We start from the raw sequence: 57671 nt of genomic DNA, 5'->3' as shown, positions 1-57671 counted from the left end.
CGCGGCGGCCCGCGGGCTCGGTCTCGGGCCGCGGGGCCTTCAGGAACAGGCGCGCGGCCTCGTTGCCCAGGTTCACCCCGATGGCGATGGCCAGGGCCAGCGCCGCCGCCTGGGTCAGATGGGCGATGCCCCGGTCCAGATTGCCCTGGGCGAGCGCGAGCAGGCCGAAGTACGTGGCGCTACCGGGCAGCAGCGGCCCGATGGCGGCCGTGACGTACGGCAGCGCGGACGCGTAGCGGTAGCGGGACAGCAGCTGGCCGAAGAGGCCGACCAGCCCGGCCGCGACGGTCGTGGCGGCCACCGCCGGGACGTTCGCGGTGTTGTGCAGCGCCCCGTACACGACCCAGGCCACCCCGCCGTTGAGGGTCGCGAACAGCACGGTGTGACGTTCCTGCTGGAGCAGGATGGAGAAGGTCAGCGCGAGCAGCATCGCCGCGACGATCTGCGTCACCGGCCGGTCGACCTGCCGCAGCGCCGCCTCTGGGTTGAGCTTCGCGTTCAGCTGGAGCCCCCCGTAGAGCACGGTCAGCACGCCGCACACGATCCCGACGATCAGATAGCCGACCTCCAGGAGCCGGGCCGCGGCGGTGATGTAATAGCCGGTCAGCCCGTCCTGGACGCCCGCCACCAGCGCCCGCCCCGGGATCAGCGCGAACAGCCCGCCGGTGATCACCGCGGAGGCCTGGAGCCCCACCCCGGCCAGGCTGAGCGCGACGCCCATCGCGGCGGGCGGCATCGCCGCGGCCACGAACTGGTAGAACTCCGGCAGCCCGCGCCCCGAGGCCAGCCAGGCCAGCCGGTCGCCGAGCATCGCCCCGACCGCCGCCGCGAAGAAGACCGGCCAGTCGCCGCCGACCAGCATGCTCGCCGCGCCGGCCAGCGCGCCGCCCGCCACGGTGAGCGCCCACCCGGGGTAGGGGTGGCGGTTGCGGCGTATCTCGGCGAGGCGGCGGTAGGCCTCCTCCAGGGTGAAGTCCTCGCCGGAGGTGATGTCGTCGACCAGGCGGAAGACGGCGGACAGCCGGGTGTAGTCGGTGCCCCGGCGGCGTACGGTCCGGCTGGCGGTGACCGGGTCGTCGACGAGCGAGGGCTGGTAGCTGACCGAGAGCAGGGTGAAGGTGACGGTCGGCTCGCAGCGGTCGAGCCCGTACGCGTGCGCCACGCCGAACATCGCCGCCTCGACGTCCTCGGCCCCCTCGCCACCCGCGAGCAGCAGCTCGCCGATGCGCAGGATCAGGTCCAGCACGCGCGGCACCGCGGGCCCCGCCTCGTCCTGCCGCTCCTGGCGCTCGGGGGCCGGGCGCTCGCTGAGCGGCATGCGCAGCATGGTGCGCATGCGGTCCTGCCAGGGGCCTTCCTTGGCGAGCTGGACGACGGGGATGCCGCCCGGCGGGGTGAACGCCGGGAGGTTCGCGCCCTGGCCGCCCTGCGGGCCCGTCCTGACCCCGGCGGGCGGTACGAAGGCCGAGCCCTCGGAGTCGGTGGCGGGTTCGGCGGTCAGCCCCTCGGGGACGGCGAACTCGGAGGTGGGGTGGTCGTCCTCGGGCGGGGGCGGCAGCGGCACCCCGAGCGGCGGGGTGAAGGCGCTGTGCGCCTCGTCCGACTGCGGCTTGCGGCTTCCCGCCGCCTCCGCTTCCGGCACGCTCGCACCGCGCTGCCCGCGCTGTCGTTCGGACCCCACGTCTCCTCGCTCCTCACCCGCCTCTGTGCCAGATGTACCCCGGCCACCATGCACCATGGCGGCCACCGTGCCCATTGTGCGGGTCGGTGGCCGCCATCCGAAGGTGGGGGCTGTGGGAGCTGTGGGGGCTGGAGCCGCTGGGCGTCAGCGCTTGGCGTGACGGCCGCGCGGCATCGGGCCCGAGGGCTGCTGCGCCTGGTAGCGCGCCTCGGGGCCCGCGTCCGGCGCGCCCGGACCCGCCACGGGGCCCTGGGCGCCCGCGGGCTCCGCCGGGCCGGAGGCGGCCTCCTTCTTGGCCTTGCCGCGGGCGCGGAGGAACTCGATGATGATCGGGATCACCGACAGCAGCACGATGGCGATCAGCATCATCTCGATGTGCTCGTGGACGAAGGCGACCTTGCCCAGCGCGGCCCCGAGCACGGTGACTCCCACGCCCCACGCGACGCCGCCGATGATGTTGAAGATGATGAAGGAGCGGTAGTTCATCCGGCTCACGCCCGCGATGATCGGCGTGAACGTGCGCACGATGGGCACGAAGCGGGCCAGGATCAGCGACTTGGGCCCGTGCTTCTCGAAGAACTCATGGGCCTTCTCCACGTTCTCCTGCTTGAAGAGCTTGGAGTCCGGGCGGCGGAAGAGCGAGGGGCCGACCTTCCGGCCGAAGAGATAGCCGACCTGGTCACCGATGATCGCCGCGGCGGCGACACCGACGCAGACCACCCACAGATCCTGCTTGATCACATCCGTGGTGACCAGCAGACCCGTGGTGAACAGCAGCGAGTCGCCCGGCAGGAAGAAGCCGATGAGCAGGCCGGACTCCGCGAATACGATCGCCAGGACGCCGAGCAGGCCGAAGGTTTCGATGAGGTAGTCGGGGTCCAGCCAGCTGGGGCCGAGCGCGAGAGTGGTCACGGGTGACAGGCTCCTGGGTCGAGGGGTGCAGGCTCGTGCGAGGCCCGGCCGCAGGGTTGGGGCGGACAGGTGGGGTCTTCACAGTGTGCCGCCCAAAGTTATCAACGCCATGTGCGTGCCCTCGGTTCCCGCTGTCCGTACGCCCGGGGCGACCCGGGCGTACGGCCGCGGCCTAGCCGTGACGGGCGGCGTTCGCCGCGATGGCCGCGCGCAGGTGCTCGGCCGCCCCGGGCCGGACCGAGTCGTAGAACTCCCGGAACCGCTCGTCGGCCACATACATCTCGCCGAGCCCCAGGTGGGCCTCGAAGGTGCACTCGTAGAACCACGTGGAGATATGGCGCCGGTGCTCCTCCGCCATGTCCATCGCCCGCTCGCCGGAGGCCGGCTCCCCCTCCTCCATGAGGGCGGCGAACCGGGCGGTCCAGTCGGCGACCTCGGCCTGCATCCGCTGCCAGTCCTCCTTGGTGTACTCGGCGGCGCGCCGCTGGCTCTCGGCGTAGGCCTCGGTGCCGCCCCAGCGCCGCTCGGCCTCCTCCGCGTACTGTTCGGGGTCCTTGCCCCCGAAGACCTCGAACTTCTCCTCGGGCGTGAGGTTGATGCCCATCTTCCGTGCCTCCATGGCGTGTTCGACGGCGGCGGCCATCTTCCGGAGCCTTTCGATCCGCTCGGTCAGCACGGCGTGCTGACGCCGCAGATGCTGCTGCGGGTCGGTGTCCGGGTCGTCCAGCAGGACCGCCACCTCGTCGAGCGGGAAGCCGAGCTCCCGGTAGAACAGGATTTGCTGCAACCGGTCGAGGTCGGCGTCGTCGTAGCGCCGGTGCCCGGCCCGGCTGCGGACGCTCGGGCGCAGCAGCCCGATCTCGTCGTAGTGGTGCAGGGTGCGCACCGTGACCCCGGCGAAACCCGCCACCTGTCCCACGGAGTAGCTCATGGCCGTCCGCTCCTTCCTGGTACGCGCTCCACGGTGTGCCCTCACGTCGCGTGAGGTGCAAGTCCGGATCCCGGAAACCCGCTGGGATGCTTCCGGGGGCGGCTGGCATCCTGCCTGCTGTGCTGGGAATAACAGATCTTTCGACGTATCTGGCGGGTCTCGCCCTGATCATCCTGCTGCCGGGGCCGAACTCGCTCTATGTGGTCTCCGTCGCCGCCCGCAGCGGCACGCGGACCGGCTACCGGGCCGCGCTGGGCGTGGTGTGCGGGGACACGGTACTGATGGTGCTGTCGGCGGGCGGGGTGGCCTCGCTGCTCCAGGCGAGCCCGACGCTCTTCGCCGTGGTGAAGTACACGGGAGCGGGCTATCTGAGCTGGCTGGCGCTGGGCATGCTGCGCGGGGCGTGGCGGCTGTGGCGCGACCGGGGCTCGCGCGGGGCCGGCGGCTCCGCCGGCCCGGCGGCCGCGCCAGGGGCCGCGGATGACGGGGCGCGGGCAGTGGAGCGGCCGTACCGCAAGGCGCTGGTGATCAGCCTGCTGAACCCGAAGGCGATTCTGTTCTTCATCTCCTTCTTCGTTCAGTTCGTGGACCCGGAGTACGCCCACCCGGAGCTGTCCTTCCTGGTGCTGGGCGCCTGGGGACAGCTGTTCAGCCTCACGTATCTGTCGGTGCTGATCTTCAGTGGCGCGCATCTGGCGGCGGCCTTCCGGCGGCGGAAGCGGCTGACCGCCGGGCTGTCGGCGGCGGCGGGCGCGGCGTTCCTGGGGTTCGCGGTGAAGCTGTCGCTGAGCAGCGCGGGGTAGCGCGGGGTAGCGAAACGAAGGGCGGCGAGGGGCTACGGCGGCGGGAGGGGTGCGGCGCGGGAACGGGTCATCAGCCGCATTCGCCCGTATTGTCGCGAAGGTCAGCCGACGGCTCTCATGACCGAGGGGAGAGTGCGCGGCCCATGGCACTCCACAAGGGCAGGCACGACACGCGGTACGAGAGCGGGCAGCGACGGCCCGCTGTCGCGGTCAACCCCTTCTACGGGGCGGCCGACCCGGTCGGCGGCATGGTCGACGAGGTGCCGCGCAACCGGCTGCCCGACGGCCCCATGCCCCCCGCCACCGCCTACAAGCTGGTGCACGACGAGCTGATGCTGGACGTCAACGCCCGGCTCAACCTCGCCACCTTCGTCACGACCTGGATGGAGCCACAGGCCGACCAGGTGCTGTTCGAGTGCCGCGACAAGAACATGATCGACAAGGATGAGTACCCGCGCACCGCCGAGCTGGAGCGGCGCTGCGTCGCGATGCTGGCCCATCTGTGGCACGCCCCCGACCCGGACTCCGTCATCGGCTGTTCCACCACCGGTTCGAGCGAGGCGTGCATGCTCGCCGGGCTGGCCCTCAAGCGCCGCTGGACCAAACGCAACCCGGTGCGCTATCCGGCGGTGGCCCGGCCCAACCTGGTCATGGGGATCAATGTCCAGGTGTGCTGGGAGAAGTTCTGCAACTTCTGGGAAGTCGAGATGCGCCAAGTGCCCATGGAGGGCGACCGGTTCCACCTCGACCCCCAGGCGGCCGCGGACCTGTGCGACGAGAACACCATCGGCGTCGTCACCGTCCTCGGGTCCACGTTCGACGGCTCGTACGAACCCGTCGCGGAGGTCTGCGCGGCGCTGGACGATCTGCGGGGGCGCACCGGGCTGGACATCCCGGTCCATGTGGACGGCGCCTCGGGCGCGATGGTGGCCCCCTTCCTCGACCCGGACCTGGAATGGGACTTCCGGCTGCCCAGGGTCGCCTCCATCAACACCTCAGGACACAAGTACGGCCTGGTCTACCCCGGCGTGGGATGGGCGCTGTGGCGCACCATGGAGGACCTCCCCGAGGAGCTGGTCTTCCGGGTCAACTACCTGGGCGGCGAGATGCCGACGTTCGGGCTGACCTTCTCCCGGCCCGGCTCCCAGGTGGCCGCCCAGTACTACACGTTTCTGCGGCTGGGGCGGGACGGCTACCGCGCGGTGCAGCAGACCACGCGGGAGGTGGCCTGCTCGCTCGCGGAGCGGATCGAGGCGCTGGGCGACTTCCGGCTGCTGACACGCGGGGACGAGCTGCCGGTCTTCGCCTTCACCACGGCCGAGGGCGTGGAGAACTTCGATGTGTTCGACGTGTCGCGGCGGCTGCGCGAGCACAACTGGCTGGTGCCCGCCTACACCTTCCCGCCGAACCGGCAGGACCTGGCCGTGCTGCGGATGGTGTGCCGCAACGGCTTCTCGATGGACCTCTCGGACCTCTTCCTGGACGACCTGCGGACGCTGCTGCCCGAACTGCGGCGCCAGCCGCGGCCCCTGGGCCGCCCCGAGACCGTGGCCACCGCCTTCCACCACTGAGCGGCGCGGCCGTTCAGGCGAGAGCGGCCGTACGTCCGAGAGCAGCCGCCGTCAGGCCGTACGTCCGAGAGCAGCCGCCGTCAGGCCGTACGCGCCGCGGCCTGGAGTATCTCGGCCCTGCGCCGGACCGCCTCCAGGGCGCCGGGCCTGCGGCCGGGCACCCGACCGCGCAGCGATATCAGGAAGGGGGCGAGGGCGCCGGCCCTGACCGGGTCCTGGACGAACTGCCACTGGTGGTGGGCCCGGTCCACGGCCCCTTCGACGTCCGGGTGGTCGGCGGCCTCACCGTTGCCCAGCCGGGCGTCGGCCACCGCCATCCACAGCTCGCAGGCGCGGGCCGGGTCGCCGGCGAGGCGCGCCAGGTCGGCCCGTACCTCCAGCCAGTGGAGGGCCGCGCCCGAGTGCGGACCGGCGGAGCGGAGGGCCTCCTGCTCCCAGGCCGCCGCCATGGAGGCGGCCTCGCTGTGCCGCCCGGCGTACGCGGCCTCGAAGATCGCGGCGTGCGGATCGGACGCGGGCGCGGGCGGCGGGGGCTGCTCCGGCCCGGTGGGCGCCGGCCACGGCGCTGGCGGGGGCGGGAGGGTGGCGAGGGGTGCGGGCGGCAGCAGCTCCAGCGGGCGGTCCTGCCGGCGGTCTTGCGCGCGGGGCGCTGGAACGGCCGCCTCCGCCTCCGCCGCCTCCGGGCCGTCCGCAACGCGCGTCACCCCGCCTGCCGAAGCGGGTGCCGGGGTCGGGTGCGGGGCGCCCGCGGCGGCGACGGCGGACCCGTCGAACAGCAGCTCCGCGCCGCCTCCGAGACCCGCCTCGGCGACGGCCCGCTCGTGCAGCAGCGCGAACGGCGTGTCCTCGGCCGCGCCCCGCAAGGCCGCGGCGAACGCCCGGCTGTAGAGCGGCGCGGCGGTCCGCCGCTTGGGCGGAGCGGGGGCGATGGCGCCGTAGAGCGTCAGCCCGGCCGCCATCAGCCGCCCGGCCAGAACGGGGTCGGACGACAGCCGCGGCCACGCCGTCTCGTCCGCCACCAGGTCGACGAGCACTGTGGTGCTGCCCGGCGGCCGCGGCGCGAGCTCGGCGGCCAGCCAGTGCCACGGCAGCGCGGTGTAGCGGGCGGTCCTCGGCGTCGTACGGGCCAGCGCGAAGTGCGGCAGCCGCTGCTTGGTGTCGAAGGTGAGCTGGCCCGCCAGATAGATCAGCACCGGCCCGTCGTGGGCGGCCGCGGTCCGCAGATGCGTCAGCACGGTCTGCGGGTCGGCCGGGTCCACCAGTTGTACGACGCTCGCCCCGCCCGCGGTCCCCAGCAACGCGGCGGGCGGTACGGCCGCGAGTTGGTGCAGCGCCCCGGCCGCGTCCATCAGCCGCTGTCGGCCACCCGGGGCGGCGGCGACGAGCAGGGCGTAACCGACCCCGCCCGTCGCCCTCGCGCCCGTGTCCCCCCTGTCGTTCACCATGCAAGCACCGTATCCGGAACCACCCACGACGGGTGATGGTGTGACTCACGCGGCTTTCGGGCGTGTCTGGAATCGTTTCAGCGGCTGAGGCTCTGATAACGGCCCAAAGCCAATGGGAAGAAGACCGCGAGCAGCGCCAGCGGCCGGCTGACCGCCAGCAGTTGGGCGTGACTCTTGCGAATTAGTCAAACTTGATTAGTCGGCGTTCTGCTCTGTTTCGGCGCCGTCCTCGCCAGGCGCGGGCGCACTCGGGCTCTCCGTGCTCGGCACGCTGTCCATCAGCACATTCACCGAGCGCTTCCCCTCACCGGCCATCACATACGCCCCGCCCTCGAGCCGCTCGATCAGCCCGCGCGTCCACTGCGCCCCGCTGTCGGCCGAGTGCACCCAGAACCGCATGATCTCGCCGATATGGCCCCAGGCGTCGGGCGTGGCCTCGTCCGGCATCCAGTGCGCGGTGACCTCGGCCCGCCACTCCTCCAGCGCCGCCACCCGCTCCTTCAGCAGGGAGATCGCCTCGGCACGCGGAAGGTCGACGATGAAGCCGACCCCGGCCGTCAGCTCGTCGATCTTCTGGTCATGGCGCACCAGCGCCTCACGGAGGAGCTGGAAATACTCCTCCTCCCCCGCTTCGGTCAGCTCGTACTCGGTGCGCGGCGGGCCGCCGACCGTGCTCGGCGCGACATCGTGAGCGACCATCAGGCCCTGCTTGGCCATCTGTTTGAGCGCGTGATAGATCGATCCGGGCTTGGCGTTGGACCACTCGTGGGCGCCCCAGAACTCCAGGTCGTTACGGACCTGGTAGCCGTGGGCCCGCCCATGCTGGCGCACCGCCCCCAGCACCAGCAGCCGGATCGCTGACATCGCCCGCTTCTCTCCCTCCCGGCCCCTCTGGGGCCCGCCGCTGTCCAGGCTAGACGCCCCTCCCCCGGGTACTACGCCCGGAGGAAGGCCAGGACCGCGAGGACGCGGCGGTGGGTGTCCTCGCCGGGCGGCAGGTCGAGCTTGCCCAGGATGTTGCCGATGTGCTTGCCCACCGCCGCCTCCGAGACCACCAGCTCGCGCGCGATGGCCGCGTTGGACTTCCCCTCCGCCACCAGCGCCAGCACCTCCCGCTCCCGCGAGGTGAGCCGCTCCAGGGGGTCGCGCCGACGGCGGAACAGCTGGCGGACCACCTCCGGGTCGACGACCGTGCCGCCGCCCGCCACCCGGCGCAGCGCGTCCATGAACTCCTCGACCTGCCCGACCCGGTCCTTGAGCAGATAGCCCACCGCCGTGCCGTCGCCGGAGTCCAGCAGCTCGGTCGCGTAGGTCCGCTGCACATACTGGCTCAGCACCAGGACCGGCAGCCCCGGCCGCTCCTTGCGCAGGGCGACCGCCGCCCGCAGCCCCTCGTCGCTCTGCCCCGGCGGCATCCGCACATCGGTGACCACGAGGTCCGGGGAGAACTCGCCGACCGCCGCCCGCAGCGCGGGGGCGTCGCCGACGGCCGCGACGACCTCGTGTCCGAACCGGGCCAGCAGCCCCACCAGGCCCTCGCGCAGCAGCACGCTGTCCTCCGCCAGGACTAGCCGAAGGCTCATGTGTTTCCTTTGGGATCCGTGGTGATGCGTCATTTATCGGCGTCGTGTCGTGTGTCCGGTACCGGTGTCGGTGTCGTATGTGAGTGTGAGGATCGAATGCGTGACCTTTCTCGAGGTGTGTCGTTGATCGGATGACAGCGCCACGGGCGGGAAGGGGGGCTGGTGAGTCGGAGATTGCCGCTGGGTGGGGGCGAGATGGCCCGTACTGCCTGTGCCCGGGGTCTGTTGCGTGCGGGTGTGGTGGAGAAGACGGGTGAGGTGTTGTCGGCCGCTGTGCTGGCGGAGCGGGTGGACTGGGCGGCTGGTCTGGTGTCCGGCATGGCTGCCTCGCTGCTGGACACGCACTGGAATGCCGCCGATGTGGACCAGCTGGCCTCGGGTGTGGACGCCGGCGGCCGGGCGCTGCCGTCGAACGCGTGGATGGCGCTGCGGCGTCTGGACTGGAACGCCGCACCGCCCGCGAGCGTGAAGGTCAATGACCGTATCGTGCGCATGGCGCAGGAGCAGGCCGGGCGGACCCTGCGGTCGGCGAAGTGGCGGGCCGATCTCACCGTCGGAGTCATCGGGACCTGGCCCGCCGAGGCGGGTCGGCGTACCCCGGATGAGTGGGATGCCGTCCGCGAGGCCATCCCCGACGGCAGGCATCTGCCCTCCGGCGTGATCAGGTCCCGCACCCGGCAGATCGCCGACTTCGAGCGGCAGCACGGCCGGTTGCCGGCTGACGTGTTCGAGCTGGAGGCCGCACCCGGCGTTGCGCGGATGCTGCTGCTGTCGGCGTGCGATGGGCAGCAGGCGTCGATCGCACGCGGTGACGATCCGGGCCGGGCGCTGCTGCGGGTGCAGCTGCCCGTCCGCCGGGACCCGCGCTCCTACCGGGACTGGGCGTGGGTGGCGTGCCCCATCACGCTGCCGCCCACGGTCCCACCCGGCGCGGTGCTGCACCTGCCCACTCTCCGCGTCCACCAGGGCAGGGTGCTCGCCGATCTGGCCTACACGCACGCCGTGCCCAAGGCCCGGCGCACCGGGCACATCATCGCGCTGGGCGTGGACTGGGGCCTGAACACCCTGCTCAGCGCGGGCGCCATCCGGCTCCACAAGGACGGGCGCCTCATCGCCATCGGCACGGGCGGGATGTTCCGTGCTGCCGGTGTGCTGGCCAAACAGCACCGGCTGCGCCGCGAGTGCGAGCACCTGCACGCCAAGGCCGGCCACTACCAGCACCTCATCGCCGGACATGACACGCATCCGCTGACGGCCCGGCACCACGTGCTCACCGAAGGGGTCCGGCACGTCTCCGCCCGCCGCTCCAACCTCAACGACGCCCTGGCGTGGGCCGCGGCGCGCTGGACGGTCGACCAGGCCATCACCGTCGGCGCGAGCGTGATCTATGTCGAGGACCTCCGCTCCATGGAGGCGCGGGGCATGGGCCGCACCCTCAACACCCGCCTGTCCCAGCAGATCCGCGGGCAGATCGTGGAGCGGATACGGCACTTGGCCGCCGAGGCCGGTATCGCCGTCGTGACGGTCCCGGCCCGCAACACCTCCCGGCACTGCCCCCGCTGCCTCGTCCCACTGTGCCACCGCAAGGCCCCCGACCGGCCCACTACACCCGGCTGGAAGTGGGCCGTCTGCCCGAACCCCGGGTGCGGCTGGCAGGGCGACCGCGACATGGGGGCATGGCAGCGCATCGCCGCCCGCGGCCTGACCCACCAGACCAAGACCGTCACCGACCGCGCCAGCGACACCCTGGCCATCCGCAGCGTGACAGACAAGCTCGAAGCCCGAGCCGTGGTCACCCCCACGACCCCGACGACCGCCAAGACCCGCCGGAGGGACCGGTCCAAGACCGGACCCACCCGGCGCCAGACCACACGCCCCGCGCCCAGGCGACGCAGGGCACCCTCCCCCACCAGACCCCCGGGTCCGGCGGGCCAGCGTCCGGAGGGACACGCACCAACGGGCCGGATACGGCTGCTCCGCGCAGCCCACCGGCACCAGGGCGTGACGACGATCAGCACACCCTTCCCCAAGCTCTCGGCTTCGCTCGAGCAGGGGAGACCCCATCCCGGCCGACACCGGCCACAAGGGGCAGCACTGGGTGCAGGGTTTCACCTGCACGCCCACGCCACCCCGCCACGATGGGACATCCCACGGCCGGACACCATGTCCTGCATAGGATCCCTTAGTTGATCAGAGACGCTTCGATCGGCTCGCACGGTATCTCCACGCCCAGAATCGTCGGCCCGCCAGGCGGGCTGGAAAGTGTCAGTGTCCCATCGAGCGCGGCCACCCGGTCTGACAGCCCGGTCAGCCCGCTGCCCCCCGCGTCAACTCCAGCCCCGCCCCCGGAGCCGCCCCGCCGAAGGACCGCACCGCCCACCCCGTCGTCCACCACCGACACGAACAGCGCCCCTTCCCGCACCTCGGCCCCGACCTCCGCCAGCGCCGCGGCGCTGTGCTTGGCGACATTGGCCAGTGCCTCGCAGACCACGAAGTACGCGGCCTTCTCGACCGGTTCGGGCAGCCGCCCCAGCCCGGGGGCATGCACCAGAACGGGGATCGGCGAGCGGTCGGCCGCGTCCTCCAGCGCCGCCTCCAGGCCCCGGTCGGCCAGCACCTGGGGGTGTATTCCATGAATCAGCTCCCTCAGCTCCGCCAGCACCTTGCCCGCCTCGTCATGCGCCTTGGCGAGCTGGTCGGCCAGCGGCCCGGGCGGGGCGTCCAGCCGCGCCAGGCCCAGCGTCATGGTGAGCGCCACCAGACGCTGCTGGGCGCCGTCATGCAGATCCCGCTCTATTCGCCGGCGCTCCGCCTCGAAGGCGTGCACCAGCCGGGCCCGCGACCGGGCCACCTCCCCCAGCTCCTCGCGCAGCGGGTCGTCGGGGCCCGCGAGGAGCAGCCGGGCGAACGCGGCCCGCAGCCCGGCGAAGGTGCCCAGACAGTAGAGCGCCACCGGGAGCAGCATCGCCCCCGCGAGGGACCACGCGGCCGCCTCGTTATAGGAGGTGACGGACCAGTACTTGAGCACCTGGGCCTGGCCGCCGCCGTCCAGGGCCAGCAGTATCGGGGTGGCCATCATCGACAGGGGCGCCCCCAGCGCGCCCAGGAGGGCCATTGCGTCGGCCATCCACAGGCCGAACGCGAACAGCACTGCGTACGCCAGCTCGTACCAGGTCGCCCGCTCCTGATACCGCACGCGCGCCCACGCGAGGAGCCCCGGCTCGTCCGGAGGGCGGTGCGGGCTGCGGGCCGGTCTGTCGTCGACCAGCCGCAGCCGGCGGCGCTCGATCGCGCCGACCGGCACCCCGGCCAGCCCCAGCGCGGCCAGTACCCCCAGTCCGAGCACCAGGATCGTCAACACGCCGCCGACCAGCGCGAGGACGATGATGCCGAGCAGCGCGAGCAGCCCGACGGGCGCGCTGCTCATCAGATACAGCACCGCGCGCCAGGGCCAGGCGGAGCGCAGATAGCCGGGCTGATAGAGGGCCTGTCGGACATTTCGCGTGGACATACGAGAACGGTACGGCGCGGCGACCCCCGGCACAGTCGGCCCAGTAGGCGTCTTGGAGGTATGCCTGGCCATACTCCGGAACTATGCCCAGTGGTCGTGAACGGGCGGGCCGGAGGCGGTTGTCTGGACGGCATGACACGAACTGACCTGCGCACCGCGGCGGTCCGGCTCTCGCGGGTGAGCCGGCGCTACGACTCCGGCTCCGGGGCGAGCGGGGTGACGGCGCTCGACGACGTCAGCCTCTCCTTCCCCGCGGGCAGCTTCACCGCGGTCATGGGCCCCTCCGGCTCCGGCAAGTCCACGCTCCTCCAGTGTGCGGCGGGCCTCGACCGGCCCGACTCCGGCTCGGTGTCGATCGGCGGCACCCCGCTGGAGGGGCTGAGCCAGACCCGGCTGACGCGGCTGCGCCGGGAGCGGATCGGCTTCGTCTTCCAGTCCTTCAATCTGCTGCCCTCGCTGACCGCCGCGCAGAACGTGGCCCTGCCGCTGCGGCTGGCGGGCCGCGCCCCCGCGCGCGCGGAGATACAGCGGGCGCTGGCCCGGGTCGGTCTGGCGGACCGGGCCGGGCACCGGCCGGGTCAGCTCTCCGGCGGCCAGCAGCAGCGCGTGGCGCTGGCCCGTGCCCTGATCACCCAACCCCAGGTGCTCTTCGGCGACGAGCCGACCGGCGCCCTCGACTCCGCCACCAGCCGCGATGTCCTGCGGCTGCTGCGGGAGCTGGTCGACGCCGAGCGGCAGACCGTCGTCATGGTCACCCACGACCCGGTCGCCGCCTCGTATGCGGACCGGGTGGTCTTCCTCGTCGACGGGCGGGTGAGCGGAGAGCTGGAGCGGCCGACCCCCGAGCAGGTCTCCGCCCGGATGACACGGCTGGAGACGGTCCCGTGCTGACCATGACGCTCGGCGGTCTGCGGACCCGCTGGATCACGCTCGTCGGCACCTTCGTCGCGCTCGGTCTCGGGGTCGCGCTGATCGCCACCATGTGCCTGGCGCTGGCCTCCACGCTGGACGCCCCGAAGCGCGTTCCGGAGCGGTTCGCCGCCGCGCCGGTGGTGGTGCGCGGCGCCGACACCGTCACCGTCCCCGTGCGGCGCGGACCGGACACGGAGGAGGTGTCGGCGCCGCTGGCCCACCCCCGCCCGGTGCCGCCCGAGCTGGTGCGGCGGCTCGGGCGGCTCGGCCCGGTGACACCGGACCGCACCTTCCCCCTGCTTTCGGGGGCGCTCCCCCAGGGCACCGTCGGCCACCCGTGGTCCGCCGCGGCCTTCACCCCCTACCGGCTGGCCTCCGGGAGGGCGCCGGAGCGGGCCGGGGAGGTGGTCGTCGCCGGTGCCGGGGTGAAGGTGGGCGACCGGATCGGCATCAGGACCGTCTCGGAGTACCGCACCCGGATCGTGGTGGGCACGGTCCCCCGGTCGGCCTTCGAGAGCGCGGTGTTCTTCACCGACGGCGAGGCCGCCCGCATCTCGTCCCGGATCGACGCGGTGGTGGTGCGCGCCCCGGCCGCCGAGGTGCGCGAGGCCGTGGCGGGTACGCCCGGGGTGCGGGTCCTCACCGGCGCGGACCGGCGGCGGGCCGACCCCGACCCGGACCGCGACAGCCGGGCCCTGCTCACGGTCAACGCGCTGCTCGGCACGGCGGCCGGGGTGACCGGCTTTGTCTCCGTCTTCGTGGTCGCCTCCACTTTCGCCTTCGCGGTGGCCCAGCGGCGCCGGGAGTTCGGCCTGCTGCGGATGGCGGGAGCCGCCCCCGGCCAGCTCAGACGCGTGGTCTTCGCGGAGGCCGCGGTGGTGGGGGTGCTCGCCTCGGCCGCGGGCTGCGCGCTGGGGACGTGGGGTGCGCCCTGGCTGGCGCGGCGGCTGGTGGAGGGCGGGGTGGCGCCCCCTTGGTTCACCATCGGCGATCACTTCTGGCCGCTTCCCGTGGCCTTCTGGACGGGCCTGCTGGTGGCGCTCGCGGGGGTGTGGGCCGCGGCGCTGCGCGCCGGTCGGGTCGAGCCGGCCGAGGCGCTGCGCGAGGCCGCCGTGGACAGCCGGACCATGCCGCTCGCCCGTCGGCTGCTGGGCGCCGGGCTGCTGCTGGCCGGGGTGGCGGTGCTGGGGTGGACGCTGGCCGACGACCCGGGCGAGCTGCTCAAGCGGAAGACGTACACCACCGAGCCCATGGTGCTGATCACCGCGGTCGGCCTGCTGGCGCCCCTGCTGGTCCGGCCGTTGGTGCGGGCGCTGGGCCGGCTGCCGGCCCGGCTGCCCGGGGCGACGGGGATGCTGGCCCGGGAGAGCGCCTCGGCCGGGGTGCGGCGTACCGCGTCCGTGGCCGCGCCGGTGCTGATCACGGTCGCGCTGACCGGTTCCCTGATGGGCGCGGCCGCGACGGTGAGCGAGGCCAAGGCGGCCGAGTTGCGGGCGCACACCCGCGCCGATTTCGTGGTCACCCCGGGGGCGGGCGCCGAGGGGCTGAGCGCGGGCGCGGTGCGGCGTGTGTCCGAGGTGCCCGGAGCGCTGACGTCCGCGTCCGCGACCACCGCCGTGTTCGCCCGCGACGGCGAGTCGGCGCTGGTCGAGTCGGCGGCGCGGGCCGTGGATCCGGCGCGGCTCGAGGCCGTCGGGCGGCTGCCCGTGGTCTCCGGCTCGGTCCGTGATCTGGACGACCGGGGCATCGTGGTGAACGAGGAGTGGGAGCGGCCCACCGTCGGCCGCCAGGTCGCCGTCTGGCTGGGCGACGGCCGGAAGACCACGCTGCGGATCGTCGCCGTCCTGCGGACCGGCACCGGCGACAACGGCGCGTATGTCACCTGGGGGAACGCGCGCGGCGCCACGGTGGACCGGATCGAGGTGCGGCTGCGGCCCGGGGCCGACGCGGCCGCCGTGGCCCGGGGGCTGCGGGCGGCGGTCCGGTCCGAGGGCGGGCGGGTGCTCACCCCGGACGTCTGGGTGGCGGAGGTCCATCCCCGCACGAGCCCGCAGACCCGGCTGGGCCTGCTGGTGGTGGTCGGCATCGCGCTGGTCTACGCGGGCATAGCGCTCGTCGGCACGCTGATCATGGCCACCTCCGACCGAATACCCGAGCTGACGGCGCTGCGGCTGGCCGGAGGCACCACCTTCCAGGTGCTGCGCGCGGTGGCGGCGGAGGCGGTGCTGACCGTCGCCGTGGGCGCGGTGCTGGGCGCGGCGGTGGCCGGGGTCCAACTGCTCGGCCTGTGGAGCGCGCTGGGGCGGCTGTCGGTGCCGGCGACCACCATGCCCGCGGTGCCCTGGGGCGCGCTGGGTGCGGCGGTGGCCGCGTGCGCACTGCTGGCGGTGGTCTCCTCCGTCCTCCCCGCCTGGTGCGCGCTGCGGCCACGGCTCGCCTCCCGGCGATGAGCCGGCCACCGGCTCGCCCCGCCCGCTCGACCCGCCCGCTCGACCTGCGGCCGGCGGTTCGGCCGGCGTCCGGGGCCCGGCTAGCGGCCCGCCGCGACCGCGTCGATCAGCTCGAAGGCGGTCTTGCCGTCGATGGTCTCGCGGATGATGTCGGCGTGGCCGGCGTGGCGGGCGAACTCCTGGATCAAGGTGAGCAGCAGAAAGCGCATGGAGCGCACACTGCCCTCGGGGAACCACGGCGCCGGGGGCAGCGGGAAGGTTCCGTTCAGGTCGGGCAGCGAGCGGATGAACTTCTCGGTCTCGGCCACCGCCTCGTCCCAGAAAGCCAGCACCTCCTTGACCGTCGCCTGCCCCTCCTCGGGCTCGAAGCTCAGATGCCACGTGGAGTGGTCGCGCGGGATGGAGCGCGTCACCTGCTTGGCGTCCTCGACCCAGCCCACCTCGACCTCGGCGACGTGCTTGAGGACGCCGAACAGCGACAGCTCGCTCGCCGACGGCTTGAGGAGCGCCTGCTCGTCGCTGAGGCCGTGCAGCGTGCGGCGGACGGCGCCGCGCTGGGCATCGAGGAAGCCCAGGAGGGCTCCGGCCTCGTCACCGTGGGCTTCCTGGTTCACCAGAGTGGGCATGGGTCCGCCTTCCGTCGGTCCTCCGGGAGTTCTCTCTCCCGATGTCTCCGACGCTACGGACCCTTGCGGTCAGCCTCTGTCCTCAACGAGCCCTCAACGACACCTCGGCTTGGAAAATGACGCCTCGACTCAGAACGGGAACTGGCTGCGGCCATGCTGAATGGAGATCCACTTGGTGGTGGTGAAGTCCTCGACGAAGGAGTCGCCGTTGAGGCGCCCGAGCCCGGAGTTCCCCTCTCCTCCGAAGGGCACGATCGGCTCGTCGTGAACCGTGCTGTCATTGATGTGGATCATGCCGGTGCGCACCCGCTTCGCGAAGCGCACCCCGCGCTCGATGTCGCCGGTGTGCACGGCGCCGCTGAGCCCGTACTCCGTGGCGTTGGCGATGCGGACGGCCTCCTCGTCCCCGTCGAAGGGGATCAGCAGCACCACCGGACCGAAGATCTCCTGGCCGAGGATCGCGGCGTCCTCCGCGACTCCGGTGAGCACGCTGGGCGCGACGAGCGTGCCCTTGGTCCGGCCGCGCACCAGCGCGGTGGCCCCCTCGGCGACGGTCTGGTCGACCAGGGCGCTGATGGCCTCGGCCTGGCCCTCGTTGATCAGCGGGCCGATGTGCGTCGTCGGGTCGCTCGGGTCGCCGACCTTCAGCGACTCGACCTTGGCCACGAACTTCTCGGTGAACTCGCGCTCGATCCGGCGATCCACGAGCACCCGGTTCGCGGCCATGCAGACCTGGCCCTGATGGACGAAGCGGCTGAAGACGGCGGCGTTCACCGCGTAGTCCACATCGGCGTCGTCGAGGACGACCAGGGCGCTGTTGCCGCCGAGCTCCAGGATGGAGCGCTTGAAGTGGGAGGCCGCGACGGTGGCGACATGGCGGCCGACCTTGTCCGAGCCGGTGAAGGAGATGACCTTGGGCACCGGGTGCTCGATCAGGGCGTCGCCGATCTCGGCGATGTCGGTGACCACCACATTGAGCAGCCCCGCGGGCAGCCCGGCGTCCTCGAAGACCTTGGCGACCAGCCCGCCACCGCAGATCGGAGTGTTCTGGTGGGGCTTGAGCACAACGGAGTTGCCCAGCGCGAGCGCCGGAGCGACCGACTTGACCGACAGCAGGAAGGGGAAGTTGAACGGGCTGATGACCCCCACCACCCCGACCGGCAGCCGGTAGAGGCGGTTCTCCTTGCCGTCGACCGGCGAGGGCAGAATGCGGCCCTCGGGCCGCAGCGCCAGCTGGATCGCCTCGCGCAGGAACTCCTTGGCGAGGTGGAGCTCGAATCCCGCCTTCACATGCGTGCCACCGCACTCCGCGATGATCGCCTGCGTGAGCTCCTTCTCACGGTCCTCGATGACCCGCAGCGCCCGCTCGAAGACCAGGCGCCGGGCATACGGGTTGGTGCCGCCCCACTCCGGCTGCGCCCGCTCGGCTGCGCGATAGGCCAGATCGATCTCCTGAACGGTGGCCACGGTGATGGAGGCGAGCTTCTCCCCGTTGTAAGGGTTGAAGTCGACGATGTCCCAGGAACCGCTGCCGGTCCGCCACTCACCGTCGATGTACTGAAAGGCCAGCTCGGAGAAGTAGGACATGCCATCCCAATCTGGAGGACACGGTGTCGCTTGTGACGACACCCGCGTACGCGTGGGGGGTTGTTTCCTGACCGACTGTCATCGTACTGGCGAGTCAGGCGACTTGAAGAAGGCCCCGCAGCAAGTCACGGCTCTTTTCCATGGACAGGCTGTCGTCACTCAGCCGCCCCAACACCCCTCGGTAGTGCCCCACTTCCTCGGGTTTGTCGAGGTAGAGCGCGCTGGTGAGCTGTTCCAGATAGACGATGTCCGGCAGGTCCGACTCGGGGAAGCTCAGCAGGGTGAACGCCCCGCTCTCCCCGGCGTGTCCGCCGAAGGAGAAGGGCATCACCTGAAGCGTGACATTGGGCTGCTCGGAGACGGCGATGAGGTGCTGGATCTGGGCCCGCATCACGGCCCGACCGCCGTACGGCCGGTGCAACGCCGCCTCGTCGAGCACCACATGGCAGGCGGGCGCCCGCTCGGAGACCAGCAGCTTCTGCCGCTCCAGCCGCAGCGCGACCCGTCGCTCCACCTCGGGCGCGCCGGCCTTGGGCTGACCACTGGTGACCACGGCATGGGCATAGCCCTCGGTCTGTAGCAGTCCGTGCACGAACTGCACCTCGTAGCAGGCGATATGCGAGGCGGCGCCCTCCAGCCCGACATACGTCTGGAACCAGCTCGGCAGCACATCGCCGTAGCTGTGCCACCAGCCCGCGACATTGGCCTCGCGGGCCAGGCCGAGCAGGGACGCGCGCTCGGTCTCGTCCGTGACCCCGTAGAGCGTGAGCAGATCCTCGATGTCGCGCGCCTTGAAGCTCACCCGGCCCAACTCCATCCGGCTGATCTTGGATTCGGAGGCCCGAATGGAATAGCCCGCCGCTTCCCGCGTGATGCCACGGGACTCGCGCAACCGCCTGAGCTGAGAGCCCAGGAGAATCCGGCGCACCACCGATCCGCTTGACTCGCTTGCGCTCATGTCTGCGACCCTCCCTGTACGGAACGCATCCTTCCGAAGGCGACCCCCGCAGCCCTGGGGCCGAAGTCTGCCACTCTTCGGGCTCCTCCCCGTACACATGTCGTTACTCAAGTGTGAGACGTACACAAGAGGGCGTAGGGAGAATCTGTGTCGAAGTTGGGTACATAGTCTCAAAAAATCTGCGTGCACGTGCATCTGCCCTTGCATACGTTGTGCGCATTCGGAACCATAGGTCTTGCGCACGTGCAAGCTCGTACGAGATCTGGCCAGGATTCGTCAGGGCCACGGATGCAGGAGTAGCTCGCATGGGGACCGAAGGCTCGACCATGCTGGAGCCCGTGTGGCGGGGGCTCCCCCCGATCGACGCCCCCGGCGTTTCCGGTTCCGCGTCCTGCTCACTACCCACCCGCTTCGAAGCGGTCCAGGGAGCCCGTCGGTTCACCGGGGCCACGCTCGAACAGTGGGACCTTCCCGAGATGTTCGACGAGGTGGCCCTGGTCGTCTCCGAACTGGTCACCAACGCCCTGCGCCATGGCGTCTCCGGTGGCCGCCCGGACGGCCCGCCCCGCGCGGAGAGCGAGACACAGGTGCGGCTGCATCTGATGCGCTGGCACTCACGCCTGGTGTGCGCGGTCCGGGACCCGAGCGAGAAGAGCCCGGTGGCCGGCGAGGCCGACGCCGGCCAGGAATCGGGAAGAGGGCTCTACCTCGTGGAGTCCTTCACCGACGACTGGGGCTGGCACCCCCTGGCCGGAACCCTGCGCGGCAAGGTGGTCTGGGCGCTGTTCCTGCTGCCGCGCCCACGGTAGAACCACCCACGGTAGAACCGCCCACGCCGGGGATGACGGCCCTCCGGGCGGGTCACAGCGCGCTGGGCTTCGGCGGGGCGGCCGTCATCCCCAGCGCGTGCTGCTGGAAGAGCCGCGTCACATCATGTGCGGTGACGATCCCCTCCAGATGGCCATGGTCGACGACCAGGATCGGCATGGCGGCCCCGGGCCGCGCCCCCCGCTCCATGACCTCGTTCAGAAGATCGCCCGGCACGGCGAGCGTGCACCGGGAGACCGGCGTGGCCACATCGCGCACCCGCCTGCCCTCCCGGCTCTCGGGCGGCACCGCCGCGAGCCCGCGCAGACTCACCACCCCGCTCGGCCGGCCCTCGAAGTCGATGACCGGCAGCACCGTGTGCCGGGCGGGCCCCGCCACCTCGTCGATGAAGCGGTCCACGGACAGCCAGTCGGCCCCGGCGGCCACCGGGTGGGACATGGCGTCGGACACCCGCACCCCGCGCAGCGCCTCGTTGATGGTGGCGCGCTGCCGCTCCGCGTTGGCGACGATCACCATGAAGAGACCGATGAGCGCGAACCACAGCCCACCCGTGGCCCCGCGGATGAACGACACCCAGCCGAAGGCGATCATCGCCAGGCCGAAGATCTGTCCGCTGCGGCCCGCGGCCCGCTCGGCCCGCTCCCGGTCCCCCGTACGCCACCACATCACCGCCTGCACCACCCGCCCCCCGTCCAGCGGCGCGGCGGGCAGCAGATTGAAGATCCCCAGCAGCAGATTGGCCCACCCCAGCCACACCAGCAGCGCCGCGACCACCCCCCAGCCGATCAGACCACGCGCCCCGAGGCCCGCCCCGAGCGCGACGCCCCCGATCACCAGGCTGGTGATCGGGCCGCTGATGGCCACCAGCAGCGCCACCCCGGCGGTCCGCGGCCGCCCCATCTGGGTCATGCCGCCCAGCGCCCACAGCGTCACATCCTGGACCGAGACGCCCTTGCTGCGGGCGGCGACCGCATGCGCGGCCTCGTGCAGCAGCAGGCTCCCCATCAGCAGCACGGCCCCGATCACGCTCGCGGCCGCGTAGGTGGCGCTGGAGTGGCCCGGGGTCCAGGCCGGGAGCGTCTGGCGGCCCAGCCCGTAGGCCAGCAGGGCCACCAGCACCGGGACGCTCCAGTGCATCCGCAGCGGCACCCCGAGGACATGTCCGACACGTACCGACCCGTTCATCGCCGTATCACCCCAGCCGTCTCATCCAGCCGGACACCAAGCCCACCTACCAGTGTCGCTCGGCGGAGCGGGAACGGGCGCGTCAGACCGGGTCGCTCACCAAGTGGTCGAATTCGCCGCCCTTGATGCCGAGCAGCATCGCCTCGACCTCGGCCGGGGTGTAGATGAGGGCGGGGCCGTCCGGGTAGCGGGAGTTCCGTACGGCGACATGCCCGCCCGGCAGCTTGGCGAACTCCACACACGAGCCCTGCGAATTGCTGTGGGTGCTCTTCTGCCAGGCGGCCCCCTGAAGGTCCACGGCCGCCATGCCGTTGTACGGGTGGTCGCGCACAGGGGCTCTCCACTGTTAGTGCAGCTGTCAACTGACCCGGATCATAACCTTGTTGGCCTGCGAATGCATGGGCATCCGAACGATCAAATGCATTCGCAGATGCACCAGCAGATGCACGTGCACCATGCGTATCCGGATGATCACCCGATGATCACCCGATGATCACCGGGAAGCGTAGGACATAGACGATCCGCACGGTCTATAGATGTGACGCCACCGACGCCCGCCGGGTTCGCCCACACCCGGAAATTCTTCCGGATTCCGTTATTCCGGGGCATGGCACCCAAAAGACCGCCCAAAGCGCGCGTACGGCGTTTTCGCGAACAGCGGGATTCCCGCGGTCGGCGGGGTTCCCGCAGACATACGAGAACCGCAGGCCATCAGCGTGACCCGCGGTTCTCGTTCGGCCGGCGCTTCCGATCCCGTACGGTCGGCGCTTCCGCTCCCTTACGGTCAGCGCCGCGCGGCGGCCGGGGTGCCGGAAGGCTCGGCGAGCGCGATGGACGTGGAGACCGGTGTGCCGAAGTTCGGGGTGCCGTCGGCGTTCCAGTTCACCCTCTGGGCCCGGGTGGTCCGGGTGCCGCTGCACCCGTCCGTGGCCTTGGAGTTGGCGTGGTAGGCCATCCAGACCTCCTTCCCGTCGGGCGACGGGAAGAAGAAGTTGTGGCCGGGCCCGTAGACCCCGTTGGCGTCGTTCCGCTGGAAGACCGGGTTGGCGAACTTCTTCCACGCGCCAGCCGCCAGCGGGTCGCCGCCGGTCAGCTCCATCAGCCCCAGCTTGTAGTCCGGGGTGTCGCAGTGCGAGGCGGAGAAGGTCAGGAACGTCCGCCCGTCGTGCTGGAGAATGGTCGGCCCCTCATTGACGCCGGAGCCCACCTTCTCCCAGCCGTAGGTGGGGGTCGCGATGCGGACGGCCCCGCCGGTCGGGGTCCACGGATTGCTCATCCGGACCGCGTACAGGTTCTGCGTGCCGCCCTCCCAGAAGGAGTAGAGCAGGTAGAGGCGGCCGTCGGGCAGGGAGAGATAGCTGCTGTCGATCATCCAGCGGTTGTCGCCGTACGGATCGACCTGGCCCTTGTACGTGTACGGGCCCAACGGGTTGTTCCCGGCGCTCTCCAGGACGTGGACGTGCTGGTGGTCGATGTCCGTGGAGACGCCCGCGCTGTAGGTCAGATACCAGCGCAGACCGTTGGAGCCGTTGAGACGGTGCAGCTCGGGCGCCCAGAAGTTGCAGCAGCGGGACGCGACGGTCTCGCGGTAGACCGTGGTCGGGGTCGCGGTCTTCAGCCCGCCGAGCGTGGGCGATCTGCGCATCTCCCAGTGGGAGGCCCAGGTGGTGCCGAGGTGGTAGTAGTACCCGGCGTAGCGGATGATCGTCGGGTCCGCGCCGTTCTGCGTCACGATCGGGTTGGTGAACGTCCCGGCCGCCACGGCGGAGTCGGCTCCGGCGGCGGGCGAATCGGCCCTGGCCGCGGGGGCGCCGCCCGTCTGGGGCAGGGCCAGGAGCGCGAGGAGAACCGCCACGAGGAGCGGCAGCACTCGGGTACGGGTGGGGGTCATTGACGGCTCCAAGGTTCGACATTTCGAACGCTTTTCGTCATTCCGGACGGACCGTAGGACCGCCGCGCCACACGGTCAACCCAATTCACAGCCGTAACCGCACGGGCATGAGGCCTGTCAGACCCCCCTGTCACACTCGGCGACATGAGATGGGCGGTGGCGGAGACCGGCGACGGGGGTGCCCGGCTCTGCCCGCTGGACCCCACGGGGCGGGCCGCCGGGCCGGTCGTCGAGGTCACGGCGGCGGCGGGCGGCGTCGCCCAGGCCGTACGGTCGCGGCCCGAGGTCGAGCGCTGGGTGTGGCGGTCGACCGCCGAGGTCTACCCCCGCCTGCTCGCCGCCGGCGTCCGCGTCGAGCGGTGCTACGACATCGAGGCCGCCGAGGCGCTGCTGCTGGGCCACGAGGGGCGGTCCGGTGAGCCGCGCTCGCTGGCCGCGGCGTGGGCGCGGCTGCGCGGGCTGGCCGTGCCCGACGACCCGCCGGTGCGGGCCGCCGAGACCCAGCCGTCCCTCTTCGAGCCCGGCCCGGTGCCGCTGCCGCCCGGCACCGACCCCCTCGACGGGCTGCTCGCGGTCTACGCCGGACAGCTGGCCCGTACGGAGGCGGCCGAGCACCCCGGCCGGATGCGGCTGCTGACGGCCGCCGAATCGGCCGGGACGCTGGTGGCCGCGGAGATGCGGCGGGCCGGGGTGCCCTGGCGGGCCGACCGCCACCGCGAGCTGCTGGACGAGCTGCTCGGCGAGAGATACCCGGGCGGCCTGGAGCCGCAGCGGCTGGCCGAGCTGGCCGACGAGGTGTCCCGCGCCTTCGGGGGCGTACGGGTGCGGCCCGATCTGCCGGCCGAGGTCGTCAAGGCGTTCGCGCGCGCGGGCATCGCGCTCGGCTCCACCCGCGCCTGGGAGCTGCGGGGCATCGACCACCCCGCCGTGGAACCGCTGCTGCGCTACAAGAAGCTGTACCGCCTGCACACCGCGCACGGCTGGGCGTGGCTTCAGTCCTGGGTCCGGGACGGCCGCTTCCGCCCCGAGTATCTGCCCGGCGGCACGGTCTCCGGCCGCTGGACCACCAACGGCGGCGGGGCGCTCCAGATCCCCCGGGTGGTGCGGCGGGCGGTGGTCGCCGACGAGGGATGGCGGCTGGTGGTCGCCGACGCCGACCAGATGGAGCCGCGCGTGCTGGCGGCCATCTCCCGCGACCCGGGCCTGATGGAGGTCGCGGGCAGCGGCCGGGATCTGTACGCGACGCTGTCCGACCGCGCCTTCTCCGGCCGGCGCGAGCTGGCCAAGCTCGCGCTCCTCGGCGCGATCTACGGCCAGACCTCGGGCGACGGCCTCAAGCACCTCGCGGCCCTGCGGCGCCGCTTCCCGGCGGCCGTCGCCTATGTGGACGAGGCGGCCCGGGCGGGCGAGGAGGGGCGGCTGGTGCGCACCTGGCTGGGCCGCACCTGCCCGCCGGCCACCACCTCCGCCGACGCGGCCGACGAGGCGGGCCTGCCGCGCGATCTGGAGGAGGAGCCGAGGTACGGCAGCACGGCCGGCGCCCGCGCCCGCGGGCGGTTCACCCGCAACTTCGTCGTCCAGGGCAGCGCCGCCGACTGGGCGGTGCTGATGCTCGCCGCGCTGCGGCAGTCGCTGGCCGGGGCGGGGCTCCGCGCGGAGCTGGTCTTCTTCCAGCACGACGAGGTCATCGTGCACTGCCCGGCCGAGGAGGCCCCCGCGGTGCGGGAGGCGATCGCGGCGGCGGGCGAGACGGCGGGGCGGATCGCCTTCGGCGAGACGCCGGTGCGGTTTCCGCTGACCACGGCCGCCGTGGAGTGCTACGCGGACGCCAAGGAGTACGACGTCAAGGACTACCTGGACACCGCGGATCACTCGGACGGCAGGGACTAGGGAGCGGCGGGGGCCAGGGGAAGCGCTCGCCCGACCGGCTCACCACCGGAGGCGAGGCGCGCGGTGCGGCGCTCACGATGATCACAGGGCCGCCGGGGCGACGGCCCGTCACGCCGCCCAGGCAGGAGACCTGACATGACCATCAGCCTCGAGCGGCTGCGCCGCTGCTCCATCGCCGTCGACCTCGGCGCCGCCAGGACCCGGGTCTATCTCAAGCGCAAAGGGCTCATCGTCGACGAGCCGTCCGTCGCCGCCGTGAACACCCGCACCGGGGGGCTGATCGCGGTCGGCACGCTCGCCGAGCGCATGACCGGCCGTACGCCCTCTCATATCCGGGTCGTGCGGCCCGTGTCCGGCGGCAGGGTCGTCGACATCGCTATGGCCCAGCGCATGTTGCGGTTCCTCGTCGGCAACAAGCTGCGCCGGGCCTGGCGGCGCAAGCCGCTGGTGAGCGCCGCCGTCTGCGTCCCGTACGACGCGGACCCGCTGGCGGAGCGCGCCGCCGTCGAGACGCTGACCGGGCTCGGCGCCCGGCGGGTGGAGCTGGTCGACAGCCTGGTCGCCGCCGCCGTGGGCTGCGGCCTGCCGGTCGAGCGGCCCGAGGCGACGATGATCGTGGTGTGCGGGGCGGCCACCACCCAGGTCGCGGTGTTGTCGCTGGGCTCGATCGTGGCCGCCGAGCGGGTGCCGGTCGGCGGGGAGACGATCGCTCACGCCGTCGTCCAACATGTGCGCAACGAGCATGCGTTGATGCTGCCGAGCCAGGCGATCCGTCCGCTGCACCTGGCCCTCAGCGGCGCCGGAGCGGCCATGGACGGCACCGAGGTGCACGGCCGGGACGTGGCCACCGGCCTCGCCCGCTCGGTGCAGATCGACATCGAGGGCATCCGGGCCGTGGTGCAGACCCCGCTGACCGGGGTGCTCGACGCGATCGGCGCGGTGCTCCGCCGCTGCCCGCCCGACCTGGTCGCCGACCTCGCGGAGCGCGGCATCATGCTGGCGGGCGGAAGCGCGGGGCTGCCCGGGTTCGAGGATCTGCTGCGGGATGCGACCGGCATGCCGCTGCACATCGCCGAACACCCCGACACCTGCGCGGTCGAGGGGCTGGGCGCGATGCTCGAGGGCTCGGTGCGGCCCGTCATCCTGGACCCCCTGTCCTCCTGAGAGCCGGTGAGATCGGACGCCGTCCGCGTTCTCTTCAAGAATCTTCGGCACGAGTTGAGCGGCACTCCCGCCCCGTCCGTAGTGATGGAGGAAGAGGCCGTCCGGGCCACACAACCCCCGGCCCACACACCGGGAGTGTCTGTTGATGTTGTCCAACTCGGGTTCCGTCCTGGAGGTTCTGGTGCGCGACGACGCCGCCGTGACCGATGCGCATCGGTCGAGATCCCAGCGCGGTACGCCGGACGAGGAGCTCATGCGCGCGCTCTACCAGGAGCACGCCGGGCCGCTGCTCGCCTTCGTACTGCGCCTGGTGGCCGGCGATCGGCACCGGGCCGAGGACGTCGTCCAGGAGACCCTGGTCCGTGCCTGGCGCAACGCCGACCAGCTCAGCAGGGCCACCGGCTCGATCCGGCCCTGGCTGGTCACGGTGGCCCGGCGGATCGTCATCGACGGGCACCGCAGCCGCCAGGCCCGCCCGCAGGAGGTCGACCCCTCCCCGCTGGAGCTCATGCCGGCCGAGGACGAGATCGACCGCGCCCTGCGGCTGATGACCCTCTCGGACGCGATGCACGACCTCAGCGACGCGCACCGCGAGGTGCTCGTCGAGACGTACTTCAAGGGCCGCACGGTCAACGAGGCGGCCCAGACGCTCGGCATACCCAGCGGGACCGTGCGGTCCCGGGTCTTCTACGCGCTGCGCTCCATGAAGCTCGCGCTCGAGGAAAGAGGAGTGACGGCATGACCGCGCAGGCGCCCCACGCCGGGCACGACGCCGTCGGCGCGTACGTACTCGGCCTCCTCGACGATGCGGATGCCACGTATTTCGAGCAGCACCTGGCCGGTTGTGAACAGTGCGGAAGCCGGCTCGACGAGCTGGCGGGGCTTGAACCCATGCTGGCGGAGCTGGCCTCCGGCGTCCCCGGCATCCACGGTGCCCCGGGCCGGCCCGGGCTCACCCACGTCCCGCACTCCTTCACCGCCACCCCCAACGCCATCGAGACGCTCACCGCACGCCCGGGCCCCGGGCTGCTGGACCGTATGGTCGGCGAGGTCGCGGTGGTCCGCCGCCGGCGGCGCCGCCGGCACCTCTCCCTGGTGGCCGCGGCCGCCGTCCTGATCATCGGCGGACCGCTCGGCGCGGTGGCCCTCACCTCCGACGACGGCTCGACCACGGCGATCACCGCGACCACCACGAGCGAGACCTTCGAGAAGGTGCCCACCAAGGTCGAGGCCACCGACCCGGACACCAAGGTGAACGCCACGATCGCGGTGACGGACAAGAAGTGGGGCACCGACGCCATGCTGCGGCTGAAGAACGTCAAGGGCCCCCTCGCGTGCAGCCTGATCGCGGTCCCCAAGAGCGGTGAGAAGCAGGTCATGACGACCTGGTCGGTGCCGCCTCAGGGGTACGGCATCCCGGACAGCACGGACAAGAGCGCCCGGGACCCCCTGTTCACCCAGGGCGGCGCGGCCTACAAGCTGGCCGACATCGACCACTTCGAGATCCGCACGCTCGACGGGAAGCTCCTGGTCTCCGTGAAGGTGTGAGCCACCCGTCGAAGGGGTGAGCCACCCGTTCCGCCGATCGCGGCGTGCGGCGGGACCAGCGCGATGTTACACAGAGTGTGACAGTCGTCACCGCGTCCCGGGGGGTCAGGATCCGAGGAGGCACCCGTGGCTGACCCGGACGCCCGTCAACAGCGCATGTTCGCCCAGTACGTGCTCCCCGAGGTGGAGGTGCTGCTGCGGGTGGCCATGTCGCTGACCGCACAGCCCGCCGACGCCGAGGATCTGGTGCAGGACACCCTGCTCCGGGCCTACCGGGCGGTCGGCCGCTTCGACGGCCGCCATCCGCGCGCCTGGCTGCTGACGATCATGCGGCACGCCGAGGTGAGCCGCCGCCGTCAGCGCAGACCTCATCTGCTCGACGACCCGGACACCGAACTCGACCGGCTCGCGTCCGCCCCGGGCGCGACACCCGAGGAGCTGGTGGTCGACACGGCCTTCGACGAGGCCGTGGACGCCGCGTTCACGGCGCTGCCGCTGCGCGACCAGCAGGTGGTGCGGCTGGTGCATGTGGACGGGCTGTCGTACGCGGAGGCCGCGCGGGTGCTGGACGTGCCGAAGGGGACGGTGATGAGCAGGCTGCACCGGGCGCGCAAAAGAATCCGGGATCGGCTGGTGGCCGCGGAACCCCAAGGACAGCGAGGTGGGGCATGAGCAGCAGATGGTGGATGTGGTGGCGGAGCGCCGAGCGCGGCCACGCCGAGGAGTGCCTCGCGGACGGCGCGGAGCTCCAGTCGTATCTGGACGGTGAGCTGGACGCGCCGGAAGCGCGCCGGGTCCGGGCCCATGTGGCGCGGTGCCACCGCTGCGCCCGGGAGCTGGCCGCGTATCAGCGCATCACGAACGCGCTGGCCTCCCGCGGGGCCCGCGAGGGCCCGGACGAAGCGGCGCTCGGGCGGCTGCGCGACCTCGTGGGCTCCCTCGCGGACCAGGACCCGAGCCGAGGCCGGACCGAGGAGCGACCGCAGAACCGGGACCGGGACCTGCCCCGGGACCGGGACCTTCCCCGGGACCTGCCCCGGGACCGGGACCTTCCCCGGGACCGGACTCAGGACCTGGCGCCCGAAGAGGCGCCGCTGCCGCCCGGGGAGCCGGACGCCAGCGAGAGCGCGGTCCCCAAAGCGGGCGCCTGAGGTCGCGTACCAGGACAAGGACGATCAGGCAGGCGCCGACCGCCAGGGCGGCGTCGGCGAGGTTGAACACCGGGCCGCGGGGCGAGACCGTGATCCAGTCGATGACCGCGCCCCGCAGCGGCCCGGGGTGTCGTACGGCCCGGTCGGCGCCGTTGCCGAGCGAGCCCCCGGCGATCAGCCCGAGGGCCAGGGCCCGGGTCCGGGTGCGGACCCGCAGCCCCGCGCCCACCGCGGCCAGCGTGGCGAGCGCCCCGGCGACGGTGATGAGGGTGATCAGCAGGGGCCGGCCCCGCCCCAGGCCGAAGGCCACCCCGGTGTTGCGCACCAGCAGGGTGCGCATCGGACCGAACTCGCCCTGTGGCCCGAAGGTGCCGCCGATGGTCGCCACCGCCAGGGCCTTGGTCACCTGGTCGGCCACCGCCACCGCCGCTACGGCCAGCGGGAAGAGTACGCGGCCGGTGCGCTGCTGGGGCTTCATCGTCGGCCTCCTCGCGCTTTCGGGGGCCGGTGCGGAAACGGGCCCGGAGAGGAAACCCGGCGAGGTGAGCTCCCGCTTCCCGATGCGCCCGGGTTTTTGGCCCGCGTGAGCCCATGCCTCCGGACACGACGTCTCCGGACCGACACACGACGGAGGGCCCGCAGGCGGGATGCCTGCGGGCCCTCGCTGTCCACCGCCGGGTCCGGCGGCCGTCGTACCGAGGGGGTTACTCCGACGTCTTCCCCTTGGCCGACAGCAGCGGCGCCTGGTACTTGGACAGCATCTTCATCTTGTTCTTGTCGACCGTCTTCCAGTCGTTGTTCAGGACACCACCGGTGTCACCCGAGTTCGGGTTCAGGGACCAGTAGGTGTAGCTGATCTGGTTCTTCTTGAGGTAGTCCATCAGCGCGTTCTGCCACACGGCCTCGGAGCTCTTGCCCGCGGTCTTGCGACCGCCGAACTCGCCGAGCATCAGCGGAGCGATGTTCTCCTTCTTGATGTAGGCCCAGTGCTTCTGCCAGATGGCCGGCATGTTCTTCGGGAAGTCCTTGGCCATGAACCAGTTCTGGTTGTACACACCCGGCCCGTAGTCGTGCGGCGAGTAGACGACCTTGTTCTTCTCCTTCAGCGTGACCGGGTACTTCTTCACACCCTGGAGGTCGCCGCCCCACCAGAACTGCTCGTTCTTGTGACGGTCGGTGCCCTCGACGAAGATCAGCCAGTTCTTGTTGACGGCGTGGATCGCGTTACCGGCCTTCTCGGCCGCCATGCGCCAGTCGGTCTTCGGGTTGCCGTCGCCCCACGTGGCCTGGCCACGCGGCTCATTGTGCAGGTCGGCGCCGATCACCCGGGGGTTGTCCTTGTAGCGCTTGGCCAGCTGGGTCCAGTCGTCCAGCCACTGCTTCTCGGTGAGGTTCTGGGTGTACCACAGCTCACTCTGGCCGTACTGGTCCGGACGGTGCTGGTCCAGGATCACCATCATGCCGCGGTCGGTGGCACCCTTGACGATCTTGTCCATGATCTGCTGACCGGTGAGGCCCTTGAGGTCCGGGTTCTGCTTGAAGTCGATCCCGTTGGGCTTGCTCTTGGCCGCGAACATCTCGTTGGAGTACGGGAGGCGGATCGTGTTGAAGCCGTTGTGCGCGATCTGGTCGAGCATGCTCTGCCAGCTACGGGTCCACAGACCGTGCGGCACGAAGCTGCCGGTCTCGGCACCGAACCAGTTCACACCGGTCAGCACCACCTTGTGGCCCTTGGAGTCCACGATGTCGCCACCACGGGTGGACAGCGGACCGTCGACGGCCGCGCCGCCCTTGCCCTTCGCTGACGCGACGGACGAGGCGGTGGAGGACGAAGCGTTGTCGTCGGAATTCAGGGCGAACGCGGTCACGGTGCCACCGACGGCAGCAGCCACGACAACACCAGCCGCGATACCGACACGCAGGCGGTAGGAACGCTGCCCACGCTTCGACCCGGTGGTCTCGGAAACGGTCGGAACGTTGTTGTCCATGGGGGAATTCATTCGGTGAGACTCCTGAGGAATTGGGGTATGGCTGTTTTCAGGACGCTGGGATTATTCGTCGGAGATTCCAGACATTCCATTCGCGGGTCGGAGACTGCGGTCAGCCGGACAAGCCGCGCACGGGGAAGGAGATCTGCGACCAACAGGTCGAGACGGAGCGATTTCCAGCTCGACTTGTCCACGTCGATGAGCACCACGTCCGGCTGCCTGCGCTCGGCCAGTGAAATTGCTTCACGAACCGATCTGGCGGCGCCGGCCAGCTCCAGTCCGGGTGTCTCGTCGACCAGGTCGGCGATCGCACTCGAAACCAGATGGTGGTGCTCCACGACGAGAACTCTTTTCATCGGTGGAGCTCCTTCAGGCGGCTTTCCCTTTCGCTCAACGACATTAGGGAACCCACCGGGGGCGAATCACCGTACGCCTGACTGAAATCCCGCTACCTCAATTGCGGGAATGCCGGGCACGCCAAACGACCGAATTCCGCCTACCTCGATTGAGGTAGGCGGAATTCGGCCGCTTTGATAGCCCTATGTCCGCTTTGGTCGGGCAGTTTCGCTCCGCTGTGCACTGGATCAGATGCGTAGAGTGACGACCGCAGGCCCGAAACAGCCCCTGAGCCCCAGGACTGGGGGGCTCAGGGGCTCAGGGGCAGGGGCTCAGCGGGTGAGGCCGAAGGCGTAGCCGGGGACGAAGAGCCCGGCGGTCGCGGCGCAGCCGTCGGCCTGGCCCGGCTGCTTGACCCACAGATACGCGTCGATCCCGGGAATCCCGGTGCGGGCGGTGGGCGGCGTGCCCAGCCGGCGCCCCGGCGGATCGCAGAAGCGGTGGTCACGGGTGGGTCCGGCGCCGTTCCGGCTGGTGTCGATCACGGCCCCCAGCCGGGGGCGGCGCAGCTCCCTGAGGACGGACAGGCCGTAGCGGACCTCGTCGCGCGTGGCATTGAAGTTCGAGACGTTGAGGGCGATGCCGTCCCCGTACCGGTCGATCCCCGCGCGCTTCAGCCGCTCGGCCATGACCGGCGCGGGGAGCCAGCGGGAGTTCCCGGAGTCGTAGTAGATACGGGCGTGCGGGGCCCGCTTCCGCAGTTCCCGCCCGGCGTGGGTCAGGGCCGCGTACCGCTGCCCCTGCTGCCGTCGCTTCAGGCAGGTCAGGTGGGCCAGCGCGTCCGGTTCCAGGATGACGACGGCGCGCGAGGCGCCGATCCCCCTGGCGAAGCCGCCGATCCAGTCCCGGTACCCGGACAGATTCGCCATGCCCCCGGAGCTGTGCTTTCCGCAGTCGCGCTGCGGGATGGCGTACGCGACCAGCACCGGCAGCCGCCCGCGGGCCCGGGCCGCCCGCACCACGCCCCGCACCTGGGACTCGACCCGGCCCTGGTCGGTGTCCGTGAACCAGGCGGCCTGCGGCTGGTCGGCGATGCGCTTGCCGATGACCGCCGCCCGGCGGTCGTGGGCGTTGCCGCGCACCCACTGTGCCGCCGGGTTGTCGGGGTCGGTGTAGAAGCGGGTGGAGGCCGGAAAGTACGGCTTGGCCAGGTGGAAGACGGATCCTTCCCCGGGCCGGGCCGCCCCCGGGTGGAGCACCGTCGCGGCCGTCGCGACCTCGGCCACCAGGGCCAGGGCCAGCAGCTGGGCGATGCCCCTGCCGGTCAGCAGCGGGGACCGGCGGCCCGTGCGCCGCCCCTTCGGCCCCAACCGCCGCCATCCCCCCTGACGCAGCCGTTGCCGCGGGCCCAGCCGCCATCCCCCCATGCGCAGCCGTATCGGTACCGGCCCGAGCCCCAGCCACCTCGGCAGCACTATCAGCCACAACAGCACCTGTAGCCTCAACCGTCGCCAGAGCCCCAGTCGCCCAGGGGCCCTCTCGCTCACGCCGGGTCCGCCGTTCACCGGGGCCGCCGGTCAGCTGTCGGAGTTGTTCGACGGGGGCTTGCGGCGGCTGATCAGGAAGACCGCGATGACGGCGAGCACCACCAGGGCGCCCGCGACCGCGCCTATCGCCACCATCGCCGACCCCTCCTCGGACCGGGCCGCGGAGTGCTCGCGCTTCGACTCGGCGGTCGCCTTTCCGGAGCCGGGCGGGCTGGTGGAGGCGGGCGGCGCCGCGCGGTCCGCCAGCGCCCTGGCCGGGGCGATCAGCCCGAAGCCATAGCGCGGGTCACGCCCCGATGACCCCTTGCGGTCGGCCGTGTCGATCAGCTTCTGCACCACCTGGCCGGCGGTCCAGCGCGGGTGCTCCGAGCGTACGAGGGCGGCGCCGGCCGCGACCCACGGCGCGGCGTAGCCGGTGCCCGCGCCGGTCCAGTAGTCCTTGTTCGGGGCGGTGGTCAGGATGGCGACGCCGGGCGCGGCCAGGGTCACGCCCCCGCCGTGGTGCGAGTCGGTCCACACGGCGCCCTTCTCGTCGGTCGCCACGACGGAGACCACCCCGGGGTAGGAGGCGGGGTAGGTGGGGCGGTTGCCGTCCTTGCCGTTGTCGCCCGCGCCCGTGACCACCACGGCGTCCTCGCCGATCGCGTACGTCACCGCCGACCGCAGCGCGGCGTTCGGCTTCTTGAAGGACACCGCCACATCGATGACCTTCGCGCCGCGGCCCACCGCGTGGCGGATGGCCCTGGCGGTGGCGTCGACCTGCGGCTTCCGGTCCTCGTACACCCCGAGCGGCAGCACCCGGGCCTGGGGCGCAAGACCCAGCAGCCCGTTGCCCCGGTAGTTGCGGCCGGTCCCCACGATGATCCCGGCCGCGTGGGTGGCCTGCTCCATCGCGTCCCCCTGGTCGCGGGTGCTGGTGCCGCTGGGGCCGTCCCCGAAGTCCTTGCCGGCCAGCACCCGCCCGCGCAGATCCGGATGGGCGGCGTCGACGCCGGTGCCGATGACCGCGACGGTCACCCCGGCGCCCTTGCTGATTTTCCACGCCTTCTTGGCCTGGAGCGCGGTCAGCGCCCATTCGGAATCGTGCATCGCGCCGGAATCGGAATCCGCGGAAACGGCGGAAACGGCGGCCGCTGCGGAGGGGGCGAGTGAGAGCGCCATCAGGGCGATGACGGTCCCGGTCCGGGCGGCGAATGAACGGTGCGGTATCACGCGATCTGACATTACGTCACCTACCTTCATCCCAGGCTTCATCCCAGGGGGGACGCGAGGCCGTCGGCAGACGCCTGGCCGTTTCATCTTCTGCGGACCCCCGTGGTGGGGACACCCGCGCGCGGGGGACCTGCCGCTCCCCTTTTTGGGGGACCGGTTCCAGGCCCGGTTTCCGCGCCTCCCCAAAACGGGGGAGAAAGCCGGTCCATCGAAGGTGGAGTACGCCCTCCCCCGAACGCGTGATGTCCTCGGAAATCCGGGGGCGCACTCTTGGACTGACATCGGCGATAGAGCCTCCTGCGTAGGGAGTCGCGATGCAGCGTTTCGGAACGTTCAGCGATCGCACAAGCGACCCGAGCGAACGGGTGGACAACACCCGCAAGCGAAAAGGAAGGTTCTTTCGCGCGCTCTCGACGAGCGGCCCGCTGGCCGCCCTGAGCGGTCTGGTGCTGCGATTCGCGGTGGTCGGCGTGGGTGGCGTGCTGGTGAACACGGCAGCCCTCTTCGCGCTCTACCACTGGGCCCACTGGCCGCTGCTCGCGGCCTCCCCGATCGCGGTGGAACTCGCCGTGGTCCACAACTATCTGCTCAACGACCGGTGGACCTTCTCGGTGAGCACCCCGTCCGTCCGACGGTTCCTGAAATTCAATGTGTCCGTGCTGTGCGGGCTCGCGGTCAATGTCATGGCGGTCTGGCTGCTGGAACGCGCGGGACTCCATCTGCTGTTGGCGAACGGTATCGGCATCGCCGCCGCCTTCGCGGCCAATTTCGCGGCGAGCGCGGGCTGGGTCTGGGGGAGGCAGGACCGATGATTTCCATTATCTACCTGAGCCTGGTGCTGGTCTCGGTGCTGCTGACCATACAGTCGGCCCATGTGCTCTATCTGATGCTCTACACCTGGGACCGGACGGACGCCGAGCAGAAGGCCAAGGCCCCGGAAACCTTTGTCAGGCCGCGGCTGTCATTCAGCGTACTGCTGCCCGCGCGCCATGAGGAGGACGTCATCCAGACCACCATCGAGCGGGTGGTGCGGGCCGACTATCCGGCCAAGCTGCTGGAGGTCTTCGTGATCTGTTCGCAGGACGACACCGGCACGATCAAAAAGGCGGAAGAGAAAGTCGCCGAGCTGGAGCGGGAGGGGCTGCACAACGTCGAGGTCGTGGTGTTCGACGACAAGCCCGTCAACAAGCCCCACGGGCTCAACGTGGCTCTGCCGCACACCACTCACAAGGTGGTGACGATCTTCGACGCCGAGGACGACATCCACCCCGAGATCTTTCTGCTGGTCAACACGGTCATGCTCAAGGAGCGGGTGCGCGTGGTCCAAGCGGGCGTCCAGCTGATGAACTTCGACTCCAACTGGTACTCCACGCTCAACGTCCTGGAGTACTTCTTCTGGTTCAAGAGCCGACTGCACTACCACGCCCACTTCGGCTCCATTCCGCTCGGCGGCAACACCGTCTTCTTCTTTCGCGAACTGCTGGTCCGGCTCGGCGGCTGGGACGAGCGCAACCTCACCGAGGACGCGGACCTGGGCCTGCGGGTGTCGGCCAGCGGCGAGCGAGTGCGCGTGGTCTACGACGACCGCTATGTGACCAAGGAGGAGACGCCACCGACCCTCGGCCACTTCATCCGGCAGCGCACCCGCTGGAGCCAGGGGTTCATGCAGACCCTGAAGAAAGGCACCTGGAAACAGATGCCCACGCGCAAACAGCGATGGCTCGCCTTCTACGTCCTCGCGTTTCCGCGCGGGCAGGCGCTGCTCGGCCTGTATCTGCCGATCTCCCTGGGGATGATCCTGGTCCTCAAGGTGCCGGTGCTGATCGCGCTCTTCTCCTATCTGCCCATCCTGCTGCTGTGCGCGCACTTCCTGGTGAACGCGGTGGGACTGTACGAGTTCACCGCCGCGCACGGGCTGGAGGCCACCCCGAAGACGCTCGTGAAGATGGCCATCGCCTGGTTCCCCTTCCAGATGGTCCTCGCCTATGCCGCGGTGCGCGCCATGCGGCGCGAGCTGCTCGGCCGGCGCGACTGGGAGAAGACCCAGCACGTGGGTGCCCACCGCACCCGTCCCGAGGAGGCGGACTCCCGTGTCGCATGACCCCACGCCCCCGCGCCCCCCGCACCCGCGCCCGCCGGACCCGCCGGACCCGCCGGAACCCCAGCAGCCTGAGCGTCCCGAGCGGCCTCAGCGCCCTGAGAGCCTCCAGCGGCCCGAACGACCTGAGCCACCTCAGCGGCCCGAGGGGTCCGAGCGGCCTCAGCGGCCCGAGGGGTCCGAGCGGCCTCAGCGGCCCGAGGGGTCCGAGCGGCCTCAGCGGCCTCAGCGGCCCGAGGGGTCCGAGCGGCTCCAGCGGCCCGACCGACCCCCGCGTCCCGACCGGCCCCGGCGGCCCGAGGGCCTCCAGCGACCCGACCGACCTGACCGGCCCGACCGGCCCCGGCGGCCCGAGGGCCTCCAACGACCCGACCGGCCTGACCGACCTGACCGGCCCCGGCGACCTGAGGGTCTCCAGCGGCCCGACCGGCCCGACCGGCCCCGGCGGCCCGAGGGTCTCCAACGACCCGACCGCCCCGACCGGCCCGAGCGGCCCCGGCGGCCCGAGGGTCAGCGACCCCAGCGCCCCCAGCGACCCGAGGGACAGCGCCCCCAGCGACCCGACGGGCCCCAGCAGTCCCGGCGACCCCAGCGGCCCCAGGGCGGGGTCGCGGTCGAGGAGCGCCCGCCCCCGCCGCCCCGGCGGCGCCGCCCGCCGCCCCGGCTGTCCGTCGAGCGCGGCATCTTCCCCCGGCTGGACCGCCGCGGTCGGCTGGCGCTGCTCCTGTCCGTGCTCACCGGGCTGCTCACGCACGGCTACCACCTGTTCCGCTATCCGCTGTACCTCACCGACGAGGGCATCTATATGCAGCGGGCGTGGTCGCTGGTCAGAGAGACCAGGCTGTCCCCGTACACCTACGACTACGACCACGCCCCGGCGGGCTGGATCACGCTGGCCGGCTGGGCGTTCCCGCTGCCGAAGCAGTTCGAGGCATTCGGCAACGCGATCAACACCGGCCGATTCCTGATGCTGCTGGTGCATCTGGGCTCGGTGGTGCTGCTCTTCGAGGTCACCCGGAGGCTGTCCGGCACCGTGCTGGCCGCCACCATCGCCGCGTTCTTCTTCAACTGCTCGCCGATCTCGGTCTACTACCAGCGCCAGGTGCTGCTGGACAACCTGATGATGTTCTGGGTGCTGCTGGCCCTGTTCGCTCTGCTGCGCCGGGAGACCACGATCAGATCGGCCTTCGCCGGCGGGCTCGCCCTCGGGGCCGCGCTGATCACCAAGGAGAACGCGCTCTTCTTCGCCCCAACATTCCTCTATCTGCTGTATCGGAGGATCCGGCTCTCACCCAGCCAGCGGTTCACCCGGACGCTGTGGCCGTTCGCCGCGGCGGCCCCGGTGGGCGCTTATGTCACATACGCCCTGCTCAAGAACGAGTTGCTGCCCAGCGGGCTCGACTTCGACCTGGCCAACCCGCCGGCGGACCACGTCTCGCTGCTCTACACCCTGTGGTGGCAGATCAACCGTAGTCAGGGCAGCCTGCTCAACCACCACGGTCTGCTGTACACCAGCTGGCTGCCCCGGGACTCGTTTCTGCTGCTGGCCGGGATGGCCACCACGGTCATCAGCGTGTGGTGGGGAATGCGGAAACACCGGCGGGATCTGGGGTTTTTCGTCGCCGGGACACTGGGCTTCGGATATGCCTTCTATCTGCTGCGCGGCAGCGTGGTGCTGGACTTCTACATCACCCCGCTGATTCCGATGTTCGCCATGAATATCGGCATGGTCACGGACCGACTGCTGAGGCGTCCGGTGCTCCGCAAGGTGCTCGGGCGGGCGAGTGCCAAGGTACGGATCGCGGTGCCCGCGGCGCTCGCCGTCATGCTGCTGGCCTCGCCCTCCACCGGATACATCCTGACCGTCAACACCGAGGGCCGCGTCGCGGTCGCGGACCAGTACCAGTCCAAGCTGGCCCTGACCCATATGCAGCTGGCACAGATCGCCTGGGTGCGCAAGCACGTCTCGCCCAAGGCGCGGATCATCATGGACGACGACATGTGGGGTGAATTGCATGACGTGCACCCGGTCTATCCGTACGCGCATTCCCACTGGAACGCCTCGTCCGACCCTGCCCTGCGGGACAAGCTCTTCCGCAAGAGATGGCAGAACGTCGACTACATCATCATGTCCAACAAGATGCGCAACGCAATTCACCGCAACAACGGCGACGGCCGGGAGAACTGGATCCTGGCGGCACTACGGAATTCGGAAAGGGTATGGGCGGACATCCGGGGTGGCATCAGGCTTGAAATCTATCGGGTGAACAAGTAGCCCGCCGGAAGAGGAGGTGAAGGCCATGCCCGAGTACGACGACTACGACGAGTACGAAGAGTACGACGACGAATTCGACACCCGTGAGGCGGCCGGGCAACGCGGGGACGACGGAGACGACAGAAACGACAGCGGGGGCGACGGAGGCGACGGGGGCGACGGGGGCGACGACTTCGGCGAATACGGCGACGACGAAAAGTACGACAAGTACGCCGACTACGACGACTACGAAGGCTCCGGCGACGATTACGCCGACTACGACGAGCCCCCGCCGAGACGCGCCACCAAGACCAGCAAGACCCTCAGGGTTTCCAAGGCCTCCGAGACCTCCGAGACTTCCGAGGCCTCTCCGGGGGAGCCGAGCGCCGGCGGGGGGAAGCGCAAGCGGGTCTCCTGGAAGACGGTCCTGCTGGGCATCGTGGCCATCGCGATCCTCGGATCGCTGGTCAAGATGGTCGCGGGCGGCGGCCTCGGGAACGCCCTCAACTCGTCCGGCGGCGGAAGCGCACAGAAGAAGAGCAAGACCCAGGAGCAGGAGATCCGCCCGACGACCAAGCCCAAGACGATCAAGCTGGGCAATCAGCGGGTCCCGCAGGCCTCCGGGCCGATCATCGTCATCAATCCGGGCCTGGTCGCCCCCGGCGGCAAGGCGTCCGTCGAAGGCGGCGGCTTCGCCCCCAAGAGCACGGTGGACCTGCTGCTGAAGACCAAGCGGTCGGGCGCCAAGGGCCGTCCCATCCGGACGGTCCGGACGGACAAGCACGGCTCGCTCTACGTGAACTTCACCATGCCCGAGTCGCTGGGCGGCAGGCCCGGCACGCTGGTCGCGCAGCAGCGCGGCGGCGGCCGGACGGCCCAGGCCGAGCTGATCTCCGGTGGCTCGATAGGCACCGCGAGGATCAACAAGATGGTCGGCCGGCCGGGCGACGTGGTCTCGATCAGCGCCCGCGGCTTCAAGCCGGGCGAGCAGATCAACGTCTTCTGGGGCCGGACCAACGGCACCCCCGTCGCCAGGCTGCGCACCGACAGCTCGGGCGGGGTCGGCCGCGCGGACATCAGGGTCGGCGTCGCCCCGACGGGCCAGAGCACGCTGGTGCTGGTCGGCCAGCAGAGCAAGACCACGGCCACCGCACCGTTCCAGATGCTGAGCCTGTACCCGGCGATCAAGTCCTCTCCGTACGCGCTGAAGGCCGGGCAGCGGATCAGGCTGTCGGGGAACCGGTTCGCGCCGAACGAGCGGGTGCTGGTCTACATCAACGCCACCACCGGTCTCCCCGCCTTCACCACGCAGGCCAACTCCTTCGGCCAGATCCGCGACGTGGCGTTCGACGTGCCGTTCGGGCTGAAGGGCAGGCAGAGCCTGACCGCGATCGGCGACCAGAGCCGGGCCGTGGTCCGCTCGGGCTTCACCGTGCTGCCGTACTCCCCCAGCGCCGAGCCCAGCACCTTCGGCGGCAAGGCGGGCACCACGCTGAGCTTCTACTGCTCCGGATTCGCGCCCAACGAGACGGTGACCGTCTACGCCGGCAGCGGCAGCGTCGCCGGACGGAAGATCGCGGTCTTCCAGGTGGACGGCCGGGGCAAGGCGGCGGCCGTGGGCTCGTACCGGATCACCTCGGCGGACGAGAACGGTGTGAGTTTCAAGCTCATCGGCTCCAAGAGCGGCGGGGTCGCCAAGGCCGGCATCAACAACACGAGCGGCCAGGGCCAGGGGCACTAGAGATGCGTACTCACGGTGCCGGGGGGGCTGGCCGGGGACAACTACAGACAAGCCCGGTGTTCCATAGTTGTACCATGCATGTCCTGGAGTGTCCTATGAGTGTTATTTTCGGCCCGAATTCTCGAAGAGTCCTACAATTCCTGACCCACATCGAGGACCTCTCCCCGGAGGAGATCGACCGCGTGGCCGATCTGTGGAAGCAGACCTCCAGCCAGACCCGCGCCGAGGGGTGGGCTGAGGTCCACCGCACCACGTCCGACGAGGAGCAGTACCGGATCCTGGTCGCCGCCTCCGTGGCGCGCCGGTGCGCCCTGGACACCGCCCGGGCGCTCGGCAGGCACGACTGGGCCTTCTGGGCCGCGGTGTGGGACGCCGCGGCGGCGGTCGCCGTATGCGACCGCATCGGGAGCCACTACCAGGTGCTGGTGGCTCCGCTGGCCGCTGTCATGCCATCGCTGGCGCACTGCCGGCGTGACGAACTGACCACCTTGGAGCTCCAAGGTGCCGTCCTCAAGGGAGGTGGAGGTTGATGCGCGACGACCGGATCCGAGTCGTGGTGGCCGATGACGACCCCGTGGTCCGGGAAGCGCTCGCGGACCTGGTCGACTCCCACCCCGACCTGGCGCTGGTGGGCCTGGCCGTCAACCACGAGCAGGCCATCCGCGCCGCGGTGGAGCACCGCCCCCGTGTCGTGGTCATGGATGTGCACATGCCCAGGGGCGACGCGCCCAGCAGCGTCCGCGCCATCCGTGAGCAGGTGCCCGGGGCCCGCGTGGTGGCCCTCTCGGCCCACGGTGACCGGGAGACCGTGCTCAACATGCTCGCGGTCGGGGCCACCGGCTACCTGGTCAAGGGCACCCCCGCCGAGGAGATCCTCGAAGCGATCACCCGGGCCGCCCGCGACCAGTTCTCCATGGCCGGGGAGCTCGTCGCCGACTGCGCCGAGCCGCTGCGGCGGGCCGACCGCGCCTCCTGGCGGTTCGAGGAGCTGGTGGGCAACCGGCTCGAGGAGTCGTACCTGGAGCTGCTCGGCCAGGCGCCGTGCGGGGTACTGATCGTCGGCGCCCGCGGGCGGATCGAGTCCGCCAACGCACACGCCCGGCACATGTTCGGCTACAGCTCGGCCGAGCTGCGCGACAAGCGGCTGCGCGACCTGGTCCCCGACCGCTACCACACCGCCGCCGAGCAGCTGATCGGGCGGCAGTTCACCGCTCCCTCCGCGATGACCGGGCGGCGCCGGGACGGCACCGAGTTCCCCGCCCAGTTCAGCGGCGGCCATCTCCAGGGCAGGCGGCCCCGGTGTGTGGTCTTCGTCGCGGACCTGAGCCAGCTGCGGGCGGCCGAGGGCCGGTTCCGGCAGGTCATCGAGTCCTCCCCGGACGCCATGGTGATCGTGGATTCCGCCGGGCGGATCCAGACGGCCAACCGCCGCACCGAGGCCCTGTTCGGCTACGACCGCGACCAGCTGATCGGCCGCGCCGTCGAGGCGCTCCTCCCCGACCAGCCGCTGACCATCTCGCTGCGCGACTGGGCCGACTCCGCGGAGGAGCCCCTGGGCCACAGCATGGAGCTGGTCGGGCGGCGCAGCGACGCCAAGCAGTTCCCGGCCGACGTCAGCATCATCCCGCTGCGCACCGAGGACGGGCTGCTGACCGTGCTGGCCATCAAGGACATCACCGAGGTGCAGCGCGCCCAGTTCGTCCTGGAGCGCAGTCTGGAGCTGCTGGAGATCACCGACCGGGACCGCCAGGCGCTGCTCAGCCATCTCGTGCACGCCCAGGAGGCGGAGCGCGGGCGGATCGCCGCCGACATCCACGACGACACCATCCAGGTCATCACGGCGGCCAGCCTGCGGCTCCAGCAGCTGCGGCGGCGGCTGCGCGACCCCGATGAGCAGCGGATCATGGAGAAGCTGGACGAGACCCTCAAGCTGTCGCTGAGCCGACTGCGCCAGCTGATCTTCGACCTGCGCCCGTCCAGCCTGGAGCACGGCTGCCTGGCCGCCGCGCTGCGCGGACTCCTGGAGCAGATACGCACCGAGACCGGCGTCGAGTACCGGCTGGAGGACCGGATCGCGGCCAAGCCGCCGCCCGAGACCATGGCCCTGATCTACCGCACCGCGCAGGAAGCGCTGATGAACGTGCGCAAGCACGCGCGGGCGAAGACCGTGCATGTGCAGCTGCTGGGGCTCGACGAGGGCTGCCTGGTGCGGATCGTGGACGACGGCCAGGGCTACAACCCGCTCGAGGTGGAGTCCCGCCCCGGCCATCTGGGCCTGTCGCTCATCCAGGAGCGGGCGCAGATCGCGGGCGGCTGGTGCCGTATCGAGAGCGCGCCGGGCGCGGGCACCACGGTCGAGTTCTGGGTGCCGCTGGGCGAGGCCCCGGGCCGCGGCCCGCTGCCCTTCGGCCCCGCGGACACCTCGGGCTACCCGGACTCCCTGGACTCGTCGGGCTCCTTGGACTCGCCGGGCTCGTCGGGCTCCCTGGGTCCGCTGGACGCACCGGACTCGCCCGCCCCTCTGGACCGTCCGGAACTGGACCGTCCGGAAGGGGACACGCAGTCGTGACCGCGCCGGCCGATCTCACCAAGGTGCTGATCGTCGAGGACCACCGGGTGGTGGCCGAGGGTCTGTGGGCGCTGCTCGCGGAGTACTCGGACCTGACCGTGGTGGGGTGGGCCGACTCGGTCGCGGAGGTCGTCCCCATGGCCAAGGAGCTGGGCCCCGACGTGGCGCTCGTCGACTTCCGACTGCCCGACGGCACCGGAGCCGACGCGGCGGCCGCGATCCGGGCCAACGACCCCTCCACCGCCATCGTGATCCTCAGCGCGGACGCCAGCGACTCGGCGCTGCTGGCCGCGGTGGAGGCCGGGGCCTGCGGCTATCTGCTCAAGTCGGCGAGCGGTGACGAGATCGCCGCGGCCATCCGCTCGGCGGCCGAGGGCGAGACCCTCATCCCGGCCAGCACCCTCGTCGAGGTCCTGGCCCGGCACCGGGAGAACGCGCGCTCCTCCGCGCAGCAGACCGAGCGGCTGGAGAGCCTGACCCCGCGCGAGCAGGAGATCCTGACCCTGATGAGCCAGGGCCTGGACAACCGGGCCGTCGCGGAGCGGCTGAGCATCAGCTACGCCACGGTGCGTACGCATGTGCGCAAGATCCTGGAGAAGCTGGAAGTGCGGTCCCAGCTGGAGGCGGTCGCCAAGGCGGCCGACTGGGGGTTCCGTCACGTGGAACCGGACGAGTGACGCCGACCGGTTGACCCCACTTTGGGGGACAAAACCCCCACTCGGGGGAATTCCGGGCGTACCGCGGCGAGTTTCCTCCCCATGCGCCGCAGCCTACGGATCCTTCTGCCGGCCGCCGCCGCGAGTTACGCGGCGGTCGCGGTGGGCGTGCTCACCACCTCGCCCCTGGTCCGCCTCGACTGGCACGTGGCGCTGTTCAAGCCGTACAAGCACTGGCCGTGGGCGCAAGGGCCGCTCGACGTGTTCATCGTCGCGGGCCAGCGCGGCCCCACCGCCGTCGCGGCGCTGGCCTGGCTGGGCTGGCGCTCCTGGCGCACCGGAAGCGTGCGCCCCATGATCGTCTTCGCCCTCGCCCTCACGCTCCTCAACGCGAGCGTGGGCGCCGTCAAGCTCGGGGTGGGCCGTCTCGGTCCGCATTACGCGCACACGGTCGGCTCGGCCGAGCTGTTCCACGGCGGGATGATCTTCCCGTCCGGCCACACCGCGAACGGGGTCGTCGTCTGGGGCACCCTGGCCTATCTCGCGGGGCGCCACCGCCGGGCGGCGCGCGCGGCGGCCGGGGCCATGGCCCTCGCCATCGGACTGGCCACGGTCTACCTGGGCACTCACTGGGTCAGCGACGTCCTGGGCGGCTGGGCGGCCGGCGCCCTGGTGCTGCTGGCCCTGCCGCTGTGCGAGCCGTTCGTCGCCGCGGTGGAGCGATGGCTCGAACGGAGCCGATGGCCCGGCCGGCTCGGGTGGAGCGGCTGGAGCGGCCCGCTCGGCGCGCGCTCTCCCCCGCCGCCCGCCCGTGCCCGTGTCCGCACTCGTCCCGTGAGCAGGTGAGCCAAAGTGGCACTTCGAGTTCTGATCGCCGATGACCACGCGGTCGTCCGGCAGGGCCTGCGGATGATCCTCAGTCTCGACGACGACATCAAGGTGGTCGGCGAGACGACCAACGGCCGGGAAGCCGTACGACTGGCCCGGGAGCTGTGCCCCGACGTGGTCCTGATGGATCTGCTGATGCCCGTCATGGACGGGATCTCGGCCACCGCCGAGATCCGTCAGGACCTCCCCGAGGTGGAGGTCGTGGCGCTGACCAGCGCCCTCGACGACGCCATGGTCATGGGGGCGGTCCGGGCGGGCGCGATCGGCTTTCTGCTGAAGAACGCCGAGGCCGACGAGTTGAGAAACGCGGTGAAGGGCGCCGCCGCCGGCCGGATCCAGGTCTCCCCCGACGCGACGTCCCGGCTGATGGGCCAGGTCAGGGCCCCGAGCGGGCCGGAGCAGCTGACCGAGCGGGAGGCCGAGGTCCTGACGATGCTCGCCCGCGGCAAGTCCAACAAGGAGATCGCGCGCGACCTGCGGATCGGACAGCAGACGGTGAAGACGTATGTGAGCCACATCCTGACCAAGCTCGGGGTGCACAGCCGCACCCAGGCCGCGGTGTACGCCGTCCAGTCGGGCCTGGTGCCGGCCGGGGAGCTCAACACCCCCGAGCCGCTGGAGGCGACACGGGACCACTGGTGGTCGGCGTGATCACTGTCAGGCGCCGGGCCAGGGCGCGGCGGCGCGCCCTGGCCGAGATCCAGCGGCGCGTCCTGGACGCGGAACCCGCCGAGGACCTGCTGCGGCTGGTCGTACGGCGGGCGCGGGAAGCCCTCGGCGCGGACGCGGCGCGGGTGCTGGTGATGGAACCGGCCGAGGGCCCCGTCCCCGGCGAGGCCCTGACCGTACGGGCCGCCGACGGCACCCCGCGTACGGCCGGGCTCACCGCCGTCCTGGACACACCGCTGACCGTGCGAGGACGGATCGTGGGCGTCCTGGAGGCGAGCGTCCTCGGCCTTCGCCGCTTCACCTCGGACGACCGACGCGCGCTGAGGAGCTTCGCCGCGCCCGCCGCCCTGGCGGTCGCCCAGCTCCGCACCCGGGAGCAGCTGCGCCGGCTGGCCGACACCTCCGATACGGACGGGCTGCGGCCCACCCTGGACCGGCTGGCCGCCGCGGCCGTGGCGCACACGGGCGCGGCGGAGTGCGCCGTCCGGCTGCTGGAACCGCTGGAACCGCTGGAACCGGACAGCGCACCGGAAGCAGCCCAGGAAGCCCGGGAGGCGATCGCCTCCGCCGCGCCCGTGATCCGTACGCTCCGCGACGACGGCACCGGAGCGGCCTGGCCGCTGCGCTGCCCGGGCCGGGTGGCCGGAGTGCTGCACTGCCGCTACCCGCCCGGCCGCCGGCCCGACGGCCTCGACCTGGCCCTCCTCGACGCGATCGCCGGGCAGGCGGCCCGCGCGGTGGCGGACGAGCGGCGCCGGGCGGCCGCGCGGGACAGGGGCGCCCTGGACGAGCGGCGACGGCTGTCCAGAGAGCTGCACGACTCCCTCTGCCAGGCCCTGTACGGCATCGCCCTGGGCGCGCGCACCGCCCGTGAGCTGCTGGACCGTGACCTGCGCGGCGCCGAGGGACGGGGCACGGACGCGCTGCCGGAGCTGGCCGAGCCGATCGACTACGTCCGGCAGCTCGCCGACGCCGCGATCACCGAGACGCGGGCCGTGCTGGGCCGCCTCAGGCCCGAGACGCTGGAGGCCGACGGCCTGGTCGCGGCGCTCGCGCACCACGTGGCGGCGCTGCGCGACCGGTACGGCATCGCCGCCGAGGCGACGCTCGGCCCGGAACCGGAGACCACGCCGGAAGCCAAGCACGCCCTCTACCGGATCGCCCAGGAGTCGCTGCACAACGTCGCCAAGCACTCGGGGGCGCGGCATGTGCGCCTCCACCTGCTCAGCGGCCCGGGCACGATCACGCTGACGGTCGCGGACGACGGCGTGGGCTTTGACTCCCGGGGCTCCTTCCCCGGCCATCTGGGCCTGCTGTCCATGCGGGAGCGGGCCCGGGAGGTGGGCGGCACGCTGAGCGTGGACAGCCGGCCGGGCCGGGGCAGCCGCGTCCGGGCTACCGTCCCGGCGGAGCCGTAGGCCCTCGAAAGCGGAGCCGTGGGCTCTCGAAACCCTGCCCCGTGTGAGACATTTCACCTACTACGTTCCCGATGCCGGAGATGCCGGCCAGCCACAGACAGGAGACCCGTCCGTGACCCTCCCCGGGCCCATGGGGCTGTCCATGCGGGACCGCGCGGTGGAAGCCGACGTCCGAGCCGGACTGGCGGCGGTCGAGGCGGGCCTGCTGGAGGCCACGAAGAGCGATGTGCCGTTCATCACCGAGGCCGCCCAGCACCTGGTGCGGGCGGGCGCCAAGCGGCTGCGGCCGCTGCTGGTGCTGCTGGCCGCGCGGTTCGGCGACCCGGCCGCGCCGGGCGTGGTGCCCTCGGCCGTCGTCGTCGAGCTGACGCACCTGGCGACGCTCTACCACGACGATGTGCTGGACGACACCGACGCGCACCACCGCACCGATGATTCCGATACGAACTGGGACAACTCGGTAGCGGTGCTCACCGGCGACTTCCTCTTCGCCCGCGCCTCCCACCTGCTGGCCGACCTGGGCCCGGAGGCCGTACGGATCCAGTCCGACGCCTTCAGACAGCTGGTCACCGGCCAGATCCTGGAGACGGCCGGCCCCAGCGGCGACCGCGACCCGATCGAGCACTACCTGGAGGTCCTGGCGGGCCGGGCGGGTTCGCTGATCGCGGTCTCCGGGCGGCTGGGCGCGCTGGCGTCCGGCGCGGGGCGGGAGGTCGCGGGCGCGCTCGCGCACTACGGCGAGCGGCTGGGCGTCGCCTGCCGGCTCGCCGAGGACGTGCTGGACATCGCCGAGGGCCGCGGGGCCGGGGGCCTGCCGCGCGGCCGCGCGGGCACCGCGCTGCGCGAGGGCTTCGCCACACTGCCCGTCCTGTATCTGCGGGCGCGGGCGAAGGCGACCGGCTCGCCCGAGGACCGGGAGCTGTGCGAACTGCTCGCCGCCGGGTTCTCGGACGAGCCCCGGTACGCGGAGGCGCTGGGCCGGCTCCGCGCCCACCCCGCCCTGGAACAGGCCCGGGTGGCCGCCGCCCGCTACGCGGACGAGGCCCGCGCCGCCCTGGCGCCGCTGCCCGCCGGCGCGGCGCGGCGGGCGCTGGAGGACCTGTGCGAGGTGGTGACGCGCGGCCGCCCGGCCGTCTCACCCACGGCCCCGGCCCCGCTGGTCACCGCGGAGCAGGGACTCCCCGAAGCGGCGCAGCCGTGAGACGGCGTCGGGGTCGGGGTCCACGCGGCGCGCCCCACGGCAGCGGCAGTCCTCGGCCGTCACAGGAGGCCCGGGGCAGCCGGCTCCCCGGCGCCGGCGCCCACCGCCGACCCGCGAGGACCGCCGGACGACCGCCGACAGCCGCCTGAATCGCTCCCTGGCAACCACAGCGAGGAAACCCGCCCGCCCGCGCCCCGTATTCCACCCGCGTTCCACCCGCTTGCACCCGTGTTCCACGTTCCGGCCCCGGTCAGCGCCTGCGCTGCCCCGCGTAGAACATCGAGGCGCCGGTCACCACGAACAGCCCACCGGAGATCCCCAGGGTGAGGGCGGTCTGGCCGGACTGGTCGGGCCCGTCCGGCAGCCGTGGCTCCAGGACCCCCATCGGGTCCTCGCGGAGGACGACGCGCTGGAGCCGCTTGATGTGGTCGAAGCAGTTCTGCTGCTGCGATATCTCGTGCACGGCCCGCTTCCCGCCGGTCTCCTTCACCGTGCAGTGCTGCTGCTCATCGCGGTCCTCGACCTTGATGACTACGGCTGGCACCTTCTCCCCGAAGGTCTTCATATAGAGCTCGTACAGCCCCGGCCCGGCGAACAGCGTCAGCGCGAACCCCGCGCAGGACACCAGCGCCGCCGCCCCCGCCCGGTGCCAGATGCCGCCCGCCACGGTCGCCGCGACGGCGAACGTCCCGAGCGCGAGCACGACTCCGGCGTAGATGCCGACCGACGGATACTGGGCCAGCCAGGCGGCGGCGGTGAACATCAGCGGTACCGACACCGCCCACACCAGCGAGGTGGCCAGCCGACGCGCCGTGGACGGCGGGGCCCCCGCCGCCTTCTTCCCCGTGGCCACGACGGACTCGGGCGTTCCCATGCCTGCTCCCTGCTTCGCTCACGCCTGACGGGCAGCAAGCATGCCGCAGCCGCCGGTTCGGCTGAGCCCGGGGCTCGGGCAGGGGCAAGCGGAGGCCCATTCGACCTACGCTGTCAGCTCATGGATTGGACTACGCCCATAAGCACGCTGATCGGCGCGATAGTTGGGGTCGGATCAACGCTGCTGGGTGAGGCTGTTCGCGCAAAACGTGATCGAGGACACCAGCTGCACCAGCTCAGGCGGGAGCTGTACGCCCGCTACCTCGAAGCCCTCACCAACACGGACAGCGAGCTGCAACTGCTCGCCATCCGCCAACAGGCGCCCGTGGACGAAGGCGACGTCCGGGCCGCCTGGCGCAGTCACTCCCTGCTCTCCCTGAACTACGAGATCACCCTCGTCGCCCCGACGCCGGTGGCCGACGCCGCCGATACGGCATACCGCTCGCTGCGAGCGATGCGGAACGTCATAGCCACGACCGAGGTCACCATCGGCAATTCCGGTACGCCGGAGAACAACGCCCCCGGAGCAGCCGAGTGGCAGCGCGTCCACCGCACATACATCGACGCGCTGGCCGCCCTGCGCTCGGCCATGCGCGCCGACATAGGCCCCGCACACCAGCCCACATGACCAGGGGATTCAAAGATCAAAAAACTTCAATGGCGACAGGCCCTGTCGCACCCGTGTCAAACTGTGAATACAGCGGAGAAACCGCCGTCGGCTCCGGAATTCTCCGCCAACATGGTCTGCCGGGAACGGGTACGGGGGTGCCGTCGTGTTGTCACTGTTTTCGGAAGGGATCTTCACTCCGCATACACTTCTGGACGAACGCACAATCGACGTTCTCTCGGCGGCAACCCAGCGCTGCTCGGGGACAGTCCGCCCGAGTGACATCCTCTACGCCGCGATCGACGCCGGCGATCAAGGAGTTCTGTCGGCACTCGCGCTCACGCTCGCCGACGGTGCCCAGCCGCGGCATCTGCTGGAAACCATCGCGGTGTACAACCCGGGGAGCCAGGACGGACTGGATTTCGATTTCGACGGAAGACGTGAGCGCTTCACACCGGAGACGCTGTCCGGCCTCGACCGCTTCGCCGCGGAGTTCGCCCAGGACCAGGATCGGCTGCGCCCCGTCTGCCTCGAACTGCTCATCGCCTGCGTCCTGGATCATCCCGACCCCGGTGACCGGCAGTTCCTGCGGATTCTCGACATGGCGGCCGCCGCGCGCACCCTGCGGGAACAGGCACGCCTCAGCACCGAGCAGCCTCCCGCTCTGCTGGACGAGACCGGGAGGCTGCGCTCCGAGGATTTCTCGGCGGATGCCTGGGCCATTCTGGAGCAGGCGGCGGGGCGCGCGGGTGAGCTGGGGTACGACCGCCTGTTACCGCCGCACTGTTTCCTCGCCCTGCTCGGCGAGACGGAGGGGCTGACCGAGCGGCTCGTCCGGCTCCAGATCCCGCCGCAGCTGGGCCTGGTGAAGGTCGCGGAGCTGCTGAGCGGCGCCTTCCGGCTGTCACAGCACGGAAAGGACGCGCCGCCACTGCATCGTGACGGGCTGGGAGAGCCGATGCTCGCCCTGCTCCGGCGCGCCTGGCGGGCTGCCGCGGTCTGGGGTGCCGAGCTGGTCGACACACCGCATCTGCTCGATGCCCTGCTGGAGGATCCGCCGCCGAGGCTGGCGTCGGTGTTCCAGGGGGAACCGCTCCGGGTGGACCTCGCCCGCATGCGTGAGCTGCTCGCCCAGGCCGTCAGGGAGGCGCGCACCGCGGGACCGCGCGAGGTCTCCTTCCGGTTACCGCCGCAGTCACCGCCTGCCGAGGATCTCACCTGGCTGGCGCGGACCCAGGGGATCGTTCCCGCCCTGCACCTGGAGCGCTACTTCGACGCCCTGGGTCGAGCCCTGCATCGTACGACCGACAACCATGTGCTGATCACCGGGCCCGCCGGGGTCGGCACCACCACCCTGCTGCGCGAACTGGCCAGGCGCGCGGCGGCCGGAGAGCTGCCTTTCCTGCGGCGCAAGCGCCTGCTGCGCGTCGACTGCCATGACGTACCGGACTCCGAGAGCGGTGCCAAGCTCGCCAGGATCATCGCCCATGTGGCCGGGCGTACTGATCTCATCGTGTGCCTGGACGGCCTTGGAGCCATGCTCCGCGGCCCCGGGGGCACCGACCACGTACCGGCCCTGCGCAGCGCGCTGAAGGAGCGCCGGATCCATCTCGTCGGGGTGCTGTCCGGCCAGGAGTACGACGACCTGCTGTCCTCCGACCACGCCCTGCGCGAACTCACCACCCGTATCGACATGACCGAGCCGGCCCGGGCCTGCGCGCGAGACATGGTCCGCCAGGCGGCGGACGGCCTGGAAGCGGAGTTCAACACCGAGGTGGAGGACCGCGCCGTCGACCGGGCAGTCGTGATGTCCGGCGACTACATCCTCAACCAGCGGCTGCCGCTCGCCGCCGTCAAGGTGCTCCGCCGGGCCTGCGAAGACCTGGATTACCGCCGTACGCAGCTCGGCGATACCCGGGCCGTCGTGAACACCGAGGACGTGGTGCGGGTCATCGCCGAAGTGTCGGGCGTGCCCGCCGGGCAGATCGCCGGCACGGGCGGGGAGCGGACCGACTACGAACAGGCGCTGGGCGGGTCCGTCTTCGGGCAGCGGGAAGCGGTCGAGGTCGTCGCGAGCGAGCTGCGCCGCATCAAGTCGGGCCTGGCCGGGGCGAGCAACGGCCCCGCCTCGGTGATGCTCTTCGCCGGGCTGACCGGGACGGGCAAGACCGAGCTGGCGAAGACCGTCGCGAGTTTCTACTCCTCCTCCAAACGCCTGCAGACCTACCCCATGGAGAACTTCTCCGAGGCGCACAGCGTGTCGGGCATCATCGGCTCCCCACCGGGATACATCGGCTACGAGCGCGGCGGCCGCCTCATCAACGAGCTGAACGCGGACCCGTACTGCGTCTTCCTGCTCGACGAGGCGGAAAAGGCGCACCCCGAGGTCTGGCGGCCGTTCCTCAACCTCTTCGACGAGGGCTGGATCGTCGACCAGCGTGGTGTCAAGGCCCATGGCGACCGGGCGATATTCATCCTCACCAGCAATGCGGGTCAGGAGATCATTTCCCGGATGGCACGGGAGGGCCGGTCCGACGAGGAGATCGTCGCGCGGGTGAAAGAGGCACTGCCCCAGATCGGGAACCGTGCGCAGGGCGGTCCTGTCTTCTCTCCCGAGTTCTTGGCGCGCATTCGCCGGATCATCGTGTTCCGCCCGCTGGACCTGGACGCCATGACCGGAATCTGCCGCAAGCTGGTCGACCGGCAGCGCGAATTCTGGCTGGACAAGCGAGAAAAGGAGCTGGTCGTTCCCGAAACGCTGATCCGCTACGCCGCCGGGCGCGGACACCTGCTGAACGAGAAGTCCGGCGGCAAGGAGGGCGGCCGCATCATCGCGAAGATCCTGTCGGACCTGATCGAGAATCCCATCCTTCTCGAACAGGAGCGCCGGGAGGCGGAGTTCCGGAGTTGCACCCGCATCGAGCTCGACTTCCGTCGCATCGGGCCCGGCGAACCCCGGACGGACGTCCGCTTCAGCCCCGCTCCGGCGGCAAATACGGCGAAGGAGGCCGGACCGGGTCATGAGTGACGACGGAGCCGGGACCGACCTGCGGTCGTTCGAGGGCCGGGTGATCAACGACCGTTATCTGCTCACCAAGTGGATCGGTGGCGGCGCCTTCGGCGCGGTCTTCCTCAGCGAGCAGCGCATCCTCGGCCGCCCCGTCCGGCGGGTCGCCTGCAAGATCTCCAAGGAGACGGGGATGACCGAGGCGGACGCCCAGGAGCGGTTCGCCGACATCCTGCGGCTGGCCGAGGCGATGGACGGGATGACCGACGCCGAGGCACGCCGCCACCTCGTTCATGTGTACGACGGCGGGCTGGCCCACGACGCCGACGGCCGGGCGTTCCTGGTGATGGAGTACGTGCAGGGCACCACACTCGCCGCCCAGTTCGAGACGTTGAAGACGGTCCCCGCCAAGCTGCTGTTCAACTGGGCCCGGCAGATCTGTGTGGCGTTGCGCGGACTGCATGCCCTGGACCAGCCGTTGCTGCACCGGGATCTCAAGCCGGACAATGTCCTGCTGGGCTCGGACCTGACCGTGCGGCTGATCGACTTCGGCCTCGCCGCCAGGCTGCTGGCGTCCGGGACCGTGCCCGGAGTCGCCGGCACTCTGACGTACATGGCGCCCGAGACCTCCCAGGGCGAGAGCGTGCCCGCCTCCGACCTGTACTCACTCGGGGTGCTGATGTACGAGGGGCTGACCGGCCGGCTTCCCTTCGCGCACCTCATACCGCCCCCCGGCCTTCCCGACACGCTGCACGGCGACTGGCTGTACCAGCAGAAGAAGGAGGGCCACGCGGCGGCCCCGCCGTCACGGCTGAACAACACCGTGACGCGCGGGATCGACGCCGTGGTCCTGCGCTGCCTGGAGTTCGAGCCCGCGCGGCGGTTCCGCAGTGCGGCGGAACTCCTGGACGCGCTGGCCGGGGCCGAGGCCGGGGCCCACCGCCCACCGCCCGGCGAGAGCGCGCTGGAGCAGGCCCGGAAGCAGGCGGCCGACGGCGATCCGGCCGGCGCGTGCCACACCCTGCGCAAGTGCCTGGACTCCGGTTCGGGGGATCTTCCCCCCGCCGTCCGGCTGGCGCTGCTGAGCGAACTCGCCCGCCTGCTCGACGGGCAGGGCGACCCGGCCGGCTCCGCTCGGCACCTCGCCAGGGCCTGGCAACTGGTGCGCAACAGCGCCCTTCTGCGCACCCGGAAGGAGCGTTGTGCCCTGCTGTCCCGTACGGCCGACGCCTACCGGCGGGCCGGGAACGCCTTTCAGGCGACCCACTTCGAGGATCTCCTGCGACGTGAGAGGGGCAGGGGGTGAGCACAGCCGCATGAGTCCGCCACCATCCTTCGGCGACTTCCTCAGCCGCTCGGGGCGATTGCGCAGACAGTGGACCGCCGCTCTCAAGAACCCGGACCCGCCCAGCGGCCTGGCGCGACTGCGGGAGCTCTCCGTGCGGATGGAGGAGCGCCCCGAAGCGGCCGCTCCGCTGTGGACCGACTTCTTACGGTCCCTGGTCGGCCGCCCATTCCAGCCGCTGCTCACCGAGGACGATTTCGAAGCGCTGGAAAGGCTCGGCCTGCGCGTCGCCCAGACCGGTGCCATCCCCTTCGACCAGGTGGTCCGGCCGCTGGTCAAGGCGCGCTATGGGCGCGGCGAGGAGAAGCAGGTCTACGAACTGCTGACCCGGCTGTACTGGGAGGCGCCGGACCAGGATCCGGTCAGGGCCGCGCTGGCGGACGAACTGGCCCGGTCCGGCCGACAGGACGACGACCATCTGGAGGTCTGTGCGGACCTTCTGGGCCGGGGCGGGCCACGGCCTCCGGCGGTGGTCGCGCTGGCCACCGACGCGCTACAGGTGGACTTCACGTCGGAGGCGGCGCAGCTGCGTCGGGCGAACAAGCTGGCAGCGACCGGACTCCCAGGGGCGGACCGCGCGGCCGGGCTCCACCGGCTGTTGGTCACCGCGGAACTCGACCTGGCCAGGGACTGCTTCCTCGCGGCCTGCGCGGCGGACCCACGCGACGGGACCGCATTGCTCGGGCTTGTGGCCGCCTACGTGCGGGCCGGCGAGGCCGCGAGTATCCCTGAATGGGCGTTCGACGCAGCCCGTGAAGCCCCGCCCAGGGTCGCCGCGATGGCCGAGCTCGGCCGGGTGCTGGCCTGGTTCGACTCGGACACCGACACACGTCCCCCGGCCACCGACCGGCTGGCCGCCCTCGACCTGACCCTCGAGGCGGGCCCCTGGTCCGCCTACGCCCGCGGCCGCCTGCACCTCCTGGACGGCGACGCCGCGCGGGCCCGCGATCTGCTCGTGCCCCTGACGGCCGGCGCCTCCCCCTTCCCGCAGTGGCGCTACCACGCGGCCTGGTCGCAGCTGCTCTGCGGCAGCCGCGCCGGACTCCGGAGGCTCATCGGCACGATGACCCCGAACCCGGACGACTGGGCGCTCGCCTGTCTCCTGCTGGACGCCGAGCCGGATGCGGTGCCCGGCACTGACGCGGAACATGCGGCAGCCGCGGCCCCACCCGGCTACGAGCGGATCGCCCAGGTCCGCCGTGACCTGACCGCGGGCAGGCGGCCGCCGCCCGGCGCCGCGGACCAGCCCGCGCCCGGTCTGCCCGCGCCCGGCCTGCCCGCGAAGGTCGGCGGCTTACCGGAGCGGCTCGAGGCGTTGCGTACGGCCCTGGGCGAGGCGTACAGCCGGGCGATGCCGACGGAGATGACGGCGCTGGTGAGGCAGCCGCTGTACCGGCGGCTGCCGAAGGCCGACCGTTTCTTGTGGTCGGGGCTGCTGGCGCTGCGGCGGGATCCGGAGGAGGGGCGGCGACTGCTCGGGGCGGCCCTGGCGCTCGGGCATGAGCGGGCGGCGCTGGTGCTGGCCGCGCACCACTTGGAGGAGCGCCGTCCGGCCAGGGCGCACCGGCTGCTGGCCGGGCGCGGCGGCGCCAAGGCGGAGTTGCTGAGCGTGTGGGCCGAGGCGGCCGGGGGCGGGTCGGACGAAGCCATCGCGGACCGGCTGGAGCGGCTGGCGGCCCGGGAACTCCCCCAGGTGCCGTACGTGCTCGGCGCCGTCTGGCTGCATCAACTGGCCGGGGAGGGCGCGACCCTGGACCCGGACGACGCCCCGTACCACGCGCGGCGGGCGGCCAGGGATCTCGGCCGGGCCGTAACCGCCGGGCCGGGCGCCGTACCCCCGGACGCCCCTGTACTGCTGCGGGCCGCCACGACGGTCGCCTACGGAACCGCCCCTGGCCCGGGCGACGAGTCGGCGGGGCTGCCGTCCTCCGCACGGCAACATCCCTGGGCGGAATGGGTCCTGGGCATCGCGCTGCTGGCCGAGGAGCCGGAAGCCGCCGACCTGGAACTGTGCGGGCGGCTGGCCGCCCTGATCGAGGATGCCGACGAGCCGCCCCCGCAGGCCGTGGCCGGGCTGGCCGCCGCGCTCACCCGTGCGGGCATGCTCGCCGAAGACCCTGACCGCCGGGACTCCCTCGCCCGGTTGGTGCGCAGTCTGACGAACCAGTACCCCTCGCCGGAAGTGCACGCGCTCGCCGGTCGGATCACGGCTGCGGCGATCGCACTGCCGGCCGTGGGACGCCCACCGCTCCAGGCGGCGCAGCCGTCCGGCGCCGTACAGCCCGTGCCGGCGCTGGCCTGTGCCGCGCGCGACCTCGCGCGGGGCGACCGGGGCGCCGCCGTACAGGAGTTGCGGGCCGCATCGGCGGACAGCGCCATGTGCGCCGTGCTCGCCGACGTGCTGGACGGCCGCTCTCCCGGGGCCTCCCCGCCCGACGGGGCCGGCAAGCAGGCCGCGCTGGTCCGGGTCGTCCATGCGGCCGGGCTCGTCGAGAGCGATCCCAAGCGGTGCCTTGACCTGCTCTCCGCGGCGGCGGCCGACTGCGATCTGGCCGCCGTCACCGACATCACCCGGCTGCTGCCCGCGCTGTTCGCCCACGCCGAGGGCCGCGATCCGGGCAGCCGCAAAGCGGGTCGTGCCAGACCGAACGGCGCCAAACGCCGTCCCGGCGAGCCCCATCCGCTGGCCGGTCTCGTCAGGCGGCTGACCGATGAGTGCCCGCCCTCACTCGACACGGCGGTCCTGGCCGACTGCGCGACCGCCGTCGGGGATGACGTGACGGCGGAAGCGATGTGGGTGCGGGCAATACACCGGGCTGAACAGGAAGGGCTCGACTCCGGCCACCTCCGCGCCCGATTCGCCCGGCTGCTCTGCCATCAGGCGGTGACCGCCCGCCGAGCGGGGCACGCGTTGCGGAGCGCGGAGCTGCTGCGCCGGGCCGCTGACGTCCTGCCATCGGCCGGCCCCCCGATGAAACGCGTCCCGTCCCGCGGCAGAGTCCAATCGCTCGCCCGCGACCTGGAACTCGGCACATACGTCGACCGCCTGCTGGACCAGCTCTTCCCCGGCGCCGAGCCGGAGCCCGTCCCCTGGGAACGGCCCGGCCGTTACTCCGCCCTGGAGACGACCGTCGAGGCCGACGACAGGCTCCTGCGCGCCCTGAGGTCGGGAGGGATCAGAGGAGTCGAACGGAGCTGGGCGGACTGCCTGAAGACCCTGGAGTACGACGTCCGCCTCCACCACACCCTGGCCCTGCTGTACCGGAGCATGGCGCTCGGCGGGGCCGCGCCCACCGCGCAGGCGGGCGGACACCTCGCCCGCGCGACCGTGCTGTGGACCCTTCTGCTGGCATCAGGGGAATTCTGGGAGCAGCACGGCGAGGCGCCCGTCGGGCCCGAGGCGGAGACGCGGCTGCGCGGCATCGTGTGCCGGGACATGTTCGGCATGCACCGCAAGCTCGGTGCCGAGGCCCTCCAGGCAGGGCAGCGGGATACCGCCCGGCAGCACCTGCGGGTGCTGGAGACCGTCCGCGAGGGGGAGTCCGCCGTCCATGGCCTTCTGCGGGACTTCGGCATCCCGTGGTCCGTGGCGGTCGACGCGCGGCGCTGGGCCGAGATCTCCGCCCTGGCCGGTTCGGTCACCGACGCGTGGTGCGACGAGGTCGTTGAAACCGCCGAGAAGGCGGTCAGAGACTCGGCCGCAATCGCGAAACTGGCCGAGGGGATCGACAAGGACTACGAATCCGGCATCCGTCTGATGGAGCCGCTGATCGGCCTTGGTATTCCGCTGCCCCGCCTTCTACGAACCGGACTCGACTGGTACAACGGGCTACAGACCTGCCTTTACCAGATGCACAGAACCGAGGAACTGCGGAAGGTTATCGGAAAAGCGCGCAGGTTCGCCGACGAGCTCGCTCCGCTGTGCACCCCGGGCAAGGGACATCTCCCGGGCAACCGAGCGCTCGGCCAGCATTTCGCGTTCCGCGGACTGTTCGTCGCACAGGGCAGCCGAGCCGCCATCGTGTCGTACGAAGAGGCGCTGAAGTGGGATCCCGGCAACCTCAGCGCCCCCGACCTGCTCGCCCAGACCCTCTTCAGGGCACAGGTGGAGCGTGTCCTCGCCGCGCGGAAGGCGGAGAACTATCCACGCATGCTGACCGCGGCGAAGAAGGCGTACGAATTGGCCCGCACCGACCATGACCGTTCGGTGGCTCTGACCTACCAGGCCACGAGTCACATCTATTCCAAAAAATTCCCCCAAGCCCTTCCGTTGTTGAAACAGGCTGTGCGTCTCGATCCCTCCAACGAGGCGGCCCGATCGTTCTACGACCAGTTACACGACAAACCGTGAGAGGAGACTTATGAAGCCGAATCCCTTCCACGTCCTCGGACTTCCCGTGTCGGCGGGCGACGAGGAGGTGGCAGAGCGCTTCCAGGAACTCGCCGTGACCGGGGCGCAGGACGCGGGTGCGCTCGCCGAGTGGGCCAAGGACGAGTTGATGGGCCTCCCGGAGACCCGCGAACTGCACGTACTGCTGGAGGCTCCGGGTGCGGACTACCGCGGCGAGCGATGGGAGGACTTCGCCCGGCAGTACGGGCGCCGTCCCATCGCCTTCGACGCGCCGTCCGGGCGGG

The 57671-nt window shown here is 71.6% G+C and carries 46 protein-coding genes and 1 pseudogene (2 of these 47 cut by a window edge); 28 read left to right on the top strand and 19 right to left on the bottom strand.

Annotated features, from left to right (window positions below; translation table 11 throughout):
- The 3 genes from ACH4S9_RS39880 to ACH4S9_RS39870 form a co-directional block, all read right to left on the bottom strand.
- Positions 1 to 1681: the 5' portion of a threonine/serine exporter family protein gene (locus ACH4S9_RS39880; RefSeq protein ID WP_361186768.1), read on the bottom strand. Its footprint begins 26 nt before the window's first position; the window shows 1681 of its 1707 coding nt (coding positions 1–1681); its start codon is at positions 1679 to 1681; the stop codon falls past the left edge of the window.
- A gap of 144 nt (positions 1682 to 1825) precedes the next feature.
- Positions 1826 to 2593, bottom strand: coding sequence for a VTT domain-containing protein (locus ACH4S9_RS39875; RefSeq protein ID WP_311727138.1), 768 nt, complete (start codon positions 2591 to 2593; stop codon positions 1826 to 1828).
- A 172-nt stretch (positions 2594 to 2765) separates the two neighbouring features.
- A complete protein-coding gene (locus ACH4S9_RS39870) occupies positions 2766 to 3524 on the bottom strand; it encodes a MerR family transcriptional regulator (protein WP_398376626.1) in 759 nt (252 codons plus the stop codon).
- A gap of 119 nt (positions 3525 to 3643) precedes the next feature.
- Here ACH4S9_RS39870 and leuE point away from each other — a divergent pair, with 119 nt between their 5' ends.
- Positions 3644 to 4327: a leucine efflux protein LeuE gene (leuE, locus tag ACH4S9_RS39865; protein ID WP_398376624.1), complete on the top strand. Its 684-nt coding sequence runs from the start codon at positions 3644 to 3646 to the stop codon at positions 4325 to 4327.
- A 143-nt stretch (positions 4328 to 4470) separates the two neighbouring features.
- On the top strand, positions 4471 to 5898 hold the full coding sequence (locus tag ACH4S9_RS39860) for a glutamate decarboxylase (protein ID WP_311727134.1): 1428 nt from the start codon (positions 4471 to 4473) through the stop codon (positions 5896 to 5898).
- 80 nt (positions 5899 to 5978) lie between these two features.
- Here the strand turns inward: ACH4S9_RS39860 and ACH4S9_RS39855 are convergent, their stop codons facing one another.
- From ACH4S9_RS39855 to ACH4S9_RS39845, 3 genes are all read right to left on the bottom strand, one after another.
- Complete coding sequence (locus tag ACH4S9_RS39855) at positions 5979 to 7343, bottom strand: hypothetical protein (protein WP_398376623.1); 1365 nt, start codon at positions 7341 to 7343, stop codon at positions 5979 to 5981.
- 195 nt (positions 7344 to 7538) lie between these two features.
- On the bottom strand, positions 7539 to 8207 hold the full coding sequence (locus ACH4S9_RS39850; protein WP_311727132.1) for a PadR family transcriptional regulator: 669 nt from the start codon (positions 8205 to 8207) through the stop codon (positions 7539 to 7541).
- A 71-nt stretch (positions 8208 to 8278) separates the two neighbouring features.
- Complete coding sequence (locus tag ACH4S9_RS39845) at positions 8279 to 8926, bottom strand: response regulator transcription factor (protein WP_311727131.1); 648 nt, start codon at positions 8924 to 8926, stop codon at positions 8279 to 8281.
- 237 nt (positions 8927 to 9163) lie between these two features.
- Between ACH4S9_RS39845 and ACH4S9_RS39840 the strand changes: the two genes are divergently transcribed.
- Positions 9164 to 11116 (top strand): zinc ribbon domain-containing protein, encoded by a 1953-nt coding sequence (locus tag ACH4S9_RS39840; protein WP_398376622.1) that lies wholly within the window; start codon positions 9164 to 9166, stop codon positions 11114 to 11116.
- On the opposite strand, the gene ACH4S9_RS39835 is transcribed toward ACH4S9_RS39840, so the two are convergent.
- A complete protein-coding gene (locus tag ACH4S9_RS39835; protein ID WP_361186779.1) occupies positions 11109 to 12437 on the bottom strand; it encodes a sensor domain-containing protein in 1329 nt (442 codons plus the stop codon). The two genes, ACH4S9_RS39840 and ACH4S9_RS39835, sit on opposite strands and share 8 nt — an antisense overlap.
- Before the next feature lie 132 nt (positions 12438 to 12569).
- Here ACH4S9_RS39835 and ACH4S9_RS39830 point away from each other — a divergent pair, with 132 nt between their 5' ends.
- Positions 12570 to 13328, top strand: a complete 759-nt coding sequence (locus ACH4S9_RS39830; RefSeq protein ID WP_311727128.1) for an ABC transporter ATP-binding protein — start codon at positions 12570 to 12572, stop codon at positions 13326 to 13328.
- A complete protein-coding gene (locus tag ACH4S9_RS39825; RefSeq protein WP_398376621.1) occupies positions 13322 to 15799 on the top strand; it encodes an ABC transporter permease in 2478 nt (825 codons plus the stop codon). Before ACH4S9_RS39830 ends, ACH4S9_RS39825 begins: the two co-directional genes overlap by 7 nt.
- Before the next feature lie 80 nt (positions 15800 to 15879).
- On the opposite strand, the gene ACH4S9_RS39820 is transcribed toward ACH4S9_RS39825, so the two are convergent.
- The 3 genes from ACH4S9_RS39820 to ACH4S9_RS39810 form a co-directional block, all read right to left on the bottom strand.
- On the bottom strand, positions 15880 to 16425 hold the full coding sequence (locus tag ACH4S9_RS39820) for a DinB family protein (RefSeq protein ID WP_398376620.1): 546 nt from the start codon (positions 16423 to 16425) through the stop codon (positions 15880 to 15882).
- 129 nt (positions 16426 to 16554) lie between these two features.
- A complete protein-coding gene (locus ACH4S9_RS39815) occupies positions 16555 to 18012 on the bottom strand; it encodes an aldehyde dehydrogenase family protein (RefSeq protein ID WP_311727125.1) in 1458 nt (485 codons plus the stop codon).
- Between the two features lie 94 nt (positions 18013 to 18106).
- On the bottom strand, positions 18107 to 18970 hold the full coding sequence (locus ACH4S9_RS39810; protein ID WP_311727123.1) for a helix-turn-helix transcriptional regulator: 864 nt from the start codon (positions 18968 to 18970) through the stop codon (positions 18107 to 18109).
- Positions 18971 to 19275: 305 nt separating this feature from the next.
- On the opposite strand from ACH4S9_RS39810, the gene ACH4S9_RS39805 reads away from it, so the two are divergent.
- Positions 19276 to 19779, top strand: a complete 504-nt coding sequence (locus ACH4S9_RS39805; protein WP_358843862.1) for an ATP-binding protein — start codon at positions 19276 to 19278, stop codon at positions 19777 to 19779.
- Positions 19780 to 19831: 52 nt separating this feature from the next.
- Here the strand turns inward: ACH4S9_RS39805 and ACH4S9_RS39800 are convergent, their stop codons facing one another.
- From ACH4S9_RS39800 to ACH4S9_RS39790, 3 genes are all read right to left on the bottom strand, one after another.
- Complete coding sequence (locus ACH4S9_RS39800; RefSeq protein ID WP_398376617.1) at positions 19832 to 20983, bottom strand: site-2 protease family protein; 1152 nt, start codon at positions 20981 to 20983, stop codon at positions 19832 to 19834.
- 82 nt (positions 20984 to 21065) lie between these two features.
- A complete protein-coding gene (locus ACH4S9_RS39795; protein WP_311727224.1) occupies positions 21066 to 21290 on the bottom strand; it encodes a DUF397 domain-containing protein in 225 nt (74 codons plus the stop codon).
- A gap of 477 nt (positions 21291 to 21767) precedes the next feature.
- Positions 21768 to 22874, bottom strand: a complete 1107-nt coding sequence (locus ACH4S9_RS39790) for a glycoside hydrolase family 43 protein (RefSeq protein ID WP_311727119.1) — start codon at positions 22872 to 22874, stop codon at positions 21768 to 21770.
- A gap of 144 nt (positions 22875 to 23018) precedes the next feature.
- Between ACH4S9_RS39790 and ACH4S9_RS39785 the strand changes: the two genes are divergently transcribed.
- From ACH4S9_RS39785 to ACH4S9_RS39760, 6 genes are all read left to right on the top strand, one after another.
- Complete coding sequence (locus tag ACH4S9_RS39785; protein WP_385347963.1) at positions 23019 to 24764, top strand: bifunctional 3'-5' exonuclease/DNA polymerase; 1746 nt, start codon at positions 23019 to 23021, stop codon at positions 24762 to 24764.
- 135 nt (positions 24765 to 24899) lie between these two features.
- Complete coding sequence (locus tag ACH4S9_RS39780) at positions 24900 to 25928, top strand: rod shape-determining protein (protein ID WP_385347960.1); 1029 nt, start codon at positions 24900 to 24902, stop codon at positions 25926 to 25928.
- 145 nt (positions 25929 to 26073) lie between these two features.
- Positions 26074 to 26670, top strand: coding sequence for a sigma-70 family RNA polymerase sigma factor (locus ACH4S9_RS39775; protein ID WP_311727116.1), 597 nt, complete (start codon positions 26074 to 26076; stop codon positions 26668 to 26670).
- Entirely contained in the window at positions 26667 to 27476 is an 810-nt protein-coding gene (locus ACH4S9_RS39770; protein ID WP_398376613.1) for a zf-HC2 domain-containing protein, read from the top strand. The genes ACH4S9_RS39775 and ACH4S9_RS39770 overlap by 4 nt, the downstream gene beginning before the upstream one ends.
- A gap of 126 nt (positions 27477 to 27602) precedes the next feature.
- A complete protein-coding gene (locus ACH4S9_RS39765; protein ID WP_352131902.1) occupies positions 27603 to 28148 on the top strand; it encodes an RNA polymerase sigma factor in 546 nt (181 codons plus the stop codon).
- Positions 28145 to 28627, top strand: coding sequence for an anti-sigma factor family protein (locus ACH4S9_RS39760; RefSeq protein ID WP_398376610.1), 483 nt, complete (start codon positions 28145 to 28147; stop codon positions 28625 to 28627). The genes ACH4S9_RS39765 and ACH4S9_RS39760 overlap by 4 nt, the downstream gene beginning before the upstream one ends.
- A 22-nt stretch (positions 28628 to 28649) precedes the next feature.
- Here ACH4S9_RS39760 and ACH4S9_RS39755 read toward each other — a convergent pair.
- The 5 genes and pseudogenes from ACH4S9_RS39755 to ACH4S9_RS39735 all read right to left on the bottom strand — a co-directional run.
- Positions 28650 to 29105 (bottom strand): annotated as a pseudogene (locus ACH4S9_RS39755) (signal peptidase II); the annotation flags it as partial.
- Positions 29106 to 29331: 226 nt separating this feature from the next.
- Positions 29332 to 30615 (bottom strand): glycoside hydrolase family 5 protein, encoded by a 1284-nt coding sequence (locus ACH4S9_RS39750; RefSeq protein ID WP_398376608.1) that lies wholly within the window; start codon positions 30613 to 30615, stop codon positions 29332 to 29334.
- Positions 30616 to 30623: 8 nt separating this feature from the next.
- Positions 30624 to 30971, bottom strand: a complete 348-nt coding sequence (locus tag ACH4S9_RS39745; protein WP_311727110.1) for a DNA-binding response regulator — start codon at positions 30969 to 30971, stop codon at positions 30624 to 30626.
- 312 nt (positions 30972 to 31283) lie between these two features.
- Positions 31284 to 32321 (bottom strand): glycoside hydrolase family 6 protein, encoded by a 1038-nt coding sequence (locus tag ACH4S9_RS39740; protein ID WP_398376607.1) that lies wholly within the window; start codon positions 32319 to 32321, stop codon positions 31284 to 31286.
- A gap of 207 nt (positions 32322 to 32528) precedes the next feature.
- Positions 32529 to 33587, bottom strand: coding sequence for a S8 family serine peptidase (locus tag ACH4S9_RS39735; RefSeq protein WP_311727107.1), 1059 nt, complete (start codon positions 33585 to 33587; stop codon positions 32529 to 32531).
- A gap of 437 nt (positions 33588 to 34024) precedes the next feature.
- On the opposite strand from ACH4S9_RS39735, the gene ACH4S9_RS39730 reads away from it, so the two are divergent.
- The 11 genes from ACH4S9_RS39730 to ACH4S9_RS39680 all read left to right on the top strand — a co-directional run bounded on the left by ACH4S9_RS39730 (position 34025) and on the right by ACH4S9_RS39680 (position 47204).
- Positions 34025 to 34522: a GtrA family protein gene (locus ACH4S9_RS39730; RefSeq protein ID WP_398376606.1), complete on the top strand. Its 498-nt coding sequence runs from the start codon at positions 34025 to 34027 to the stop codon at positions 34520 to 34522.
- Positions 34519 to 35811, top strand: coding sequence for a glycosyltransferase (locus ACH4S9_RS39725; RefSeq protein WP_311727105.1), 1293 nt, complete (start codon positions 34519 to 34521; stop codon positions 35809 to 35811). Before ACH4S9_RS39730 ends, ACH4S9_RS39725 begins: the two co-directional genes overlap by 4 nt.
- A gap of 727 nt (positions 35812 to 36538) precedes the next feature.
- On the top strand, positions 36539 to 38083 hold the full coding sequence (locus tag ACH4S9_RS39720; RefSeq protein ID WP_311727104.1) for a glycosyltransferase family 39 protein: 1545 nt from the start codon (positions 36539 to 36541) through the stop codon (positions 38081 to 38083).
- 25 nt (positions 38084 to 38108) lie between these two features.
- On the top strand, positions 38109 to 39803 hold the full coding sequence (locus tag ACH4S9_RS39715) for a hypothetical protein (protein ID WP_385345702.1): 1695 nt from the start codon (positions 38109 to 38111) through the stop codon (positions 39801 to 39803).
- A gap of 95 nt (positions 39804 to 39898) precedes the next feature.
- Positions 39899 to 40333 (top strand): hypothetical protein, encoded by a 435-nt coding sequence (locus tag ACH4S9_RS39710; RefSeq protein WP_311727102.1) that lies wholly within the window; start codon positions 39899 to 39901, stop codon positions 40331 to 40333.
- The gene (locus tag ACH4S9_RS39705; protein WP_311727101.1) at positions 40333 to 42372 is read left to right on the top strand and encodes a PAS domain S-box protein; all 2040 of its coding nucleotides are present in this window, start codon (positions 40333 to 40335) and stop codon (positions 42370 to 42372) included. Before ACH4S9_RS39710 ends, ACH4S9_RS39705 begins: the two co-directional genes overlap by 1 nt.
- A complete protein-coding gene (locus ACH4S9_RS39700; RefSeq protein ID WP_311727100.1) occupies positions 42369 to 43049 on the top strand; it encodes a response regulator transcription factor in 681 nt (226 codons plus the stop codon). The genes ACH4S9_RS39705 and ACH4S9_RS39700 overlap by 4 nt, the downstream gene beginning before the upstream one ends.
- A gap of 81 nt (positions 43050 to 43130) precedes the next feature.
- Positions 43131 to 43874: a phosphatase PAP2 family protein gene (locus tag ACH4S9_RS39695; protein WP_398376603.1), complete on the top strand. Its 744-nt coding sequence runs from the start codon at positions 43131 to 43133 to the stop codon at positions 43872 to 43874.
- A 6-nt stretch (positions 43875 to 43880) separates the two neighbouring features.
- Positions 43881 to 44567 (top strand): response regulator transcription factor, encoded by a 687-nt coding sequence (locus ACH4S9_RS39690; RefSeq protein ID WP_311727098.1) that lies wholly within the window; start codon positions 43881 to 43883, stop codon positions 44565 to 44567.
- On the top strand, positions 44564 to 46003 hold the full coding sequence (locus ACH4S9_RS39685; protein ID WP_398376601.1) for a histidine kinase: 1440 nt from the start codon (positions 44564 to 44566) through the stop codon (positions 46001 to 46003). The genes ACH4S9_RS39690 and ACH4S9_RS39685 overlap by 4 nt, the downstream gene beginning before the upstream one ends.
- Positions 46004 to 46115: 112 nt before the next feature.
- Positions 46116 to 47204, top strand: a complete 1089-nt coding sequence (locus ACH4S9_RS39680; protein ID WP_385345695.1) for a polyprenyl synthetase family protein — start codon at positions 46116 to 46118, stop codon at positions 47202 to 47204.
- 250 nt (positions 47205 to 47454) lie between these two features.
- On the opposite strand, the gene ACH4S9_RS39675 is transcribed toward ACH4S9_RS39680, so the two are convergent.
- Positions 47455 to 48078 (bottom strand): hypothetical protein, encoded by a 624-nt coding sequence (locus ACH4S9_RS39675; protein WP_398376599.1) that lies wholly within the window; start codon positions 48076 to 48078, stop codon positions 47455 to 47457.
- A gap of 120 nt (positions 48079 to 48198) precedes the next feature.
- On the opposite strand from ACH4S9_RS39675, the gene ACH4S9_RS39670 reads away from it, so the two are divergent.
- From ACH4S9_RS39670 to ACH4S9_RS39650, 5 genes are all read left to right on the top strand, one after another.
- On the top strand, positions 48199 to 48705 hold the full coding sequence (locus tag ACH4S9_RS39670; protein ID WP_398376597.1) for a hypothetical protein: 507 nt from the start codon (positions 48199 to 48201) through the stop codon (positions 48703 to 48705).
- A 145-nt stretch (positions 48706 to 48850) separates the two neighbouring features.
- Positions 48851 to 51712 carry an AAA family ATPase gene (locus tag ACH4S9_RS39665; protein WP_398376596.1) on the top strand — a complete coding sequence of 954 codons (2862 nt, stop codon included), beginning with the start codon at positions 48851 to 48853 and terminating at the stop codon, positions 51710 to 51712.
- On the top strand, positions 51705 to 52997 hold the full coding sequence (locus tag ACH4S9_RS39660; protein WP_398376594.1) for a serine/threonine-protein kinase: 1293 nt from the start codon (positions 51705 to 51707) through the stop codon (positions 52995 to 52997). Before ACH4S9_RS39665 ends, ACH4S9_RS39660 begins: the two co-directional genes overlap by 8 nt.
- 10 nt (positions 52998 to 53007) lie before the next feature.
- Positions 53008 to 57387, top strand: a complete 4380-nt coding sequence (locus tag ACH4S9_RS39655) for a hypothetical protein (RefSeq protein WP_398376593.1) — start codon at positions 53008 to 53010, stop codon at positions 57385 to 57387.
- Between the two features lie 10 nt (positions 57388 to 57397).
- Positions 57398 to 57671, top strand: partial view of a hypothetical protein gene (locus tag ACH4S9_RS39650; RefSeq protein ID WP_398376592.1) — the 5' portion only. 170 nt of this gene lie beyond the right edge of the window; the window shows 274 of its 444 coding nt (coding positions 1–274); its start codon is at positions 57398 to 57400; its stop codon lies beyond the right edge, outside the window.

The organism is Streptomyces sp. NPDC021225, from assembly GCF_044332865.1.
Classification (GTDB): domain Bacteria; phylum Actinomycetota; class Actinomycetes; order Streptomycetales; family Streptomycetaceae; genus Streptomyces.
This window is presented reverse-complemented; position numbering and strand designations above follow the sequence as displayed.

What these genes read in the sequence shown, in the direction of transcription:
- ACH4S9_RS39870 (WP_398376626.1), bottom strand. Translation starts at nt 3,524, where the DNA reads ATGAGCTACTCCGTGGGACAGGTGGCGGGTTTCGCCGGGGTCACGGTG.
- ACH4S9_RS39860 (WP_311727134.1), top strand. Translation starts at nt 4,471, where the DNA reads ATGGCACTCCACAAGGGCAGGCACGACACGCGGTACGAGAGCGGGCAG.
- ACH4S9_RS39855 (WP_398376623.1), bottom strand. Translation starts at nt 7,343, where the DNA reads ATGGTGAACGACAGGGGGGACACGGGCGCGAGGGCGACGGGCGGGGTC.
- ACH4S9_RS39850 (WP_311727132.1), bottom strand. Translation starts at nt 8,207, where the DNA reads ATGTCAGCGATCCGGCTGCTGGTGCTGGGGGCGGTGCGCCAGCATGGG.
- ACH4S9_RS39845 (WP_311727131.1), bottom strand. Translation starts at nt 8,926, where the DNA reads ATGAGCCTTCGGCTAGTCCTGGCGGAGGACAGCGTGCTGCTGCGCGAG.
- ACH4S9_RS39835 (WP_361186779.1), bottom strand. Translation starts at nt 12,437, where the DNA reads ATGTCCACGCGAAATGTCCGACAGGCCCTCTATCAGCCCGGCTATCTG.
- ACH4S9_RS39830 (WP_311727128.1), top strand. Translation starts at nt 12,570, where the DNA reads ATGACACGAACTGACCTGCGCACCGCGGCGGTCCGGCTCTCGCGGGTG.
- ACH4S9_RS39820 (WP_398376620.1), bottom strand. Translation starts at nt 16,425, where the DNA reads ATGCCCACTCTGGTGAACCAGGAAGCCCACGGTGACGAGGCCGGAGCC.
- ACH4S9_RS39815 (WP_311727125.1), bottom strand. Translation starts at nt 18,012, where the DNA reads ATGTCCTACTTCTCCGAGCTGGCCTTTCAGTACATCGACGGTGAGTGG.
- ACH4S9_RS39810 (WP_311727123.1), bottom strand. Translation starts at nt 18,970, where the DNA reads ATGAGCGCAAGCGAGTCAAGCGGATCGGTGGTGCGCCGGATTCTCCTG.
- ACH4S9_RS39805 (WP_358843862.1), top strand. Translation starts at nt 19,276, where the DNA reads ATGGGGACCGAAGGCTCGACCATGCTGGAGCCCGTGTGGCGGGGGCTC.
- ACH4S9_RS39800 (WP_398376617.1), bottom strand. Translation starts at nt 20,983, where the DNA reads ATGAACGGGTCGGTACGTGTCGGACATGTCCTCGGGGTGCCGCTGCGG.
- ACH4S9_RS39795 (WP_311727224.1), bottom strand. Translation starts at nt 21,290, where the DNA reads ATGGCGGCCGTGGACCTTCAGGGGGCCGCCTGGCAGAAGAGCACCCAC.
- ACH4S9_RS39790 (WP_311727119.1), bottom strand. Translation starts at nt 22,874, where the DNA reads ATGACCCCCACCCGTACCCGAGTGCTGCCGCTCCTCGTGGCGGTTCTC.
- ACH4S9_RS39785 (WP_385347963.1), top strand. Translation starts at nt 23,019, where the DNA reads ATGAGATGGGCGGTGGCGGAGACCGGCGACGGGGGTGCCCGGCTCTGC.
- ACH4S9_RS39780 (WP_385347960.1), top strand. Translation starts at nt 24,900, where the DNA reads ATGACCATCAGCCTCGAGCGGCTGCGCCGCTGCTCCATCGCCGTCGAC.
- ACH4S9_RS39775 (WP_311727116.1), top strand. Translation starts at nt 26,074, where the DNA reads ATGTTGTCCAACTCGGGTTCCGTCCTGGAGGTTCTGGTGCGCGACGAC.
- ACH4S9_RS39770 (WP_398376613.1), top strand. Translation starts at nt 26,667, where the DNA reads ATGACCGCGCAGGCGCCCCACGCCGGGCACGACGCCGTCGGCGCGTAC.
- ACH4S9_RS39760 (WP_398376610.1), top strand. Translation starts at nt 28,145, where the DNA reads ATGAGCAGCAGATGGTGGATGTGGTGGCGGAGCGCCGAGCGCGGCCAC.
- ACH4S9_RS39750 (WP_398376608.1), bottom strand. Translation starts at nt 30,615, where the DNA reads ATGGACAACAACGTTCCGACCGTTTCCGAGACCACCGGGTCGAAGCGT.
- ACH4S9_RS39745 (WP_311727110.1), bottom strand. Translation starts at nt 30,971, where the DNA reads ATGAAAAGAGTTCTCGTCGTGGAGCACCACCATCTGGTTTCGAGTGCG.
- ACH4S9_RS39735 (WP_311727107.1), bottom strand. Translation starts at nt 33,587, where the DNA reads ATGCACGATTCCGAATGGGCGCTGACCGCGCTCCAGGCCAAGAAGGCG.
- ACH4S9_RS39730 (WP_398376606.1), top strand. Translation starts at nt 34,025, where the DNA reads ATGCAGCGTTTCGGAACGTTCAGCGATCGCACAAGCGACCCGAGCGAA.
- ACH4S9_RS39725 (WP_311727105.1), top strand. Translation starts at nt 34,519, where the DNA reads ATGATTTCCATTATCTACCTGAGCCTGGTGCTGGTCTCGGTGCTGCTG.
- ACH4S9_RS39715 (WP_385345702.1), top strand. Translation starts at nt 38,109, where the DNA reads ATGCCCGAGTACGACGACTACGACGAGTACGAAGAGTACGACGACGAA.
- ACH4S9_RS39710 (WP_311727102.1), top strand. Translation starts at nt 39,899, where the DNA reads ATGAGTGTTATTTTCGGCCCGAATTCTCGAAGAGTCCTACAATTCCTG.
- ACH4S9_RS39705 (WP_311727101.1), top strand. Translation starts at nt 40,333, where the DNA reads ATGCGCGACGACCGGATCCGAGTCGTGGTGGCCGATGACGACCCCGTG.
- ACH4S9_RS39695 (WP_398376603.1), top strand. Translation starts at nt 43,131, where the DNA reads ATGCGCCGCAGCCTACGGATCCTTCTGCCGGCCGCCGCCGCGAGTTAC.
- ACH4S9_RS39675 (WP_398376599.1), bottom strand. Translation starts at nt 48,078, where the DNA reads ATGGGAACGCCCGAGTCCGTCGTGGCCACGGGGAAGAAGGCGGCGGGG.
- ACH4S9_RS39670 (WP_398376597.1), top strand. Translation starts at nt 48,199, where the DNA reads ATGGATTGGACTACGCCCATAAGCACGCTGATCGGCGCGATAGTTGGG.
- ACH4S9_RS39660 (WP_398376594.1), top strand. Translation starts at nt 51,705, where the DNA reads ATGAGTGACGACGGAGCCGGGACCGACCTGCGGTCGTTCGAGGGCCGG.
- ACH4S9_RS39655 (WP_398376593.1), top strand. Translation starts at nt 53,008, where the DNA reads ATGAGTCCGCCACCATCCTTCGGCGACTTCCTCAGCCGCTCGGGGCGA.